The following is a 49,217-nucleotide window of genomic DNA, read 5'->3' as shown; positions in this document are numbered from 1 at the left end:
ATCGAGCAGCGCAGCCGCCCCCTCTTCGAAGACGGGGCAATTCAGGCAGCGCGAATACGTGGCAAGGCGCGGGCAGGATTGATCGCCGCGCGTGCCGATGCGGTTCCAGCAGTCATCAACGAGCGTGGTAACGCCCGCGTGGTCATGGACGGCGTGCGCCATGCGTTCCTCGTGTGTGCTCCGGTGTTTCGGATTCGGATGATGCGGATGGCCTCTTGCCCTGGCGTGCCAGCGCGCGCTCCGCACGCAGCATGAGCTGGCGTGCGGCCACGGTGTCGCCCGCCACGTCGAGCAGCGCGGCAAGATGCGTCAGCGCTTCATAGTGCGCGGGTTCCAGGTACAGCGCCTTGCGATAGAAATCGCCGGCATCGGCATGGCGGCCGCGCGCATCGGCAATCAGGCCGAGCAGGTAAAACGTATCGGCTTCGGGTGCGCGCAGGTTGGCGATCTCCAGCGCCACGCGCTCGGCCTCGTCCAGATGGCCGGCGTCGTCCAGCAGCCGGTCGTAGGCCTCTTCCATCGGGTTCACGCCGCGGGCCCGGGCCCGGGCCCCGATGCTGTCCGCGGGGTCCGGCTCGTAGTTGGGGTTGTCGCCCAGCGGGAAGATCCAGTCCCAGGCCTGCGCCACATAGAGGATCGGGTGCCCGACGCCGGGCTTGTCGGCCAGAATGCGAGCGCGCACTTCGGGTTTGCGCATCTCGGCGACCCGCTCGGCCAGCGGCAGGTGGGCGATCTCGCGGTAGCTGGGGTAGAGCACGAACGGGTTGGCGGACAGCTGTAGCCCGATGATCAGCCCGATCGGCCGCGGCAACAGCTGCGCGGTGATATCGCCGCCGGCAGCGTTCGCCTTCTCGATCATGGTGATGGCGTCCGGCCAGGTCGGGTCGCCGGTGTTGGCGACGACGAGAGTGAACGTGAGCGGCAGCCCGACGTCCTCGGCGACGTCGAACACCGTCTGCAGCACGGGCTGGTAGCCGCCGGCCGGAATGTCGGGCACGAACTGCAGCAGACCCCCGCCGCCGTCGACCACCCCTCGGGCGATCTCCTCGATCTCCTCGCGGGCGGCGTCGTAGCTGGGGATCTGCGCCCCGCTCTCCGTCTTGTGGATCATCAGCCGCGACGAGGCGAAGCCCAGCGCCCCGGCTTCCATCGCCTCTTTGGCCAGCGCGCGCATGGTGGCGAGGTCCTCGCCGGTGGCGGGCTCGCGATTTGCGCCCCGCTGACCCATCACGTACACGCGCAGCGGAGAGTGCGGCAGATACGCGGCCACGTCGATGTCGCGTTTCCCGGCGTCCAGCGCATCCATGAATTGGGGGAACGTCTCCCAGTTCCACGGCAGGCCGTCGGTCATCACCACACCGGGAATGTCCTCCACCCCTGCCATCACGTCGACCAGCACGTCGTGGTCTTCCTGCCGGCACGGCGCGAAGCCGACTCCGCAGTTGCCCATCACCACCGTGGTCACCCCGTGCGCCGACGACGGCGTCAGCCGGTCCGACCAGATGGCCTGCCCGTCGTAGTGGGTGTGCAGGTCGACGAAACCCGGGGTGACCAGCAGACCGGTCGCGTCGATCTCCCGCTCGGCCGTTGCGCCGTTCACGGAGCCCACCGCGGCAATGACGCCGTCCCGGACGGCCACGTCGCCGACGTACGGCTCACCTCCCAGCCCGTCGACGATGGTGCCATTGCGGATCAGGAGGTCATAGCGCATCTAACTAATCTACGACCGTGTCGGTGCGACATGCCAGGATCGGTGGCGTGCGCGCCGACGACGATGCAGTGGGGGCGCCCCCAGCCGCGCAGCGGCGAGGGGGACGAAGCGATGAGGAGGAGTGGCGCTGATGTTTGACCATCTAGGAATCAACTGCGCCGATTACCCGAAATCACAGGAGTTCTACGACACGGTGCTGGGCGTGCTCGGCTTTTCCCGGCAGCTGGATTTCGGCGTGGCCATCGGATACGGCCGGGACGGCAAGCCGGCTTTCTGGATCGCCGACCAGGCTGCCGGCACCGCGCAGGGCCCCAATCGGGAAGTGCATGTCGCGTTCGAGGCGGCCGATGAAGACGCGGTGCGCGCGTTTCACGACGCGGCGGTAGGGCTGGGCGCCGAGTCGCTGCATGCGCCGCGGCTCTGGCCGGAATATCACCCCGGCTACTTCGGCGCCTTCGTGCGCGACCCCGACGGCAACAACGTCGAGGCCGTCTGGCACGGGCAGCCGTAGGGTCGGTGGTATGCCCAACGCTGACGCGGCCGCGCAGGAATTGCTTCGGGACGCCTTCACCCGGTTGATCGAACACGTCGACGACCTCACCGACGGCCTGAGTGACGAGGTGTCCAACTACCGGCCCACCCCCGAGGCCAACACCATCGCGTGGCTGATCTGGCACAGCGCCCGGGTGCAGGACATTCAGCTCGCCGACATCGCCGGCGTCGAGCAGGTGTGGACCCGCGACGGCTGGGTGGACCGATTCGGATTGGACCTGCCGCGCAACGACACCGGCTACGGGCACAGCCCGGAGGATGTGGCGAAGGTGCGCGCATCGGCGGAGTTGCTGTCCGGCTACTACCACGCGGTGCACGAACTCAGCCTCGAATACGCCACCAAAGTCACCGCCGATGAGTTGTGCCGCGTCGTGGACACCAATTGGGACCCGCCGGTGACGGCCAGCGCCCGACTGGTCAGCATCGTCGACGACTGTGCACAGCACCTCGGCCAAGCCGCCTACCTGCGCGGAATCGTCCCGTAAAGCCCTTGCCGTGCGACTCACGCTGACGGTGGTGTTGTGGCTGGCCACCACGGCCGCGCTGGTGGTGCTGGTTCCCGCGTCGTGGTTGCAGCGGAACATCGTCGACGTCGACGGCTACGGCAGGCTGGCCCGCAAGGCCGCCGCCGACCCCGCGCTGCAGTCCGCCATGGCGGCCGAACTCACCACGCGCGCCATGCGCCTCATCACCGATCACGGCGGCACTGCCGACACCTCGCAGGTCCACGACGTGGTCGCGAAATTTACGGCAAGCCCGGCTTTTCCGCCGTTGTTCGCCGAGGCGAACAAGGCCGCCCACAACTGGTTGTTCAGCAAGCCGCAGTCCGGCCAGGACTCCGAGTGGGTGGTAGATCTGGCCCCGATGCTCAATGAAAGCTCGGTCCAGCAGATGCTGACCAGTCACCACGTGACGGTCCCGACGAAGCTGACGGTTCCGGTGACGGTGACAGTGCCTTCGACGACGCAGTCGCTGCGGCAGGGCCAGCTCGGCTGGCTCGCGACTTGGGGTCCTTGGGCGAGCATAGGCGCGGCGGCTATGAGCGCCCTGTTCGGTTTTCTGCTGCTGGTCGCCGCGCGGCGCCGCGGCAGGGCGCTGGCCGCCATCGGCATCGCGGTGCTGCTGGAAGGCGCGGCGGGATGGGCCGCCATCGAGCTCGCCGACCGGCGCATCATCACCGAACTGAATAGGACCACCGGCGACTTTCGCACCGTTGGCGACGTGATGGTCCGCTACGCCAAGTCCAGCCTGCATGAATGGCTCAACCTGACGCTGCTCACCGGCGCCACGCTGGTGGTGCTCGGTGTGATTGTGGCGGCGGTGTTCAGCCTACGCAGGAAGTCAGCTTAAGGGCAACTGAGCCAACACCGTGCCGGTCGGCTGCGGCGACCCGGCGCCGGGTTCCACAGTGAACGCCAGCGCCGTCGACGGTCCGATGTCGCGAACCATGGCTTTCGTCGAGGGTGCAACGGCCGCAGTACCCATGGTCCCCGCCGATGTCGGAGGGCCATTGGTGCCCATCAGCCACATTTGGTACACCGTGCCCGGCGACGGCGGCGCCACGTTGTTCATCACCAGCACACCGGCGTTGCGGTCGCGGGAGAACACGAATGTGGCGGTCCCGGTGCCCAACGGGCGAGAGACGGTCTGCACATCGGGCGCCGTCAAGACCTGCTCGGCGACCGTCTGCCGGGGCGGCGGTCGCATCAGCACGCCGACGCCGAATGCGGACAATCCGATCATGATTGCGGCAGCAGCCGCCAAAAGGGCTGTTCGCCAACGCCGTTGCCGCCTGACCTCGAGCTCTGTCGGTTCCGTCACGGCCAGGACGGCTGCCCGTAGATGCGTCGGTGGTTGGATAGCTGTCCCCGCCGAGACCACCGCCATCGTTTCGCGCACCGCCCGCACTTCGTCATGGAATTCAGCCGCGACCGCCGACGCGGCAACCCGGCGGTCGAGGTCAGCCTTCTCCTCTTCGGTCAGCGCATTCAGCGCATACGGCGTGGCCAGGTCAAGCAGTTCGGATTCGTTCGGGTCGGTCATGACACGTCCAGACAATTGCGCAGGCCGCGCAGCGCGTCACGCATGCGGGATTTGATCGTCGAAAGGTTGGCGGCCAACCGTTGCGATACCTCGGCATACGTCAACCCGCCGTAGTACGCCAGCTCGATGCACTCGCGCTGCGCTTCGGTCAAGCCCTCGAGGCATCGGGTCACCCGGCGCCGCTCGTCACTCGCGATCGCCGAGTCGGCGACGACGTCGCCGGCGGTCTCGACGGTGGCGGCACCGTAGCGTCCTTCCCGCCTGGTGCCGGCCTGCTCGGAACGCACCCGGTCGACCGCGCGCCGGTGGGCCATGGTCAGCAGCCACGCGAGGGCGGATCCCTTGGCCGAGTCGTAGTCCGACGCGGTCCGCCACACCTCGAGGTAGATCTCCTGGGTGGTTTCCTCGCTATAGCCGGCGTCACGCAACACCCGGATCACCAATCCGTACACCCGGGATTTGGTGAGGTCGTAGACCGCGGCGAACGCGCCGCGGTCGCCACCGGCGACCTTGCGCAGCAAGGTGTCCAGGTCGCCGCTCAGCCCTGACGGTCCGGTCATCGATCGGTAGCCTATCGTCAGCCGGAGTCGCGGGGGGCAATCTGCTCATGCCCGATTTCCCGTCCGCGGCGGCCACGGCACGAAATACGCTGTCCGCTTCCGGTATTCGGCGAATCCGGGTCGGTCCCGCATGTACCGCTCGGTCAGCCGGGCGCCGCTGACGTGCACCAAAAAGTACGTCATCACCAGCGGCGAGCCCACCGTGGCGAGCGCTACCCAGCCGTTGATGCTGACCAGCCACAGCCCCCACCAGACGCATGCGTCGCCGAAGTAGTTGGGGTGGCGGGTCCAGGACCACAGCCCGCGGTCCATGATGATGCCGCGATTCTGCGGGTCGGACTTGAACGCCTTCAGCTGTCGATCGCCGACGGCCTCGAAGGTGAACCCGAGCAGCCACACCGCCACGCCCACCGCGGTGACGGCCAGCAACGGCTTGGGCGTGGGTCCGCCGACCGCGGAAAGCTGCAGCGGCAACGAGATGAACCAGCCCAGGAAGCCCTGCAGCAGGAAGACCTTGCGCACCACCTGCGCAGGGGACGCATCGCGAAGCAGGTCGGCATAACGGCGATCCTCACCCTTGCCAACGGTCTTGCGCTGGATGTGCCAACTCAGCCGCACGCCCCAGATCGTCACCAAGGCCAGTAGGAGCCACCGACGGGTGGGGTCGCCGTGGCCAAGCGCTGCGGCGACGGCGGCGACGGCGACAAAGCCCAGCCCCCACGCCACGTCCACGACGTTGTAGCGGCCGATCCGCCGACCGATCAGGAACGTCACCGAATGCACCACGGCGAGAGCCAAAGCCGAAGCGCCCGAGACGATCACGAAGTTCACGACTCCACCCCTCGCACGAACGTCCACTGGTAGACGTCTAGGTAGCCCGACCGGAAGCCCGCCTCCGAATACGCCAGGTACAGTTCCCACATTCGCCCGAACACCTCGTCGAAGCCCAACTGCGCCAACTCATTTCGGCGCTGCGCGAACCGCTCTCGCCAGAGCCGCAGAGTTTCGGCGTAGTGCGGGCGCAGCGAGGCCATGTCGACCGTCCGCAAACGGGTGCGCCGCTCGGTGATGCCGGCGATGGCCTGGGTGGACGGTAGCAGTCCGCCGGGGAAGATGTATTTCTGGATCCAGGTGTGCGTGTGACGGGTGGCCAGCATCCGTGCGTGCGACATGGTGATGGCCTGGATCGCGACCCGGCCGCCCGGGCGCACCAGCCTTTCCAGTGCGGCGAAATACCGCGGCCACGAGTGGTATCCGATGGCTTCGATCATCTCGATCGACAGCACTGCGTCGAATTCGCCGGCCCCGATGTCGCGGTAGTCGCACAGGTCGATCTGCACCAGGTGGGACAAACCCGCCGCGGCGACCCGCCTTCGGGCCAGCCGCTGCTGCTCGACCGACAGCGTCACCGAGCGGACGCGGGCCCCGCGGGCGGCCGCGCGGATGCACAGTTCGCCCCATCCGGTGCCGATCTCCAGCACCCGGCTGCCTGGCCGGACGCCGGCCTGATCCAGTAGCCGGTCGATCTTGCGTCGTTGTGCCGCAGCCAAATCCGGCCATGCGGTCGGCATCTCGGTGAACAGCGCGCTCGAGTACGTCATGGTCTCGTCGAGGAATTCGGCGAACAGCTCGTTGGACAGGTCGTAGTGTTTGGCGACGTCGCGTCGCGCCTGATCGCGGTCGGCTCCTCGCCAGCGGGGGCGGAAGGCCGGACCGAGTGGCCGTAGCAATTGCAGAGCCCTCGGGACCAGGTCGGTGACCGACCGCGCCAGCACAGTCAGCAGCCCGGCGAGATCATTCGACGACCAATCACCGGCCATATACGACTCACCGAAACCGATCAGGCCGTGCCGTCCTATCCGGCGCGCCAGCGCGTCGGGCCGGTGCAGAAAAAGGACCGGCAGTGTCGGATCGGCCGCGCCGATCACCGCGCCGTCGGGGTAGACCAGGCGCATCGGCAGCCGGGCCGCGGCGCGGCGCAGCAGCCGTTCGACGACCACCGCCGACGCCGCCGCCACGGGACCCGACGGCTCTGTCGCGACCGCCGGCCAGCGCTCCGAATCTATTGCTGCTGAAGGGTTTCGGATGGTCTCGATGCTCATCGCGGTACCACCGGCACTCGGCGCAACCACAACTTGAGCCCCTGCATCCGGATCCTGGTCGCCACCAGCAGCGGGGCCAACGGCGATATGAGCTGCATGACGGCGACCTCCCTGGTGCTTGCCGGTCGACGCTCACCGCGCATATTCGCAATGAATTCTGGAAAGGCCGGCCCGGCGTCACGGTGCAGGGCCACGGTGATGTCGACTTCTTTGGTGGGCAGCGGCGCCTGCACGACGTAGTAGCCGTCAACCGGATTGAACGGCGAGACGTAGAAGGTCTTTGTCGTCACCACGGGCACTTCGGCCGGCGGCAACAGGTAGGCATGGCGCTGGCCATAGGTGTTGTGCACCTCGGCGATCACGTGCCGCAGCATGCCGTCGCGGTCGTGGCACCAGAAGACGCTCAACGGATTGAAAACGTAGCCGGCAACGCGAGCTTGCAGCAGCGCGGTGATGCGGCCGTCGGGAGCGGCTACCTCGTGTTCGGCTAAAAACGTTTTTAGCCGGTCTCGTAGCGAACCCCCCGAGGCTCCGGTGAAGTGGTCGTCGGCGCGGAATTGGGCGAACGGTCGTAGCCACCAGGGCAGCCGGGGCAGATCGTCGATATCGAAATACCAGCTGTAGCTTCGGTATTCGAACGAATGGTGCACTGGCACCCGTCGGGAATGGGTGATCGTGGTCCGGTAGATCGAGGGAGTCAGCACCTGACCACCGCCTCGCGATTGGCCGGCGCCGGCCAGTCGGCGCCGAGTCGCCGCGCCGCGCGCAGTCCGGAAGCGGCGCCGTCCTCGTGGAAGCCCCAGCCGTGGTAGGCGCCGGCAAACACCACCCGGTCGTCGTCCAGCGTCGGCAAAGCACGTTGCGCGGCAACCGATTCCGGTGTGTACAGCGGGTGGCTGTAGGTCATCTCGGCAATCACCGACCGAGGGTCCACGCGGTCCTCGCCGCCGAGTGTGACCAGATACCGGCGCGTACCGGGCAGCCGCATCAGCCTGCTGACGTCGTAGCTGACCACAACATGGTCGGAGTCCGGAGTCACCAGGTAGTTCCACGACGCACGGGCGCGGGGACGGCGGGGCAGCACCGATTCGTCGGTGTGCAACTGGGCGCGGTTGGTCGAGTAGGGGATTGAGCCCAGCACGTAACGCTCCCAGGCGTTCGGCTTGTCGAGCAACAACAGCGCCTGGCCGGGATGCACGGCGACGACGGCCGCGTCGAAAAGCCTCGGCGGGCTGCCGCCCGCTTGCACCAGCACGCCGTCCGGCATGCGTCGCAGCGAGCGGACGGGCGTTCCGGTTACCACCTCGTCGAGCCGAGAAGCGATGGCCTGAACGTAATTTGCCGATCCGCCCGTTACCGTGCGCCACGTTGGCGAGCCGAAAACCGACAGCATGCCGTGGTGGTGCAGGAAGACGAACAGGTACCGAGCTGGATAGCGCAATGCGTGGTCACCGGCGCACGACCACACGGCAGCCACGAGCGGCGTGATGAAGTAATCGACGAAGTACGACGAGAAGCGGTGGCGCTGCAGGAAGGTTTCCAGGGTCTCCGGGTGGTCACCGGGATCGTCGTCCAGCATCCGGAGTGCGGCTCGATGGAAGCGGATGATCTCGGTGAGCATCAGCAGATAGCGCGGGCGCAGCGACTGCCGGCACGCGAACAGACCGCGTACGCCGAGCGCCCCGGCGTATTCGAGCCCGATGTGGTCGGCCCGCACCGACATCGACATCTCGGACTCCTGGGTGGCGATGCCGAGTTCACCGAACAACCGGCACAGCGTCGGATACGTCCGGTCGTTGTGCACCAGAAATGCCGAGTCGACCGCCACGACGCTGCCGTCGCTGTGCTTCACGAAATGAGTGTGCGCATGACCGCCGAGCCGAACATCGGCCTCGTACAAGGTGACCCGGTCCCGCCCCGACAACACGTAAGCGGCGGTCAGGCCGGCCACGCCGCTCCCAACGACCGCTATCGAGCGTCCAAATTCCTGCTGCACATCAGCTATTCGGAGCCACCGGCCGGCCGGACGGCGCAGACGCTCGTGGCGGCCCGCAAATCACACGGTGTGCGTTATGCGAAGCGCGGCCGCGTCTAGCATGTTCCGCGGAATCGACAGCACTGCAGGGGACATCTCGTGACGCAGATTTATGAGCAGCGGACGATCGCAGCACCGCCGGAACGGGTCTTTGCGTGGCTATTGGATCCAGCCAACCTGACCGTCTCTCCATGGTTCCGCAAAGCCACCTGGCTGGACTCGTCGGGTCCCGCAGTCGGAGCCACGCGTGAACTGAGAGGCTTCGGCTTCTGGGTGCACGAGCAGATTACGGCCTACGACTCGCCCCGTAGTTGCTCATATCAGGTTGTCGACGGGTTCCCACCGGTGCATCAAAACGGGATGCTCACCTGTACTCCGTCGGCTAAGGGAACGCATGTCGATTGGGTAAGTGGCTACACGATTCCTCCTCGCGGCGGCGGCAAGATGCTCGAGATACTCAGCGCTCCGCTTATGCGCTCCTTTGCCTTTCGCGCGATCCTTGCTGGCTGCGCGAAGGCGCTGGAGAGCTAATGGTTTCGACGGCGACCACTGATCGCTTTCCGGCGGCCACGCCGCATTACTGACGAAAGCCAGGCATCCACTGACCTCGGCATGAAGATGGGTACAAACCGGCTCCGCTAGGAGCAACAGTTTGGGTCCAACGCGGCACACAACGCCTGCAACGCGTCCGGACGGACCCGATGAAACATGTTCATCCCGCGCCGGTTCGAGGCTATGAGCCCCGCCTTACGCAGCTGGTTCAGATGATGGCTGACCGTGGACTCGCTGAGTTGCAACACCGCCGCAAGCTCTCCCGAAATCTCCTCGCCGGCGGAGGAACTGAACAGGTACGAGACGATCTTGACCCGAACCGGATCTGCCAGAGCCTTGAGACGCAACGCAATCTGCAACGCGTCCTCATCGCTCATCGGACCAGCCGCAACCGGGGCGCAACAGACCGGCGCACTCGTGTCGATCACCGGCAACGCTTTAGGCATACGCACCATCTTGGCACAAAGATTGACATATATCGAAAAGGTGGCATGCTAGGCCACGCCACACTAGTTCGATATATGTCTCACAACTTGGAGGGTTTGCCGCCATGTCTCGCGTTCAATTAGCCCTCAATGTCGATAACCTCGATGAGGCAATCACGTTCTACTCCAAGCTGTTCAACACCGAGCCGGCCAAACGCAAGCCCGGCTACGCGAACTTCGCCGTGGCTGAACCACCGCTCAAGCTGGTCCTGATCGAGAACCCCGGCAGGGGCGGATCGCTCAACCACCTCGGCGTCGAAGTCGAGTCCAGCGAGACGGTGCATGCAGAGATCGGCCGCCTGGGGCGAGCCGGTCTGTTCACCGAGGAGGAGATGGACACCACCTGTTGCTTTGCCACCCAAGACAAGGTGTGGGTCACCGCGCCCGACGATGAGAAGTGGGAGGTCTACACCAAGCTTGCCGACGCCGAGACATTCGGCGCATCCGACCCGCTCCCGTACCGCGTCGGGTCAGCGTCGACCGACGACCCGCCCTCCTAAAAAGGTCTGATCGCTCCTCACCAGACGCGTAAGGTCCCAGTCACGCCGGACGGTAAACCCAACATCCTGGTGATCTGGGGCGACGACATCGGGATCACCAATCTGAGTTGTTACAGCGACGGCCTGATGGGCTATCGCACGCCCAACATCGACCGAATCGCCAATGAGGGAATGCGGTTCACCGATTCCTATGGCGAGCAGAGCTGCACGGCGGGCCGCGCCGCATTCATCAGCGGGCAAAGCGTCTACCGCACCGGGATGAGTAAGGTCGGCGCGCCCGGCTTCGACATCGGTTGGGCCGCAGAGGATCCGACGATCGCCGAGCTACTCAAGCCGCTGGGTTATGCCACCGGCCAATTCGGCAAGAACCACTTCGGCGACCTGAACAAATACCTCCCGACAGTGCACGGGTTCGACGAATTCTTCGGCAACCTCTACCACCTCAACGCGGAAGAGGAACCCGAGCAGGAGGACTATCCGCACGCCGATCAGTTCCCTCGGCTCTACCAGTTGGCGCTACCGCGCGGCGTGCTCAAGTGCCGGGCCATTGACGAGGTGTCCACCGATCCCGACCACCCGAAGTTCGGTCCGGTCGGCAAGCAGGTGATCGAGGACACGGGTCCCTTGAACATCAAGCGGATGGAAACTATCGACGACGAGATCACCGAAATCACAATCGACTACATCAAACGCCAGCACGCGGCGGGCACACCATTTTTCGTGTGGATGAACACCACCCACATGCACCTCTACATCCACACCAAGCCGGAAAGCAAAGGGCAGGCCGGACTTTGGCAGTCGGGCTACCACGACACGATGATCGATCACGACCGCAATGTCGGTCACGTGCTTGACACCCTGGACGAGCTCGGCATCGCCGAGGACACCATCGTCATCTATTCCACCGACAACGGGCCACACCGCAACAGCTGGCCGGACGCGGGTACCACGCCGTTTCGCAGCGAGAAGGACACCAACTGGGAGGGCGCATTCCGGGTGCCCGAGATGATCCGCTGGCCCGGAAAGATCAAGGCGGGCACCGTTTCCAACGAGATCATCCAGCACCACGATTGGCTGCCAACACTATTGGCCGCCGCGGGGGATCCCGACGTCAGCGAAAAACTCAAGCAGGGCTATAAAATAACGCTGCAGGGCGAACAGAAGGAATTCAAAGTCCACATCGACGGATTCAACCTGCTGCCCTATTTGACCGGCGAGGTCGAGACCAGCCCGCGACGCGGCTTCTTCTACTTCTCGGACGACGGCGAGCTGGTCGCGATGCGCTTCGAAAACTGGAAGATCGTGTTCGCCGAACAACGTTGCCGTGGAACGCTGCAGATCTGGGCCGAACCGTTCACCCCGCTACGGGCGCCGAAGCTGTTCAACTTGCGCACCGATCCGTTTGAGTACGCGGACATTACGTCCAACACCTACTACGACTGGTTTCTGCATCACGACTACTTCGTGTTCTACGCGATAGCGATGGCCACCAAGTTCCTCGACACATTCAAGGAATTCCCGCCCCGACACCCACCGGCCAGCTTCACCATCGACCACGCGGTGGAGAAGCTGCATCAGTTCTTGGCGAAGGACTAGATGCTCGACCTGTGGAAGGACGGACCCGCGAAGGCGGCCATCGTCGACTTCGTAGGCCGCGTCACAGCCGAGGTGCCGCCCGAGGCGCGGGTCGCGGTATTCGACAATGACGGCACCCTCTGGTGTGAGAAGCCCGCCCACATTCAACTGGATTTTTTGGTGCGCCGGCTGGCCGAGCAAGCCGCGGCCGACGTCGCACTTCAGCACAAGCAGCCCTACCTCGCGGCCGCGGCCCGCGACCTGTCCTGGTTTGACGACGCCGTCACCAAGCACTACAACGGCGACGACTCTGACGTCAAAGTCCTTGCCGGGGCCATACTTTCGGCATTCAACGGGATGACCGTCGAAGAGCATGCGCAGCGAGTGCGGGGCTTTTTCGCCGAAGCCACCCACCCGACGCTGAATCGCCCCTACACCGCATGCGGATACGCACCGATGGTCGAGTTGTTGCGCTACCTGGAGGCCAACGGATTCACCAACTACATCGCCTCCGGCGGCGGTCGCGACTTCATGCGCCCGGTTACCGGTCGGATGTACGGTCTACCGCCGGAACGCGTGATCGGCAGCTCGGTTGGTCTGGACTTCAAAGACGGTCAGCTGTTGACGACATCGCGGCCGGAGTTCCTCGACTTGTCTAGTTGGGGCCCGGTCAAGCCGGTGCGGATCTGGGGACGTACCGGACGACGCCCGATCCTGGCGGTGGGCAACTCCAACGGCGACATCGCGATGATGCAATATACGCACGCCGCTGAGCCGTCGCTGTGCATGCTGGTGCGTCACGACGACGCCGACCGCGAATTCGACTATGTCGCCGGCGCCGAAAAGGCTCTCGGCGAAGCCAATACGCGAGGCTGGACCGTCGTCAGCATTCGCGACGACTGGCTCAGCGTTTTCGAAACCTAGGGCGGGCCGAACCGATCGCAGATCGCCACACACATCCCCGCCGCAGGAATGCGCACCCAATGCAATGGCTCATCCCCGTCGCGCGTGCACAGGATGGGGCCGGTGTCGCCCCAGAGTTTCTGACCTTCCGTCGAGCACGGCGTGAAGTCGGCGTGCGCTGTGCCACTTTGGATGAGGAACACGCATGAAGTGAGCGCCGCCAGTATCGCCATGCCGACGAACCTCAGTGCCTTCACGATCAACACCCTCCCTGTACCGAACTTGGCGACCGGCAACAGAGCACGGCGGCCCGTCGCTCATCGACTATCCCCGAAAAAGCCTTATGCCCAGTTCCACACCGACATGTCGCCGCGCGGGTAGTTGTTGCACACGTCAGTTGCCTTGGCCACCACACCCTTGTTGTTGAAGAAGATCTTCATGTGGTTGACCCAGGCGTAGGTCAGTGGATCGCCGTTGTAGAAATTCTCGGAGTACTCCCTGCGCTCCGCCGGCGACAGCGAGAAGAACCAGTGCGCCTTGTTTATCGTCGCTTCCTGCAGGTTGGCGTGGTTGTTGAAGTCGATCATGTAGCGCTGGTAGTAGACCGGGCTGGTGTCCCGAACCGCCGCCAGATACTGCTCTGCGTCGCAGGTGGTGTTGATCATGCGGCGCGGTACCGGAAAGTCTTCGGTGGAATCGGCGACCGCGGCCTTGGGGAAGGTCGCGACGGCGACGCCGAGGCTTACCAGGAGGGCCAGGAACCAAACGCCTGCACGCAGGCTAGAAGTCAGCCGAAACATATCGATAACCGTAACACTCTCAGGGTTCGCTCGAACAGGAATCAAAATCAATAGCCGATCTTACTAGCTGCGGTCATCAGGGACGATGACGTGGTTGGGATCAGGTCGCAACTCCGGCGGAGCCTGACTGTAATCACCGAACGGGCCGTCGCGCCGCTCTACGGCCGCCCGCACACTCTCCGTTTCGGCGGTTCGGATGAAGTCGAGGGCGTCGGGGGTGTTGCGCATCAGGCCGTCGAGGATGCCGCCCAGCAACTGGGTGGACGCCAGACCCATGTTCTCGTAGGCCTGGTTGACGATCAGTTTCTGCGCCCGCAACTGGGACAACGGGATTTGCGCCAGCTCGCCGGCGATCTCGGCGACGCGGGCCTCCAGGCGGTCGAACGGCACCGCCTCGTTGATCAGCTCCACCTCGGCGGCCTGCACACCGGTCAGCGGCCGGCCCGTCAGCGAGTGCCACTTGACCTTGGCAAAGCTCAGCCGATACAGCCACATCCCGGTCAGGTACGCGCCCCACATGCGGGAATACGGCGTGCCGATCACGGCGTCCTCGCTGGCGATGACGAGGTCGGCGCACAGCGCATAGTCACTGCCCCCGCCCACACACCAGCCGTGCACCTGAGCGATCACCGGTTTCGTCGCCCGCCAGATGGCCATGAACTTCTGATGCGGCCCCGTCTCGCGCGCGGTGATCACGGCGAAGTCCTTACCGGGGTCCCACTTGCCATCGGTCATCATGGCGTCACCCCAGTGTGCGAAGCCGCCGCCGAAGTCGTAACCGGCGCAGAAGGCGCGTCCGGCGCCGCGCAACACGATGACCTTGATGTCCTGGTCCCGCTCGGCCAGCCCGATCGCGGTCTCGATCTCGTCGGGCATGGGCGGGACGATGGTGTTCAGGTGCTCCGGGCGGTTGAGCGTGATGGTGGCCACCGGGCCCGCGGTCCGGTAGAGCAGGGTCTCGAATTCGGGTGTCGGCTCGGATATCGGCATAGCGGAAGCGAAGTGCCGCTGGAGTCGAGTGTCAAGCGTCGGCCCGCCGGCCGGCGCTGGTTCGCCGAAGAGCAGAGGGGGTACCAACGACGGCGAGGGTGTCCCGGCAGAGGTGGGTGAACAATTATGCGCCGGACGGCGGAAAGGCTACGTCCGAGGCGGGAAAGTGGGTTGCGACGGGCGCTGCAAGAGTTCCTTGCGGTGCCACTGGCGATCATCGCCGGGTTCGTCGTGCTGGGGGTCATCACCAGCGTGCTGGACGGTACCGAGGTGGGCTGGCTGCGCCCGGTCGCGCACGCATTGTCGAAGCTGGCGCCGCCGCAGGAAAACCAGTCGATGCTGCGCACGGTGGCTCCCGGGATGCTCACCTTGATGACGATCACCTTCGTACTGTTACTGACGTTGATCCACCGGATGGCCGATGTGTTTACGTGGGTCGTGGTGGAGCAATTTTTTCGCCGCCTCGTCAACCAGGCCTTCTTCGGCTACTTCGCCGGGCTGTCGGCTTTCTACGTCGTGGTCTTGGCGTTGGTCGACCCCCAGCAAGCCGTGTTCAGTACTGCGGTCGCGCTGATCCTCAGCGTGCTGGCCATGGCTGGACTGGTGGTCTTCGGATATCTGGTGCTCGACCAGCTACGTCCTCCTTCGGTGGTGGAGCGCATCGTGCAGATCACCATCGCAACGCGTGCCCGCCAGCTGAAGTGGTTACGGAATGTGCGGAAAGAACCACTTCTCGAGCACCTCCCGGCGACTACCGTCTGTGCCCAGTGCAGCGGCTATCTCGTCGACATCGACTTCGACACCCTCCGTCGCGCGCTCGACTCCGCAACTGGGGCAGCAGAGATCGAGTTCTCCGCCAAGCTGGGAACGCACATCGTCGCCGGCACTCACTTGGCCACGGTCCGTGCCGACGACGAGGGCGAACGTGACCGGTTGGCCGAAGCCGTCCTCGACGCGTTGCGCTGCGGCAGGGAGCGGCAACTCGACCGGGAACCGTCTTACGGTGTGCATCAGCTATCCAGCATCGGGTGGGCCGCTGCGACTCAGCGGGATCCGGAAGCGGCCTTGGTGACAGTCGACGGGTTGCACGAGCTCTTGGCGTACTGGGCTCAGGAGTCCCCGCCGCAAGGCGAGTCAGACGATGAGGACCGGCTTCCGGTGGTCTACCGGGATCGCATTATTCCCTTGGTGTTGACCGCGTTGGCGAGCATCGCGGTGGGCGCCATCGAGGGTGGGCAACATCAGACCTGTGCCCAGGTGCTGAAGGTCTTCGCCATGGCGATTCCGCGCCTATCGCCGGACCACCAACTGTCGGCAACGGCGCAGTTGCGCTATGCGCTGCCGACGGCCACCAGGCACCCGTGTACCGAAGAGCTCGATCGGGCGCTGGCTGAGCTGGGCCGGACGCTTTCGGAAAACGGCCACCTCGGCGTGGCGGCGGAACTGGACCACGTCGAGTCACGCCTGAACGCTCGACTACCCGGCTGAGGACTCTTGCCGCCGCCGATACAGCCAACGCGTAAGCAGGCCAATCAGCACGACTGCGACCGCTATCAGCAAGTAGGTCTGGTACTGCACAAACTTGGCGTAAATCACCGGGATGTGCGTTTGGGCCAGGTATCCGACCAGGACCCAGAGACCGACCCACGCAATGGCGCCCACCACGTTGTAGGTCAGGAAGCGTCGCCACTGCATCTCGGCCAGGCCCGCGACGATCCCGATTGCCTGGCGCAGCCCGTCGACGAACCGCCCGATCAGCACGACCATGTTGCCGCGCCCGTGAAAAAAGCGCTCGGTGGCCGCGACCCGGTTCTCGGTGAGCAACACGTAACGGCCGAAGCGGCGCACCAGCGGCCGCCCGCCGTAATAGCCGATGGCGTACCCGAAGTTGTCCCCGATCACCGCGGCCAGCAACGCCAATATCAACACCGCAGCGAGGTTCAAATGCCCCGACGCTGCGTAGACACCGGCCGCGATCAGGATGATCTGGCCAGGTGCCGGAACGCCGATCCCCTCCACGGCGACCACGCCCACCAAGGCCAGGTAGCCGTAGTGGTCCAGAACCGACGAGAGCGGATTGAGAACCCCCGGCAATTGCGACGACATGATCACCGTGGGTGCCCGATCGGCACTGTGGGTAAACGCTCAGGGGTAAACGCTCAGGCCCGAAGCATTCGGTGTAGGAATCTGTAGCTGAGCGCCGCCTTGAACGCCAGTTGCTCGTTGTCGGCAGCGCCGGCGTGGCCGCCTTCGATGTTCTCGTGGTACCAGACCCGATGACCGGCTGCCTCCAGGGCCGCCGCCATCTTGCGGGCGTGGCCCGGATGCACCCGATCGTCGCGGGTGGAGGTGGTGATCAGCACCGGAGGATACTTGCGATCCGCCGAAATGTTCTGATATGGCGAATATTTGGAGATGAATTCCCAATCGTCGGGGTCGTCGGGGTTGCCGTATTCGGCCATCCACGAGGCGCCGGCCAACAACAGGTGATAGCGCTTCATGTCGAGCAGTGGCACGTCGCACACCAGCGCGCCGAACTTCTCCGGGTATTTGGTCAGCATGATGCCCATCAGCAGACCGCCGTTGCTGCCGCCCTGGGCGCCGAGCTGTTCGACGGTGGTGATGCCGCGATCGACCAAATCGGTTGCCACCGCGGCGAAGTCCTCGTCGACCTTGTGCCTGCCCGCTCGGATCGCCTGGGTGTGCCAGCCGGGCCCGTACTCGCCGCCGCCGCGGATGTTGGCCAGCGCGTAGGTGCCGCCGCGAGCCAGCCACAGCCGGCCCAGCACGCCCGCATATCCCGGGGTGTTGGACGACTCGAATCCGCCGTAGCCGCCCAACAGCGTTGGTCCCGCCCCATCAGTGCCATCCGGCCGCACCAGGAAGTACGGAATCGAGGTGCCGTCCTTCGACTCGACGAAATGCTGTGACACGGTGATGTTTTCGGCGTCGAAGAAGTCCGGCGCCGACTTGATCTTCTCCAGCCGGCCGTCGCCGCTGCCGCGCAGCAGCCGCGACGGGGTGTCGAATCCACTTGAGTCCAAGAAGAATTCGTCGCCGGTGTCGTCGGCCGCGACGATCACGGTGTTGGTGGCGGCGGGGATACCGGACAACGGCCGGCGCCGCCAGCCACTCACAGATGCTGGCGTGACGATCTCGACGCGGCTCGCCACGTCGGCCAGCGTCACGATCAGCAGCCGATCCCGGGTCCACGCGTAGTGAGACAGCGCGGTGTGCTCGTCGGGCTCGAACACCACAGTCAATTCCCTTGCACCGGAGAGGAATGCGGCATAGTCGGAGGCCAGCAGCGAGCCCGCGGCGTAACTCGTGGCGCCGACGGTCCAATCGCTGCGCAGATCGATCAGCAGCCACTCCCGGTGAATCGAGAGGCTGGCGTCGGTGGGTGCTTCGATCCGGATTAGCTCCGAGCCGCGCAGCTCATAGACCTCCTCGTTCCAGAAGTCGAGCGCTCGGGCCAGCATGGTGCGCTCGAAGCCGGGTGTCCGGTCCACCGACGCCATGACGCTGACGTCGGTGCGCGTGCCCTCGAAGACCGTTTCCGCATCGGTCAGCGGCGTACCCCGGCGCCACCGCTTGATGATTCGCGGATAGCCGGAATCTGTGAGCGACTCGTCGCCGAAGTCGGTGCCAACCAGGACGGTATCTGGATCCGCCCACGCCGTCTGGGACTTGGCCTGTGGCAGCTCGAACCCGCCCGCGACGAATTCGCATGTCAGCATGTCGAATTCACGTACGACGGCGGCGTCCGAGCCGCCCGGGGAGAGGGTGACCAGCGCGCGGGTGTGGTCGGGCCTGATGACGTTGGCCCCGTGCCACACCCATTTTTGATTGTCGGTTCGCCCCAGCTGATCTACGTCGATCAGGATGTCCCATTCGGGGGCGTCGGTGCGGTAGCTGTCCAATGTGGTGCGCCGCCACAGCCCGCGCGGGTTGTCGGCATCGCGCCAGAAGTTGTAGAGGTACTCGCCGCGGCGGGTCACGTAGGGGATGCGGGTATCGGTGTCGAGCACTTCGAGCGCCTCGGCGCGCATCTGCTCGAACTCCGCATCACAGAACTCGGCTTTCGTCGGCTCGTTGCGCGCGCGGACCCGATCCAGCGCCTCCTCACCGGTGATGTCTTCGAGCCACAGATACGGGTCGCTGTCTTGGGCCTCGGCACCAGGAGTCATGGCTGCCATTCTGGTCCCGGCGGTAGTGTGAGCTGTATTACATGAGGGTCGAATGAGGGAGCCGAGCAAATGACCGTCTTCGCACGTCCAGGTGCAGCCGGGGCGCTGATGTCGTATGAATCCCGGTACCAGAACTTCATCGGGGGCCAGTGGGTGGCTCCCGCCTCGGGCCGCTACTTCGAGAACCCGACGCCGGTGACCGGCGAGGTGTTCTGCGAGATACCGCGTTCCGACGAGACCGACATCGACAAGGCGCTCGACGCGGCGCACGCGGCGGCCCCGGTGTGGGGCAAGACCGCGCCTGCCGGGCGGTCGGCGATCCTGAACAAGATCGCCGACCGCATCGACGAGAACACTGCCGCGCTGGCGGTCGCCGAAGTATGGGACAACGGCAAACCGATCCGGGAGGCACTGGCCGCCGACATCCCGCTGGCGGCCGATCATTTCCGGTATTTCGCCGCGGCCATCCGGGCACAGGAAGGCGCGCTGTCCCAAATCGACGAGGACACCGTCGCCTACCACTTCCACGAGCCGCTCGGCGTGGTCGGGCAGATCATCCCGTGGAACTTCCCGATCCTGATGGGCGCCTGGAAACTGGCTCCGGCGCTGGCAGCAGGAAACGCGGTGGTGCTCAAACCGGCCGAGCAGACGCCGGCCTCGATCCTTTACCTGATGTCGCTGATCGGTGACCTGCTGCCGCCCGGTGTGGTCAACATCGTCAACGGCTTCGGCGCCGAAGCCGGCAAACCACTGGCGTCCAGCGACCGGATCGCCAAGGTCGCATTCACCGGCGAGACCACCACCGGGCGACTGATCATGCAGTACGCGTCGCAGAACCTGATCCCGGTCACCCTGGAGCTTGGCGGCAAGAGTCCCAACATCTTCTTCTCCGACGTGATGGCGGCCAACGACGACTTCCAGGACAAGGCGCTGGAAGGGTTCACCATGTTCGCCCTCAACCAGGGCGAGGTGTGCACGTGCCCATCCCGCAGCCTGATCCAGGCAGACATCCACGACGAGTTCCTGGAACTGGCGGCGATCCGCACCAAGGCCGTCCGGCAGGGCGACCCGCTGGATTCCGAGACCATGCTGGGTTCGCAGGCGTCCAACGACCAGCTGGAAAAGATCTTGTCCTACATCGAAATCGGTAAGGGTGAGGGCGCCAAGATCATCACCGGCGGCGAGCGCGCCGAACTCGGCGGTGACCTGTCCGGCGGCTACTACGTCCAGCCGACGATCTTCACCGGCAACAACAAGATGCGCATCTTCCAGGAGGAGATCTTCGGGCCGGTGGTCGCGGTGACGCCGTTCAACAGCTACGACGACGCGATGGGCATCGCCAACGACACCCTCTACGGCCTGGGTGCGGGCGTGTGGAGCCGCGACGGGAACACCGCCTATCGGGCCGGGCGCGAGATCAAGGCCGGACGGGTGTGGGTCAACTGCTACCACGTGTATCCGCCGCACGCGGCCTTCGGCGGCTACAAGCAATCCGGCTTCGGCCGCGAGGGCCACAAGATGGCCCTCGAGCACTACCAGCAGACCAAGAACATGCTGGTGTCCTACTCCGACAAGGCGCTGGGTTTCTTCTGATGATCCCGGGCGCGCTGATCACCAGCGACGCCGCCGACCTGCTGGCCCGCCTGCAACAGCGGCACGGGCCGGTGATGTTCCACCAGTCCGGCGGCTGCTGCGACGGGTCGTCGCCGATGTGCTACCCGCGCGCCGACTTCCTCGTCGGCGACCGCGACGTCCTGCTCGGCGTCTTGGACGTCGGGGGAGACGGCGTGCCGGTGTGGATCTCCGGGCCGCAGTATCAGACCTGGAAGCACACCCAGTTGATCATCGACGTGGTGCCCGGCCGTGGCGGCGGGTTCAGCCTGGAAGCGCCCGAAGGGTTGCGGTTCCTCAGTCGCGGCCGGGTCTTCAGCGACGACGAGAAAGCCCAGGTAGAGGCGGCGCCGGTGATCACCGGCGCGGCTTACGAGCGGGGCGAACGCCCGGCGGTCCGGGGTCAGGTGGTGTCTGGTAACCCGCCGGGAGCGTGCCCGGTCAGTAGCCCGTAACCGCAGTAAGGTCGAAAAGCGTGATTCCGCTTCCGCGACCTTGGCTGCTGGCCGGCGCCATGCTGACCGGCGTCGCGCTGGGGCAGCTGGCCGCGGTGGCGTCGACGTTGTTGGTCCATACGCGGGTCCGGCCGGACGTCGTCATTGCGCTGGTGGTCGGAATTCCCAGCGTGATCGGGTTACTGGTGATCCTGCTGTCGGGGCGACGCTGGGTGACAATGGTGGGCGCGTTCATCCTCGCACTGGCGCCGGGCTGGTTCGGCGCGCTCGTCGCGATTCAGGTTGTGTCCGGTGGCTGACAAAGAAGCCGAGAACGACGCTTCTCCGGGGACCGAGGCGTTCGTGCCGGATTTCGACACCGGCGAACCGTCGGTGCCGTTCGTCCCGAACTTCGACGACGAGTCGGGACCGCTGCCGGTGCCGCCGGAGAAGCCCGAGGAGGAGCCGAAAGAGCCGGAGCCGGCCGAGCCCGACGGCGCAGCGAAAGCCGAACCCGAGGCTCCCCTCGTGCCGGCCACCGTGCCTGTCGCGGTGCCGGGGCGATACCAATACCTGAAGTGGTGGAAGTTGGTTGTGGTGATCCTCGGCGTCTGGTGCGCCGCAGGGGTCTTCGGGCTGGGCCTGTTCTATTGGTGGTTTCACACCGTCGACAAGACCTGGCCGGTGTTCGTGGTCCTGGTCTACGTGGTGGCGTGCTCGGTGGCCGGCGTGCTGCTGGCGATGGTTCCGGGTAGGCCACTGATCTCGGCGTTGTCGCTTGCGGTGATGTCGGGGCCGTTTGCCTCCGTCGCCGCCGCGGCGCCGCTGTACGGCTATTACTACTGCGAGCGCACCGGCCACTGTCTGCTGAGTGTCATTCCCTACTGACGGTCTTGCCGGGCCCGCGCAAACGTTAGGGTAGTGCGCGTGACCCACTATGACGTCGTCGTCCTCGGGGCCGGCCCCGGCGGATACGTGGCGGCCATCCGCGCCGCCCAACTCGGTCTGAACACCGCGGTCGTCGAACCCAAATACTGGGGCGGCGTCTGCCTCAATGTCGGGTGCATCCCGTCCAAAGCGCTGCTGCGCAACGCCGAGCTGGCCCACATCGTCACCAAGGAAGCCAAGACCTTCGGCATCAGCGGCGAGGCGACGTTCGACTACGGGATCGCCTTCGACCGCAGCCGCAAGGTGGCCGAGGGCCGCGTCGCCGGTGTGCACTTCCTGATGAAAAAGAACAAGATCACCGAGATCCACGGGTACGGCAGATTCACCGATCCCAAAACGCTGTCCGTCGAGCTCAACGAAGGTGGCACTGAGACGGTCACGTTCGACAGCGCCATCATCGCCACCGGCAGCAGCACCCGGCTGGTGCCCGGCACCTCGCTGTCGGAAAACGTGGTCACCTACGAAGAACTCATCCTGTCCCGCGACCTGCCGAAGTCGATCATCATCGCCGGCGCCGGCGCGATCGGCATGGAGTTCGGCTACGTGCTGAAGAACTACGGCGTCGACGTGACGATCGTGGAGTTTCTGCCGCGGGCGCTGCCGAACGAGGATGCCGACGCCTCCAAGGAGATCGAGAAGCAGTTCAAGAAGCTCGGCGTGAAAATTCTCACCGGTACCAAGGTCGAGTCCATCAAAGACAACGGGTCCGAGGTCGCCGTCAGCGTCAGCAAGGGCGGCAACGCTGAGGAGCTCACGACCGAAAAGGTGTTGCAGGCCATCGGGTTTGCGCCCAACGTCGAGGGCTATGGGCTGGACCAGGCCGGCGTCGAGCTGACCGACCGCAAGGCCATCGGCATCACCGACTACATGCAGACCAGCGTCCCGCACATCTACGCGATCGGCGACGTCACCGGCAAGCTGCAGCTGGCCCACGTCGCCGAGGCGCAGGGTGTGGTGGCGGCCGAAACCATCGCGGGCGCAGAGACTTTGGCGCTCGGCGACTACCGCATGCTGCCGCGCGCGACGTTCTGTCAGCCCAACGTCGCCAGCTTCGGGCTCACCGAGGAAGAGGCCCGCAACGAAGGCTACGACGTCGTGGTGGCGAAGTTCCCGTTCACCGCCAACGCCAAAGCGCACGGCGTCGGGGATCCCAGCGGTTTCGTCAAGCTGATCGCCGACGCCAAGTACGGTGAGCTGCTCGGCGGGCACCTGGTTGGCCACGACGTCTCTGAGCTGTTGCCCGAGCTCACCCTGGCGCAGAAGTGGGACCTCACGGCCAACGAGCTGGCCCGCAACGTGCACACCCATCCGACAATGTCCGAGGCGCTGCAGGAGTGCTTCCACGGCCTGGTTGGCCACATGATCAACTTCTGAGCAGCTATGAAAACCACTCAGAGCCATACCCCGGCCAAGATCGTGGGCGCGACTGCCGGTTTGGTCGCCGGCTATGTGCTGTGGCTAATCGCCATTTCGGTCGGCGAATCCCTCACCACAGTCAGCAAGTGGAGCTTGGCGGTATTGCTGCTGTCCGTGGCACTGGCGGTCGGCGCGGTGGTGGGGGGCACGCTGATGCGTTGGCGCCGTAGATATTTCGGCGCGGCGTTCGCATTCGGCCTGCCGATACTTCCGGTGGTGCTGGCGTTGGCGGTGCTGGCCAACATCTATCTGTGAGACGGCCGTTAGCTGCGCCGCGTCGAACGTGGGCCCAATGGACGAAAAACCATAAGAACTCATACATATCCCCCACGTTCGACGTGTCTGCGCCGCCCCCTAGCCGCGCGGGTTGTCCAGCGGGATCTCAAGAGCATGCATGGTGGCGGCGAGCCCGTCGTATTGGCTTGCCAGCAAGCAGAATTCGATCAGCTGTCGGCGATCCAGGTGGGCCGCCAACCGCTGCCAGGTCTCATCGGTGATGGTGCGGTCCTTGACGAATTCGTCGGTCGCCTGCAGCAGTGCCTGCTGGCGCGCGGAGAGGCAGTTGCGGGCCTTTGCCGCTACGTCCGGCCAGGCGAAGATGGTGGCCTGCAGATCCGCGTTCAGGCCCTTGGCGCGCGCCATGGTGCGGTGGTGCTGCAGCTCGTATTCGCAGGACCGCAGATGCGCGACACGCAGGATCACCAGTTCGGTGTCGATCGCCGGCAGCCGGCCCCGAAGCAGTCGGCCGCTGTAGATCGACCACGTCCAGAACAGCAGCCGACGCTGTCCCAGGGTGGTGAACAGATGCATCTCCGGTGCGCGCACCTTGCGCGCCGCCAGCTTTGCCATGACCCAGTTGATCGGCCCCAGCTCGCGGAAGCCGCCGGACGGGATCCGGGCGATCTGGCTGCCCGTCACGGCTGGAGCACCAGATAGGGCGACACCGTACTGCGATGCTCGTCAAGATCGAGTGCGCGCCCCAGCGCGGGGAAGGCCCGCTGCGGACACCTGTCGCGTTCACAGACGCGGCAACCCGCGCCGATCGGTGTGGCGATTTTCCCTGGATCCCCCGACAAGTCGAGTCCTTCCGAGTAGACGAGCCGGTGGGCGTGGCGAAGTTCGCAGCCCAGCCCGATCGCGAAGGTCTTACCGGGCTGACCATACCGGGCAGCGCGGCGCTCTACCGTGCGGGCCACCCAGAGGTAGTTGCGGCCGTCGGGCATCTGCGCGATCTGCACCAAGATCTTGCCCGGGTTGGCGAAGGTCTCGTAGACGTTCCACAACGGGCAGGTGCCTCCGCTGGAGGAGAAGTGAAAGCCCGTGGCGGACTGCCGTTTTGACATATTGCCGGCCCGGTCTACCCGGACGAACGAGAACGGCACCCCGCGCATCGAGGGCCGCTGCAGCGTGGACAGCCGGTGCGCGATGGTCTCGTAGCTCACCGAGTAGAACGCCGACAGCCGCTCGACGTCGTAGCGGAAGTTCTCGGCCACGTCGTGAAACTGCCGGTACGGCAGCACCGCGGCGGCAGCGAAGTAGTTGGCCAGCCCGAGCCTGGCCAGGGTGCGTGATTCGGCGCTGGTGAACTTGCCGTCCTCCACCATGGAGTCGATCAGCTCGCCGAACTCGAGATAGGCCAATTCGGCGGCCATCTTGAACACCTGTTGGCCCGACGAGAGGTGATTGCTGATCTCCAGCGTCTTGGTCTTGGGGTCGTAGCGGTGCAGCACGGTGTCACCGAGGTCGATGCGCTTGGTGATGCGCACCCCGTGCACCTCGGTGAGCCGCCGGGGCAGCTCCCGGGCCAGGTCGCCGTGATGCATCCGCAGCTGCGTGGTCAGGTCTTCGGCCGCGGTGTCGAGCTCGTGCAGGTAGTTCTGGCGCTCGTAGAAGTAGTCGCGGACCTCTTCGTGCGGCATGGTGATCGATCCGCTGCCACTGCTGCCGTCGAAGAAGCGCTCCTCGGTGGCGGCCGCCAGCTGCGCGGTGGTGATCCGGTAGCGCCGGTGCAGGTTGACGACCGCGCGAGCCAGCGTGGGATGAGCGCTGACCATCTCGGCGACCTCCGTCGGGTCCACGTTGATGTCCAAATCGCGGTCCATGGTCACTTCGCGCAGTTCGGCGACCAGCCGCGTGTCGTCTTGCGGGGCGAAGAAGGTCGCGTCCACCCCGAACACCTCGGTGATGCGCAGCAGGACTGCCACCGTCAAGGGCCGCACGTCGTGTTCGATCTGATTGAGGTAACTCGGCGAGATCTCGAGCATCTGGGCCAATGCGGCTTGACTGAAACCCCGCTCGTTGCGCAGTTGGCGCACCCGTGAGCCGACGAACGTTTTGGACACTCGACCCAGCCTACGCTGCACTGTTAATGCTTGATTGGCAGACTTTGCACGCGCGTCGGGGTGCCGAATTTTGGAATATCCACGCTGCCATTGGCATGATTCGCATCAGAAATAGGGGGAGATACGCCGAATGCGGGAGTTTTAGCCGTGAGCCTGGACAAAACAATGATGCCGGTGCCCGACGGCAGCCCCGATGTGTTCGATCGCGAGTGGCCGCTGCGGGTGGCCGACATCGACCGCACCGGCCGGCTGCGCCTGGACGCGGCCTGCCGGCACATCCAGGACATCGGCCAGGACCAGCTGCGGGAGATGGGCTTCGAGGAGACCCACCCGCTGTGGATCGTCCGGCGCACCATGGTCGACCTGATTCGCCCGATCGAATTTCAGGACATGCTGCGGTGCCGGCGCTGGTGTTCGGGCACCTCCAACCGGTGGTGCGAGATGCGGGTCCGGATAGACGGGCGCAAGGGCGGCCTGATCGAATCCGAGGCGTTCTGGATCCACGTCAACCGGGAGACCGAGATGCCGGCCCGAATCGCCGACGACTTCCTGGCGGGCTTGCACAAGACCACCTCGGTCGACCGGCTGCGCTGGAAGGGTTACCTGAAGCCCGGCAGCCGCGATGACGCGTCCGAGATCCACGAATTCCCGGTCCGGGTCACCGACATCGACTTGTTCGACCACATGAACAACTCGGTCTATTGGAGCGTGGTCGAGGACTACCTGGCCTCCCACCCCGAGCTGCTGGCCGGGCCACTGCGGGTCACGATCGAGCATGAGGCACCAGTGGCGCTGGGTGACAAGCTCGAAATCATCTCGCATGTCCACCCCGCCGGATCCACCGAGAAGTTCGGTTCCGGACTGACCGATCGCGCTGTTACAACGCTCACATATGCCGTCGGCGACGAGACGAAAGCCGTCGCTGCGCTGTTCTCCCTTTAACCGGACAAGCGTCCCGGTTAATTGTCCGCTGACCTGCGCATTCTGGTTACTGGCGGGTAGTTTCTGAAACGGTCAAGTGTTTGCGTGCCTTCGCAAGATTCGCAAAATGACCACCAGTCATAGCCAAAATTCGCAAGTGAAATGGGTGGACCAGCAGGAATGGCCTGTGTCAGGGTCGTGTTAGCACACCAGTGAAGTCAAGCCTTGAGCCTCACTTGGAACCCAGTCAGTGAAGACCGTTAAGGAGTTATCCATGTCTGACGTCGGCACCCCGAAGAGCGCTGAGCAGATCCAGCGCGATTGGGACACCAACCCGCGCTGGAAGGACGTCACCCGCACCTACTCGGCCAAGGACGTCGTCGCCTTGCAGGGCAGCGTCGTCGAGGAGCACACCCTGGCCCGTCGCGGCGCGGAGGTGCTGTGGCGTCAGCTGCACGACCTGGAGTTCGTGAACGCGCTGGGCGCCCTCACCGGCAACATGGCCGTGCAGCAGGTGCGCGCCGGCCTCAAGGCCATCTACCTCTCCGGCTGGCAGGTCGCCGGTGACGCCAACCTTTCCGGCCACACCTACCCCGACCAGAGCCTCTACCCGGCCAACTCGGTGCCGCAGGTCATCCGTCGCATCAACAACGCGCTGCTGCGCGCCGACGAGATCGCCGCGGTCGAGGGCGACAAGTCGGTGGAGAACTGGCTCGCTCCGATCGTCGCCGACGGCGAGGCCGGCTTCGGTGGCGCGCTCAACGTCTACGAGCTGCAGAAGGCCATGATCGCCGCGGGTGTCGCCGGCTCGCACTGGGAGGACCAGCTGGCCTCGGAGAAGAAATGTGGCCACCTGGGCGGCAAGGTGCTGATCCCCACCCAGCAGCACATCCGCACCTTGACGTCGGCCCGGCTCGCGGCTGACGTAGCCGACGTCCCGACCGTCGTCATCGCGCGCACCGACGCCGAGGCCGCCACGCTGATCACCTCCGACGTCGACGAGCGCGACCGCCCGTTCATCACCGGCGAGCGCACTTCCGAGGGCTTCTATCGGGTGAAGAACGGCTTGGAGCCGTGCATCGCCCGCGCGAAGGCCTACGCGCCGTACGCGGATCTGATCTGGATGGAGACCGGCACGCCCGACCTGGAGCTGGCCCGCAAGTTCGCCGAGGGCGTCAAGAGCGAGTTCCCCGACCAGATGCTGGCCTACAACTGCTCGCCGTCCTTCAACTGGAAGAAGCACCTCGACGACGCGACCATCGCGAGGTTCCAGAAGGAGCTCGGCGCAATGGGTTTCAAGTTCCAATTCATCACCCTGGCCGGCTTCCACGCGCTGAACTACTCGATGTTCGACCTGGCGTACGGCTACGCGCGCAACCAGATGAGCGCCTACGTCGAGCTGCAGGAGCAGGAGTTCGCCGCCGAGGAGCGGGGCTACACCGCGACCAAGCACCAGCGCGAGGTCGGTGCCGGCTACTTCGACCGGATCGCCACCACCGTCGACCCGAAGTCGTCGACCACCGCCCTGACCGGCTCCACCGAAGAGGGCCAGTTCCACTGAGTTAATCTGCCGAGCAGACGCAAAATCACCCATTTCTGCCCGAAATGAGGTGATTTTGCGTCTGCTCGCGCGTATGCGCGTATGAGAGGAGTGGTCAATGGCAATCGACCGGGTAGGGGTAATCGGCGCCGGGCAGATGGGATCCGGCATCGCTGAGGTCTCGGTACGTGCCGGCGTCGACGTGACGGTGTTCGAGACCACCGACGCGCTGATCACCGCGGGTCGCAACCGCATCGTCAAGTCGCTGGAGCGGGGCGTCAGCGCGGGCAAGGTGACCGAGCGTGAGCGAGACCGCGCACTCGACAAGCTGACCTTCACCACCAGCCTGACCGACCTCGCCGACCGTCAGCTGGTGATCGAGGCCGTCGTCGAAGACGAGACCGTCAAGGCCGGCATCTTCGCCGAGCTCGACCGGGTTATCACCGACCCCGACGCGGTGCTGGCGTCGAACACGTCCAGCATCCCGATCATGAAGATCGCCGCGGCAACCAAGAACCCGCAGCGCGTGCTCGGACTGCACTTCTTCAACCCCGTCCCGGTGTTGCCACTGGTCGAGCTGGTGAGCACGCTGGTCACCGACAAGGCCGCTGCCGCGCGCACGGAAGAGTTTGCCAGCTCAGTGCTGGGCAAACAGGTGGTGCGCTGCTCCGACCGGTCCGGCTTCGTGGTGAACGCGCTGCTGGTGCCCTACTTGCTGACGGCGATCCGGATGGTCGAGGGCGGCTTCGCATCCGTCGAAGACGTCGACAAGGCCGTGGTTGCCGGGCTCTCCCACCCCATGGGCCCGCTGCGGCTTTCCGACCTGATCGGGCTGGACACCGTCAAACTGATCGCCGACAAGATGTACGAGGAATTCAAGGAGCCGCAATACGGGCCGCCGCCATTGCTGTTGCGGATGGTCGAGGCGGGCCTGCTCGGCAGGAAGTCCGGGCACGGTTTCTACACGTACTGAGTTACTTCTCCAAAGTGAACTGATCAACGTCGGTGTAACCCTCGCGGAACAGCTTGGCGCAGCCGGTCAGGTACTTCATGTAGCGGTCGTAGACCTTCTCGGACTGGATCGCGATGGCCTGTTCGCGGTTGGCCCGAAGCGCGGCGGCCCACATGTCCAGCGTGCGCGCGTAGTGCAACTGCAGCGACTGGACCCGGGTCAGCCTGAAGCCCGCCTCGACGGCGTGCTCCTCGACCAGCGCCGGAGTCGGCAGCCAGCCGCCGGGAAAGATCTCGGCGAGGATGAACTGGGTGAAGTGAACGACTTCGTGGGTCAGCGTCAGGCCCTTGGCCCGTGCGTCTTTGAAGTTGGGACGGACGATGGTGTGCAGCAGCATGACGCCGTCGCTGGGCAACACGCTGTAAGCCATCTTGAAGAAGTGGCTCCAGCGTTGCCGGCCGAAGTGCTCGAACGCACCGATCGACACGATCCGGTCGACGGGCTCGTCGAACTTCTCCCACCCTTCCAGCAGCACCCGCGCGCTGCGGGAGGTGTCCATCTCGTCGAACGTGCGCTGGACGTGCGCGGCCTGGTTTTCCGACAACGTCAGCCCCACGACATTGACGTCGTACTTCTCGATGGCACGCCGCATGGTGGCGCCCCAGCCGCAGCCGATGTCCAGCAGCGTCATCCCTGGCTCGAGCCCCAATTTGCCCAGGGCCAGGTCGATCTTGGCGAGCTGGGCTTCCTGCAGCGTCATATCGTCGCGCTCGAAGTAGGCGCAGCTGTACGTCTGGCTGGGGTCGAGGAACAGGCGGAAGAAGTCGTCGGATAGGTCGTAGTGGGCTTGCACATTCCCAAAATGCGGCGTGAGCTGCACGGCCATGACGAGAAGAGCCTTTCTGTGGGTCACGGAGGCTCATGGCGCAGCAATCGACGCGCCCTAGAACCAGCCCCCGTATGCGATCAATGCATGCTAGCCGCTAGCGGCGCTGAACTCACAATGTGCGCAGAGCCGCTCCGACCGCCAGCCCGACCACCAACAGCGCACCAGCCTGCCGGACGTGCAGCCAGGCCAGTGCGGCATACCACAGCGGCCACACCGGGAAATTCGGTGGCGGCTCCTCGGGCGGCGGCCGGCGGAAATACGGCCACACTTTCACCAGCCGGGGCAGCGCCAAGACCACCACGAGTGCCGGCCAAGGCATCGCCCGCACCGCAACCGCACCGGCGATCAGCACATAGAAGCCGGCCATCATGCCCAGGGTGAGCATCCGGGCACGCCCCTCGCCGAGCAGCACCGGCACGGTGCGAATGCCCAGCGGCTCGTCGTAGGGGATCTTGTCGATGTGCTTGCCCATCAGCACCGTGGTGCACAGCAAACCGTAGGGGAGCGAGGCCAGGACCACGTCCCAGCCCACCGCGCCGACTGCAGAGTAGTAGGTGCCGCACACCATCAACGGGCCCCAGACCACGAACACGTCGGGCTCGCCGAGCCCACGCTTCTTCAGCCGCAGCGGCGGAGCCGTGTAGGCGACGCTCAGCACGAACCCGCTGAGCGCGAAGGCCACGACGGGCCAGCCGCGCGCCCAGGTCAGGATGACCAGGATGGCCAGGTCCGCGACATTCACCGCCAGGATCGCCAGGCCCAGCGTGCGCCGGCTGACCAGCCCGGACAGCACCGGGTGCGGAGCGTAGAGCGCGCGCGGGTAGGTGGCGCTGTCGGTGCCGACCTGCGTGTCGTAGAGGTCGTTCATCAGGTTGTTGGCGGTGTGCGCCAACGTGATGCCCACCACGGCCAGGACCAGCCAGCGCCAGTCCAGCCCGGGCTTGCCGATCGCCAGCAGCGCGGCTACCAGCCCGGAGAACAGCGTCATCGGCAGCAGTGCCGCGCGGGTGACGACGAGCCAGCGGGTCACCGCGTCGACGGGGCCGTCCGGTGGCGGATTGGTGGTGCGCAATGCATAGCCCCACGACTTCAGCCGTGAGCCGGCGCTGACCTCAGGCATTTGCTACGCCCCCTGTCTACAACTGCTCCCAGGGCCCGACGATGGGCGAAGGATGCGGCTCCCCGCGGAACTTCTCCAGCGAACCGCCGGCTTCGACGATCCCGCACAGTGCGCTCCAGCTCAGCATCGTCAGGTAGTCGATGAGCTCGGCGGTGCTCATCCGGGGATTCGACATCCAGGAGTGGGTGGCCAACTGCACCCCGCCGACGATCAGGTACGCCCACGGCTCCACCCCGCCGGTGTCCATCCCGGCCTCGATCATGCGCCGGCGCAGCATCACCGCGATCATGCGGGCGATGATCCGCTCGGAGTCGGCGATCACCTTGCTCTTGCTGCCCGAGCTGTTGGCCATCACGAAGCCGTACGGCTCCGGCTCGGCCGCCACGGTTTCCACATAGACCCTGATGACCTCGCGGGTCAGGTCGTAGCCGTCGAGGTTGGAGGACAGTGCGGCGGCCATGTTGGGAATCAACGTGGTCTGCGCGAAGCGCATCATCACCGCGGTGGTCAGGTCGTTCTTGTCGACGAAGTAGCGGTACAGCACGGTCTTGGAGACGCCGATCTCGGCGGCGATCTCGTCCATGCTGAGGTTTCGGCCTTGTCGGCGAATCGCTTCGATGGTGCCGTCAACCAACTCGTTTCGGCGCTCCACCTTGTGTTGATGCCAGCGCCGCTTGCGGCCGTCCGTCTTGGCGGTCACCGCGGGGATTTGCTCTGCCACTTTCGCCGATTTCCCATTCCCTAGACGCTCTCGATATTACGGCCCGTCGGGTGCCTGAGCGCCGAGGCTCAGCGCAAGTCAGCGGTGCCGGGGTCCCGCTCGTGGATGATGGTGTGGTGGCACACAGAGCCTCACATCCAGGCGAGGCGCTCCCCGCGGTGACGCGCCCGGCCCGCGCGTCGTTCGCGGAGTCGTTCGCCGCGGCCGATCCGGTCGCGGACGCGGAGCGGCGGCGGGGACTGCGCCGGATGAAAGCGGTGGCGCTGAGCTTTCTGATCGGTGCCACCGGCTTGTTCCTCGCCTGTCGGTGGGCCCAGGCGCACGGCACCACCGGCATCTGGGTCGGCTACGTCGGTGCTGCCGCGGAGGCCGGCATGGTGGGCGCCCTGGCCGACTGGTTCGCGGTCACCGCGCTGTTCAAGCACCCGCTGGGCATCCCGATCCCGCACACCGCGATCATCAGGCGCAAGAAAGACCAGCTCGGCGAGGGCCTGGGCACATTCGTGCGGGAAAACTTCCTGTCACCGGCGGTGGTGGAGACCAAGCTGCGCGACGCGCAGGTGCCCGGACGGCTCGGCAAGTGGCTGTCCGACGTCTCGCACGCCGAGCGGGTGGCGAACGAGACGGCGACGGTGTTGCGGGTGCTGGTCGAGCTGCTGCGCGACGACGACGTGCAGCAGGTGATCGACCGGATGATCGTGCGCCGCATCGCCGAGCCGCAGTGGGGTCCGCCGGTGGGCCGCGTGCTGGCGACGCTGCTGGCCGAGAACCGGCAGGAGGCCCTGATTCAGCTGCTGGCCGATCGGGCGTTCCAGTGGTCGCTGAACGCCGGCGAGGTGATCCAGCGGGTGGTCGAGCGTGATTCCCCGAGCTGGTCGCCCCGGTTCATCGACCACATGGTGGGCGATCGCATCCACCGCGAGCTGATGGACTTCACCGACAAGGTGCGCCGCAACCCGGACCACGAGTTGCGGCGCTCGGCGACGCGCTTCCTGTTCGAATTCGCCGACGACCTGCAAAATGATCCGGCCACCATCGCGCGCGCGGACGCGATCAAAGAGCAGCTGATGGCCCGCGACGAGATCGCGAATGCGGCCGCGACCGCGTGGAAGACGCTGAAACGGCTGGTGCTCGAGGGCGTCGACGACCCGTCCAGCACGCTGCGCAGCCGGATTACCGACACCGTGGTTCGAATCGGCGAATCGCTGCGCGACGACGCCGACCTGCGCGACAAGGTCGACAACTGGATGGTGCGCGCCGCACAGCACCTGGTCTCGCAATACGGCGTGGAGATCACGGCGATCATCACCGAGACGATCGAGCGTTGGGATGCCGAGGAGGCCAGCCGTCGCATCGAGTTGCACGTCGGCCGCGACTTGCAGTTCATCCGGATCAACGGCACCGTGGTAGGTGCGCTGGCGGGCCTGGTGATTTACGCCGTCGCGCAGGTGCTGTTCTGACGAGTGCTAACAAGCGCTTGCAATAGCAAGCATTCGTCCGTACTCTGGTGCTCCCAAGCACCGACTTCCGTGTATCGAGGAGGGCACCAATGGCGGAGGAGAAGCTCGCCGCTAAGGTGTCTACCGCTGCTTCCGATATGGCTTCCGACATCGGCAGCTTCATCAGAAGCCAACGTGAGACAGCTCACGTCTCGGTGCGCCAGCTCGCAGAACGGTCCGGTGTCAGCAATCCTTACCTGAGCCAGGTCGAGCGCGGGTTGCGCAAGCCGTCCGCCGACGTCCTGAACCAGATAGCAAAGGCGCTGCGGCTTTCCGCCGAGGTCCTGTATGTGCGGGCCGGGATTCTCGAGCCCAGTGAGCCGAGCCCGGTGCGCGACGCGATCATCACCGATACGGCGATCACCGAGCGTCAGAAGCAGGTCCTGCTCGACATCTACGCGTCATTCACCTTCCAGAACGAATCCATCCGTGAGGAGTGTCCGAGCCAAACCGACACCGCCGATTGATTTGGTCGCCCGGTTGGGCGAAACCATCAGCGCTGTCCTCGGCCCGGTTGACGAACTCAACCATCCATCGACCCGACAAATCAGGAGGTTCTCTGCAAGCCGCGTGCCATGTCAATCCGCGGGTCTTGACTACTCCTCGCGCAGGAGCCAACGCTTGCCCTAACCCCCAGACCAGACCAGATACGCACAAGGCCGAAAGAAACCCATGAAGCCGAACGAAAACCCATGAAAGGAACAAACATGGCTGAAAACGCGAACATCGAGGACCTGAGGGCTCCGTTGCTGGCGGCGCTTGGCGCGGCTGACTTGGCCCTGGCGACCGTCAACGACTTGGTTGCGGAATTGCGCGAGCGCGCCGGGGAGCGACGTACCGACACCCGCAGCCGGGTCGAGGAGACCCGCGACCGGCTGGCCAAGCTGCAGGAGGACTTGCCGGACCGGTTCCGCGAACTGCGCGAGCGGTTCACCCCCGAGGAGCTGCGCAACGCCGCCGAGGGCTACCTCGAGGCTGCGACCACCCGCTACAACGAGCTGGTTGAGCGCGGCGAGGCCGCTCTGGAGCGGCTGCGTAGCCAGTCGGCGTTCGAGGACGCTTCGGCGCGTGCCGAGGGCTACGTGGACCAGGCTGTCGAGCTGACCCAGGAGGCCCTGGGGACGGTCGCGCAGCAGACCCGCGCGGTCGGCGAGCGCGCCGCCAAGCTGGTCGGCATCGAGCTGCCCGCCAAGAAGGCCCCGGCCAAGAAGGCTCCGGCCAAGAAGGCGGCGCCCGCCAAGAAGGCTGCGGCCAAGAAGGCTCCGGCCAAGAAGGCTCCGGCCAAGAAGGTCACCCAGAAGTAAGGGCTAGAGCCCACAATTGACTCCGAGCTGCCCTCCGGTAGGGCAGCTCGGAGTCGACGTTTTGGCAGGGGCCCGCATACCCTTGAGGCGTGAATGTCGTGGGTACCGTCATGATCGTTCTGGGGATAGCCGTTTTGGTCACGTCGGTGTATGCGTTTGTGCATGCGGCGATGCAGCGGCACGACGCCTATACCGCTGCGGACAAGCTGACCAAGCCGGTGTGGTTGCTGATCCTCGCCGGCGCGGTGGCCCTGGCCACCCTGCTGTTCGCCAGCCCGTTCTTCATGGTCATATCCGCCTGTGCGGCCGGCGTATACCTGGTCGACGTACGGCCCAAGCTTCTTGAGGTTCAAGGTAAGTCGCACTAGTTCCCACAAGCAGATGAAAGCCCCGCTGGCCGCGGCATTGACGCTGGTCGCCCTGGTAGCTGCCGCCCCGGCGGTGGCGGACCCGGGGGCAGACCCCGCCCCTCCCTTCGTCGATCACACGCAGTGGGCTCGGTGGGGGCACTTCACCAGCCTGCGGGTCTACCCGACGCCGGCGGGCCGCGCTGCCGCCAGGCAGGGTGGGACGACCGGGGCCGCCGACGAAGCCTGGTCCGAGGTGTTGGCACTGTCACCGGACGCCGACACTCCCGGCATGCGGGCCCAGTTCATCTGTCACTGGCAGTTCGCCGAGTTCGCGCAACCGGGCAAGACCAGCTGGAACCTGGAGCCGTGGCGCCCGGTCGTCGACGACTCCGAGATGGTCGCCTCCGGCTGCAACCCGGGCGCCCCCGACGAGGGCTTCTAGTGGAGCTGACGCGTGACCAGCTGGCCGCGCTGGTCGACCACACGCTGCTCAAACCGGAGGCCACCGCTGCCGACGTGACCGCGCTGGTCGCCGAGGCCGCCGAGTTGGGCGTCTACGCGGTGTGCGTCTCGCCGTCGATGGTGCCGACCGCGGTCCAAGCCGCCGGGGGAGACGTGCGGGTGGCGGCGGTGGCGGGATTCCCGTCGGGCAAGCACCTGTCCGCGGTCAAGACGCAGGAAGCGGCCGCCGCCGTGGCATCTGGGGCCGGCGAGATCGACATGGTCATCGACGTCGGCGCCGCGCTGGCCGGCGATTTCGCTGGCGTGCGGTCGGACATCGAGGCGGTGCGCGCCGCTGCCAGCGCAGCCGTGCTCAAGGTGATCGTCGAGTCGGCGGTGCTGCTGGATCGGGCGCCCGCGCAAACCCTGACAGACGTATGTCGCGCCGCCGAGGACGCCGGCGCGGACTTCGTCAAGACCTCGACCGGGTTTCACCCCGCGGGCGGAGCATCGGTGACCGCCGTAGCGCTGATGGCCGACGCGGTCGGCGGACGACTCGGAGTGAAGGCCAGCGGCGGCATCCGCACCGCGGCCGACGCGCTGGCCATGCTGGACGCCGGCGCCACCCGGCTGGGCCTGTCGGGCACCCGCGCCGTACTCGATGGCCTCAGCTGACGGCCTGGATCACAGGTTGGAGAAGCAGGAGTTCTTGTTGCTGCCCCCGGTGGGGATGGTGGCGTTCTGCGTCACGAAGTGAGCGACCAGGCTGTCGGACGTGACCTGCACACTGTCGGCGTGGATGCCCAGCGGGAGGTTCTTGGTGGCGTCGGACGTGTACTTGTCCAACTGCGACTGCGCGGACTCTTTGGGAAGTGAAAAGCCCAGCGCATTGAAACTCTGGATCTGCAGCTCGATGCCGCCACCGGAGACCACCGGCTTGACCACCATGTTGTCCAACATGCCCTTCAGTTCGACGGTGCCGTCGTTGGGATGAGCGGTCACGGTGTTGGTGACGAATTTGGCCAGCCCCTGCAACTTGCTCGCTATCGAGTCCCTGATGCCTTGCGTCGGCCAGGTGAAGGTGGCGTCGATCGAGCCGATGGTGCCCTTGGCATCGGGACTGTTCGTGATGCGCACATCCTGGATCTTGAGATCGATCTTCGCGCCCTTGGCGTTCTTGATCTGGTTGCCGGCCGTATCCACCGAGATGTTGGTGAAGTGTTTGGTGATCACCTGCCACAGGACCAGGGGAGCCACCCCGAACTTCGCGGTGGCTTTGTCCTGGAACTCGCAGGCAAAGGCCTCGGCGACTTTGTTGGTCGCTCGGTTTCGCACGTACAGCTCGGCTCCGATCACCCCGGCAACCACCACCGCGAGCACGATGACGAGCACCAGGACGATGGATAGCGGATCGCGAAGGCTGCGCTTCTTCTTCCGCTTGGCCGGGTCTTCCGGCGGCCCGGCGACCTGACTTCTCGGGGGTCCGGCCGGTGTCGGGGGCGGCGAGTAGCCGGGCTGCCGCGGGTTGGCCTTGGCCGTGCCGAACCGCTCCGTCGCGCTCGGCAACTGGCCTGGCACCGTTCGCCCTTGATCGGGCGAACCACCCTGCGGCTGCCCGCCGCGGAGCCGCTCGGTTGGTGCCTGCGGATTGCCAAAAGGACCCTGGTTACCGGGACGGCCCCACGCCGACGGGTCGTTGGGCGGTCCTTGCGGATTCGTCACCCTGGCGATTCTGCCTTATCCACCTGAATAAAGCGTGCCTGGTTTTGCAGTACTGCGATGTTTTCTCGGGCGGCTGCCACGTCGGCCATGTCGATGTCGGCGACCAGCAGTTGCGGGTCGGCACCCGCCGAGGCCACCACCTCGCCCAGCGGTGATATCACCAGGCTGCCGCCCACCCCGGTCGGTGCCTTTGACGCGGATTCCACACCCGGGTCGGCCTGCCCGGCGGCGGCCACGTAGCTCGTCGAGTCCAGCGCCCGGGCCCGGGCCAGCAACGTCCACTGCTCGAGTTTGCCGGGACCCGCACCCCATGACGCGCAGACGACGATCAGCTGGGCGCCGCGCCGGGCCAACTCGGTGTACAGCGCCGGAAACCGGATGTCGTAGCAAATGCTCAACCCCACCATTACGTCGTCGACGGTGATGACCACCGGTTCGTCTCCTGGTGCGACGGTGCGTGACTCGGCGAAGCCGAACGCGTCGTACAGGTGGATCTTGTCGTAGTGCGTATCGGGGCGGTTAGGTGCGCCCGGGCCGGCGGCGATCAGCGTGTTCTTCACCCGCCCGTCGCCGGAGGGGGTGAACATGCCGGCGATCACGGTAATGCCGGCCCGGCTCGCGATTTGCCGGACCCCCTCGGCCCATGGCCCGTCGACCGGCTCGGCGATCGGCGCCAGCGGGACGCCGAACCGGCACATGGTCGCCTCCGGGAACACCACCAGCCGGGCGCCGGCCTCCGCGGCCCGGTCGGTGTATTCGCGCACCAGCTCCAGGTTGGCGGCCGGGTCGGTGCCGCTGAGTATTTGCGCCAGCGCGATTCGCATGCTCGCCAGCCTAGGAGTCGAGCGAGTCAGGTGTGAGCCGCGATCCAATTCGCGGTGAAACGCTGCTCGGCTTCCACCAGAGCTGCCAGCTGCGCGCCGATGACGTTCTCGATCTTGCCGCCGATAAGCGGAACGCGCACCTGGACACTGGCCTGAAACTCCACCCGAGAGCCCCCCGGGGCAACGGGAACCAGGGTGGCGGTGCCGGACAGCGTCGCCGGAGCGTCCACGATCTCTCCGGCCAGCGATGCCGTCGCGGTGCCGTCAGTGATCGGGCTCCAGGTCTCCTTGCGCCTGACACCGAGGTCGCCCCGATGCAACTGGGTGATCAGGCCCGGCAGGTGTTGGCGGTGAATCACCTGCAGGATGACAACCTCGACGGTGCCGTCGTTTCCCGATTCGCCTCCGACGCGCATCGACTCGAGCGCCGATTCGCTGGCACCCGAGTCGGCCAGCCGGGCCAACCAGTACTCCCGGTCGGCGAAAGCCCGAAAGACGTCTTCGACGCTGCCCTGGTATTCGGCGGTCATGTCGAATGAACGCGGCATAGCAGGCCAGGCTACCGTTACGGGCCATGAAACGGAGCGATCCCGGTTCGCTCTTCGCCGGTGCGCACGTCGCCGAGCAGGTACCGCTGGCCCCGCTGACCACACTGCGGGTCGGGCCGGTCGCGCGCCGTCTAATCACTTGTGCCACTACGGAACAGGTGATCGCAGCGTTACGGGAGTTGGATGCCGACGACAGCCCGGTCCTGGTGTTTGCCGGCGGTTCGAATCTGGTGATCGACGACACGCTGACCGAGCTCACCGCCGTGCGGCTGGCCAATGACGGCATCGCGGTCGACGGCAACGTGGTGCGCGCGGAGGCGGGTGCGGTCTGGGACGACGTGGTGGTCAGGGCCATCGAGCACGGGCTGGGCGGGCTGGAATGCCTGTCCGGCATCCCGGGATCGGCCGGGGCGACACCGGTGCAGAACGTGGGAGCCTACGGCGCGGAGGTGTCCGACACCATCACCCGCGTCCGGCTGCTGAACCGCGGCAGTGGCGCGGTGCGCTGGGTACCGCCGGCCGAGCTGGGCTTCGGCTACCGCACCAGCATGCTCAAGCAAGCTCTTGCGGACGTGGTGCTGGAAGTGGAGTTCGCACTGGACCCCTCGGGGTGCAGCGCGCCGCTGCGCTACGGAGAGCTGACGACCGCCCTGAGTGCGGGCAACGGCGAGCGGGCCGACCCGCGAGCGGTCCGAGACGCGGTGCTGGCGCTGCGTGCCCGCAAGGGCATGGTGTTGGACGCGGCCGACCACGACACCTGGAGCGTGGGGTCCTTCTTCACCAACCCGGTGGTGTCACCGGACGTCTACGCGCGCCTGGCCGGCACCATTGACGGACCGGTGCCACATTATCCCGCAGCCGACGGGGTCAAGTTGGCCGCCGGCTGGCTGGTGGAGCGCGCGGGTTTTGCCAAGGGCTACCCGAACCCTTCCGCCCCCTGCCGGCTGTCCACCAAACACGCGCTGGCGCTGACCAATCGGGGTGCAGCCACCACCGACGACGTGTTGGGGCTGGCCCGCATCATTCGCGACGGGGTCCGGGATGTGTTCGGTATCACACTGATACCCGAGCCGGTGCTGGTTGGGTGCGTGTTGTAAGGGCCGATTGTGAGCCTGAGCACCGCGCTGCACGCCGCCGCGACAGCCCGGAAGGCATTTGGCCCGCATTTCGCCCGGTATCTTTAGGTGTCGTGAGCACCTCCAGCGACCCCCGCAACCAGGGGTCGATCAACCGGCGTCTGGCCCTGGCGGCCCTCGGCGTCGGCGTGTTCGCACCGAACATCCTGGCGGCTTGTGCGAGCCCCGCGAGCAAGCAGGCCGAGAAGAAGCAGGCGGCGGCGGCCCAGCTGAAGTTACAGCCCGCCGATTCGACCAACGACGTGATACCCAACGCGCCGATCAGCGTGGAGGTCGGCGACGGTTGGTTCCAGCACGTCGCCCTGACCAACTCGTCGGGCAAGGCCGTCGCCGGCACCTACAACCAGGACCGCACCGTTTACAGCATCACCGAGCCACTGGGCTACGGCTCGACCTACACCTGGAACGGGTCGGCCGTCGGCCACGACGGCAAGGCGATTCCGGTCAAGGGCAAGTTCACCACCGTGACGCCCACCAAGAAGATCGACGGCGGATTCCAATTGGCCGACGGGCAGACCGTCGGAGTCGCGGCGCCGATCATCATCCAGTTCGACGCGCCGATCAGCGACAAGGCAGCCGTCGAGCGGGCGCTGACGGTCACCACCAACCCGCCGGTCGAGGGCAGTTGGGCGTGGCTGCCCGACGAGGCGAAAGGCGCGCGCATCCACTACCGTCCCCGCGAGTACTACCCGGCGGGCACCACGGTCAACGTCGACGCCAAGCTGTACGGGCTGCCGTTCGGCGACGGCGCCTACGGCGCGCAGGATTTCTCGCTGAGCATTCAGGTCGGACGCCGGCAGGTGGTCAAGGCCGAGGTGTCGTCGCATCGCATCCAGGTGGTCACTGACGCCGGTGTCATCATGGACTTCCCCTGCAGCTACGGCGAGGCCGACAAGGCGCGCAACGTCACCCGCAACGGAATCCACGTGGTCACCGAGAAATACGCGGACTTCTACATGTCCAACCCGGCAGCGGGCTACAGCAACGTCCACGAACGCTGGGCGGTGCGGATTTCGAACAACGGCGAGTTCATCCACGCCAACCCGATGAGCGCCGGCGCACAGGGCAACACCAACGTCACCAACGGCTGCATCAACCTGTCAACCGGCGACGCCGCGGAGTACTTCGCCAGCGCCATCTACGGCGACCCGGTCGAGGTGACGGGAAGCTCCATCCAGCTGTCCTATTCCGACGGCGACATCTGGGACTGGGCCGTGGACTGGGACACCTGGGTGTCGATGTCGGCGCTGCCGCGGCCGTCGGCGCACCCGCCGGCGACGAAGATTCCGGTCACCGCGCCGGCCACGCCGTCGAACGCGCCCAGCCTGTCGGGCACCCCGACTACCCCGGGCCGGTAACCCGACGGGTCGCTGACGCCTGGTCGCGGGGCCGGATGATGATCTGGTCCAGGTTGACGTGCGCGGGGCGGGAGGCCACGAACCCGATCACTTCGGCGACGTCGGCGGCCACCAGCGGCGTCATCCCGGCGTACACGGAGTCCGCGCGCTGTTGGTCGCCGTCGAAGCGGATCAGCGAGAACTCGGTTTCGACCGCACCCGGCGCAATCTCGGTGAGCCGCACCGGCTTTCCCAGCAGTTCGCCGCGCAGCGTGCGGTGCAGCGCGCCCTGGCCGTGCTTGGCCGCGGTGTAGCCGGCTCCGCCGTCGTAGACCTCCATCGCGGCGATGGAGGTGACGGTGACGATCAGTCCGTCGCCGGAGTCGATCAGCTTGGGCAACAGCGCGCGGGTGACCCGCAACGTGCCCATCACGTTGGTCTCCCACATCCAGCGCCAGTGCTCGAAGTCGGCGTCGGCGACGGGTTCCAGGCCGCGGGCCCCGCCGGCGTTGTTGACCAGCACGTCAACCCGATCCAGCGCGCCGGCCAGCGCGTCGACGGCCCCCTGGTCTGTGACGTCGGCCACAATTGCGGTGCCGCCGATGTCGTCGGCCAGGGCGTTGACCCGGTCCGTCCGGCGTGCCACCGCGACCACGTGAAACCCTTGGGCCGCAAGGGTTCTGGCGGTCGCCTCCCCGATTCCCGAACTGGCACCGGTTACCACTGCCACCCGTTGCTGCGCGTCCGCGGTGATCATCGGGACAACTCTAATAAACGTGCTAAATTCCTCGTTGTGCACCGCAGCGCCGTGTTCAGCAGCCCGTCCGCGCAGTTCTGCGCGGGCGAGTGTTGTTGCCGCGCACTTTGTCGCGCCTGACCTCATTCGGAAAGCGCGGCCAGGTTCCCGGCCAACAGAACTCGGACTTAAGGACGCTCGTGCGCTCAACCTCTTTCACCCATCATTCATCCAGCCGCCGCGCCCAGCTGCGGTCACACCGCCAGATCGTGCCGCCGTCGCTGCATCTGTCTGACTCCGCCGCGGCGTCCGTCTTCCGCGCGGTGCGGTTACGCGGCCCGGTCGGGCGTGACGTCATCGCCGGCGTGACGAAGCTGAGCATCGCGACGGTGAATCGTCAGGTCATCGCCCTGCTGGACGCCGGGCTGCTGCGTGAGCGGGCGGATCTGGCCGTCTCGGGGGCCATCGGACGCCCGCGCGTGCCCGTCGAGGTCAACCACGAACCGTTCGTGACGCTGGGGATCCACATCGGCGCCCGAACCACCAGCATCGTGGCCACCGACCTGTTCGGCCGCACGCTGGACACGGTCGAGACCCCCACCCCGCGCAGCGGCGCAGGGCCGGCGCTGGCGTCGCTGGCCGACAGCGCGGACCGGTACCTGAGGCGATGGCATCGCCGCCAGCCGCTGTGGGCCGGCGTGGCGATCGGTGGCACCGTCGACAGCGCCACCGGACATGTCGACCACCACCGGCTGGGCTGGCGACAGGCGCCGGTGGGGCCGGTGCTGGCCGACGCGCTGGGCCTGCCGGTGTCGGTGGCGTCCCACGTCGACGCGATGGCCGGTGCCGAGTTGCTGCTCGGCATGCGGCGGTTCGCTCCGACGTCGGCGACCACGCTCTACGTCTACGCCCGCGAAACCGTGGGCTATGCGCTGGTGATCGATGGACGGGTGCACTGCCCAGCCAGCGGCCCGGGCACCATCGCGGGCCTGCCGGCGCACTCCGACCTGCTCGGTGGCACCGGACAGCTGGAGTCGACGGTCAGCGACGAAGCGGTCCTGGCCGCCGCCCGCCGGTTGCGCATCCTGCCCGGTCTCGCTGCCACGAACCGGATGGTGGGGTCCGCCGCGGGCATCACCGACCTACTGCGGGTGGCCCGGGCCGGCAACCAGCTGGCCAAAGATCTGCTGGCCGAGCGCGCTTGCATGCTCGGCGAGGCGGTCGCGTTGCTGCGCGACTTGCTCAATCCCGACGAGCTGGTGGTCGGGGGCCACGCGTTCACGGAGTATCCCGAGGGGATGGAAGAGGTCGAGGCGGCGTTCGCGGCGCGTTCGGTGCTGCCGCCGCGCGACATCCGCGTCACGGCGTTCGGCAACCGGGTACAGGAGGCCGGTGCCGGGATCGTGTCCCTGGGCGGAATCTACGCCGATCCGCTGGGCGCGATGCGCCGTTCCGGGGTGCTGGACGTCCGGCTTCCCGAGGCCGTCCCCGAGTCGTCGGCGTAGTGCGCTGAGCGCGTCCTGTAATGATGAAAGGGTGCGCCAAGACCCCGCAGTGAGCAATCCGCGCCGGGTGGCCCTATTGGCCGTGCACACGTCCCCGCTGGCCCAGCCCGGCACCGGCGACGCCGGTGGCATGAATGTCTACGTGCTGCAGAGCGCATTGCACCTGGCCAGGCGGGGCATCGAGGTGGAGATCTTCACCCGGGCCACCGCGTCCGCGGACCCGCCGGTGGCCCGGGTGGCGCCCGGCGTGCTGGTTCGCAACGTCGTGGCCGGACCCTTCGAAGGCCTGGACAAATACGACCTGCCCACCCAGTTGTGCGCGTTCGCGGCCGGCGTATTGCGCGCCGAAGCGTCCCATGAACCGGGGCACTACGACATCGTGCACTCGCACTACTGGCTGTCCGGTCAGGTCGGCTGGCTGGCCCGCGACCGCTGGGCGGTGCCATTGGTCCACACCGCGCACACGCTGGCGGCGGTGAAGAACGCGGCGCTGGCCGACGGGGACACGCCCGAGCCGCCGCTGCGTACGGTCGGTGAACAGCAGGTGGTAGATGAAGCGGACCGGCTGATCGTGAACACCGATGACGAAGCCCGACAACTGATTTCGATCCACCACGCCGACCCCGCCCGAATCGACGTGGTCCATCCCGGCGTCGATCTGGATGTGTTCCGCCCAGGAGACCGCCGGGCGGCCCGGGCGACGCTCGGCCTGCCGCTCGACGAACGCCTGGTCGCCTTCGTCGGCCGGATCCAGCCGTTGAAGGCGCCCGACATCGTGTTGCGCGCCGCCGCGCAGCTGCCGCGGGTGCGCATTGTGGTGGCCGGCGGGCCGTCCGGGAGCGGTCTGGCGGCGCCGGACGGGCTGGTTCGGCTCGCCGACGAGCTCGGCATCGCGGATCGCGTGACGTTCCTGCCGCCGCAGTCCCGCGCGGATCTGGCCACCCTGTTCCGGGCTGCGGACCTGGTGGCGGTGCCGAGTTACTCGGAGTCGTTCGGCCTGGTCGCCGTCGAGGCGCAGGCCTGCGGCACCCCGGTGGCCGCGGCGGCGGTGGGCGGACTGCCGGTGGCGGTGCGCGACGGCGTCACCGGCACCTTGGTGTCCGGACACGACGTCGACCAGTGGGCAGGCGCCCTGGACCACCTGCTGGAGCTCAGCACCGGACCCCAGGGCCAGGCGATCAGCCGGGCGGCGGCCGCCCACGCGGCCAACTTCTCCTGGGATAACACCACCGACGCGCTGCTGGCCAGCTACCGGCGTGCGATCGCGGACTTCAGGGCTGCCCGCCAGGTCCGCGAACTGGTATCGGTGCGTACCGGTCGCCGCTGGGCGTCGCGTCGCGGCGTAGGCGCATGACGACATCCGCCTCGGAGGCAACCCAGCAGCTGATCGAGCGTGCGCTGCGCGCCAGCGGGCTGACCTACTCGGAGCACGCGGGCGCGCACGGCGGTCTGCCAGGCCTGATTGTCGAGCTGCCCGGCGAGCGCAGGCTCAAGACCAACACCATCCTGACCGTCGGGGAGCATTCGGTTCGCGTCGAGGCGTTCGTTTGCCGCAAGCCCGACGAGAACCACGAGGGTGTCTACCGGTTCCTGCTCAAACGCAATCGCCGGCTCTACGGCGTGGCCTACACGCTGGACAACGTCGGGGACATCTACCTGGTCGGGCGGATGTCGCTGGACTCGGTCGACGCCGACGAGATCGACCGGGTACTCGGGCAGGTCCTGGAAGCCGTCGACTCGGACTTCAACACGTTGCTGGAGTTGGGTTTTCGGTCGTCGATCCAGAAAGAGTGGGAGTGGCGGGTGGCGCGCGGGGAGTCGCTGAAGAACCTGCAGGCGTTCGCGCACCTGATCGACGACGATGACGACGACGACGGCGACTACCCGGTGGGGACTGCGTGAGAGACTAACCGGCATGGGAGACACTGCCACGCTGGTGCTGCTCCGCCACGGCGAGAGCGACTGGAACGCCCTGAACCTGTTCACCGGCTGGGTCGACGTCGGGCTGACCGAAAAGGGCCAGGCAGAAGCGGTGCGTGCGGGTGAGTTGCTGGTCGAACAGAACCTGTCGCCCGACATCCTCTACACCTCGCTGTTGAGGCGCGCGATAACGACAGCGCATGTGGCGCTGGACACCGCCGACCGGCTGTGGATTCCGGTGCGGCGCAGCTGGCGGCTCAACGAACGCCACTACGGCGCGCTGCAAGGCCTGGACAAGGCCGAGACCAAGGCCCGCTACGGCGAAGAGCAGTTCATGGCCTGGCGGCGCAGCTATGACACTCCGCCACCGCCGATCGAGCGGGGCAGCGAGTTCAGCCAGGATGCGGACCCCCGTTACGCCGATATCGGCGGCGGGCCGCTGACGGAATGCCTGGCGGACGTGGTCGCCCGGTTCCTGCCGTACTTCACCGACGTCATCGTGCCGGATCTGCGGTTCGGCAAGACCGTGCTGATCGTCGCGCACGGCAACTCGTTGCGGGCCCTGGTCAAGTACTTGGACCGGATGTCCGACGAGGACGTCGTCGGGCTGAACATCCCGACCGGCATCCCGCTGCGCTACGACCTGGATCCCGATTTGCGTCCGGTGGTGGCCGGCGGCACATATCTGGACCCGGAGGCTGCCGCCGCAGGTGCCGCCGCGGTAGCCAGCCAGGGCGCCGTCAAGGCTTGAGTGACCCCGATGGTCACGCCAGCGGGGCCATTTGCCAAACGGCACGTGAACGGCAGCCGAACACCTGTGGCGCAATATGTGACTTGTCCGATTTTGGCCTCGCTCCGCTAGGGCGGCGTTCACCAGATTTGTAGGATTTCGGTTGTGACTGTGTTCTCGGCGCTGTTGCTGGCCGGGGTCTTGTCCGGGCTGGCACTGGCCGTGGGCGTAGTGATCGGCGCCCGCGTGGCACCGCGCCTCACCGAGCGGCGGCAGCGAGCGGCCACCGAGTGGGCGGGCATCACCGTCGCGCAGATGCTGCAGCGCATCATCGCGCTGATGCCGCTGGGCGTGGCGGTGGTCGACAGCCACCGTGACGTGGTGTACCTCAATGAACGCGCCAAGGAGCTGGGCCTGGTGCGTGACCGCCAGCTCGACGACCAGGCGTGGCGGTCCGCACAGCAGGCGCTGGGTGGCGAAGACATCGAGTTCGACCTGGCACCGGCTAAACGTCTGGCCGGCGGTCGGCTATCGGTGCACGGGTACGCGCGCCTGTTGAGCGAGGAAGACCGTCGATTCGCTGTGGTCTTCGTCCACGATCAGTCGGACTATGCGCGCATCGAAGCGGTCAGGCGTGATTTCGTGGCCAATGTCAGCCACGAGCTCAAGACCCCTGTCGGCGCGATGGCCCTGCTCGCCGAGGCCCTACTGGCGTCGCACGACGACCCCGAGACCGTGCGCCGGTTCGCCGAGAAGGTGCTGGTCGAAGCAAACAGACTGGGCGACATGGTCGCTTCGCTGATCGAACTGTCCCGCCTGCAGGGCGCTGAACGGCTGCCCAACATGGTCGACGTCGACGTCGACACCATTGTGTCCGAGGCGATTTCGCGTCACAAAGTGGCCGCTGACAACGCCGATATACAGGTGCGCACCGACGCGCCGAGCGGTTTGCGGGTCCGGGGCGACGAAACCCTACTGGTTACCGCACTGGCCAATCTGATGTCCAATGCGATCGCGTATTCACCCCGCGGGACGCCGGTGACGATCAGCCGGCGGCTGCGCGGCAACAATGTCGAGATCGCCGTCACCGACCGGGGCATCGGGATCGCCCTCGAAGACCAGGAGCGGGTCTTCGAGCGGTTCTTCCGCGGCGACAAGGCGCGCTCGCGAGCTACCGGCGGCAGCGGGCTGGGGCTGGCCATCGTCAAGCACGTCGCCGCCAACCACAACGGCAGCATCGGCGTGTGGAGCAAGCCCGGAACCGGATCGACGTTCACCCTGTCCATTCCAGCCGTCTCGGCGCAGCTCGACGATGAGCAAGTGGAGGAGCCACGAGTGCGCGACGTGCGGCCTAATCGGTCACAACGAGAGGAAGAACTGAGTCGATGACCCGCGATGAGGAGGAGCAGCGCGCATGACGAGTGTGCTGATCGTGGAGGACGAGGAATCGCTGGCTGACCCGCTGGCGTTTCTGCTGCGCAAGGAGGGCTTCGAGGCCACGGTGGTGAACGACGGGCCCTCGGCGCTCGCCGAGTTCGACCGCGCCGGTGCGGACATCGTGCTGCTCGATTTGATGCTGCCGGGCATGTCCGGCACCGATGTGTGCAAGCAGCTGCGGGCCCGGTCCAGCGTTCCGGTGATCATGGTGACCGCGCGCGACAGCGAGATCGACAAGGTCGTCGGCTTGGAGCTGGGCGCCGACGACTACGTGACCAAGCCCTACTCGGCGCGCGAGCTGATCGCCCGGATCCGGGCCGTGCTGCGCCGCGGCGGTGACGACGATTCGGAGTTCAGCGACGGGGTGCTGGAGTCCGGCCCCGTCCGGATGGACGTCGAACGCCACGTCGTCTCGGTGAACGGCGACACAATCACGTTGCCGCTCAAGGAATTCGACCTGCTCGAATACCTGATGCGCAACAGTGGCCGGGTACTGACCCGCGGCCAGCTGATCGATCGCGTGTGGGGCTCGGATTATGTCGGTGACACCAAGACGCTCGACGTTCACGTCAAGCGGCTGCGGTCCAAGATCGAGGCAGACCCTGCGAATCCGGTGCACCTGGTGACGGTGCGGGGGCTGGGCTACAAACTGGAGGGCTGACAAAGCTCCGCTGACCCGCTCACGCGGACTTACACTTCTGCGGTGTTCTCGGAGACGCGCTATGCGCTGAACGGGGACTTGCGCGTCGCCTATCGCACGTCACGCGACGGCCCTCGCGACATCGTGTTCGTCCCGAACTGGTTCACCTGCTGCGAGATTCTTCCAGAGTTACCGTCGCTACAAGGGTGGGTCGAGGCGATGACGTCGCTCGGCCGGCTGATCTTCTTCGACCAGCCGGGCACGGGAGCGTCTGATCCCGTCACGCCGGGTGCGCTGCCGACGTTGGAGCAGTGGGCCGACAGCATCGCGGCGGTGCTCGATGATATCGGAACTCGTGAGGCCGTTCTCGTCGCTATCGACGGCGCGCTTGCGACAGGGTCGTTGTTCGCGGCGACACATCCGTCACGGACGACCGCACTGGTTGTGCTGGAGGGCTACGCGAGCGGCGAGACGCGCCCCAAAGGGCTCGACGAGGAAGCCGTCAATGCAATGGCCGCCATGTGGGGGACCGGGGAGTTCGAACATCTGATCAACCCAGATATGCCGTGGAACGAAGAGATTCGAGCAACATGGGCGCGAATGGAACGGCTTGCGGCGAGTCCACGGACCCTTGCGCTAATGATGCCTCTGACGGCGGAAATGGATGTCCGGGCAGTGCTTCCGACGGTGCGCGTGCCAACGGTGGTTATCCAGCACACCGACGACCCGTTCATAACGCCTTCGATGGGGAAGTACGTAGCTGACCACATTCCGGGCGCGAAATACGTTGAGCTGCCGGGGCGCAAAGTGTTTCACTTCGTGGAGCCGTGGCGGGAGTCGTTCCGGGAGGTCGCCGAGTTTCTCACCGGCCATCAGGCCGACGTGGCTGAGGATCGGGTGCTGGCGACGGTGTTGTTCACCGACATTGTGGACTCGACGCGGCGGGCCGCGGAGATGGGTGATCGGGACTGGCATGCGTTGCTGGACGCCCACGATGCGGTGGTGCGCGCGCAGTTGGGTCGGTTTCGGGGTCGTGAGGTCAACACCTCCGGGGACGGTTTTTTGGCGGTGTTCGACGGCCCGCAACGCGCGATCCGCTGTGCGGTGGCGATTCGCGACGCGGTGCAGGCGTTGGGTCTGCAGGTGCGCGCGGGGTTGCACACCGGTGAGTGCGAGGTCCGCGGCGACGATATTGG

Annotated in this window: 54 protein-coding genes and 1 pseudogene; 33 read left to right on the top strand and 22 right to left on the bottom strand. The window is 66.2% G+C overall.

The window, feature by feature from the left end; genetic code table 11:
* Positions 1–480: 480 nt before the first annotated feature.
* Positions 481–1,711: pseudogene (locus tag A9W99_RS07160) on the bottom strand (amidohydrolase family protein); the annotation flags it as partial.
* Positions 1,712–1,841: 130 nt separating this feature from the next.
* Between A9W99_RS07160 and A9W99_RS07155 the strand changes: the two are divergent.
* From A9W99_RS07155 to A9W99_RS07145, 3 genes are read left to right on the top strand one after another with little or no spacing between them, the layout of a single operon-like run.
* A complete protein-coding gene (locus A9W99_RS07155) occupies positions 1,842–2,222 on the top strand; it encodes a VOC family protein (RefSeq protein ID WP_067375259.1) in 381 nt (126 codons plus the stop codon).
* A gap of 10 nt (positions 2,223–2,232) precedes the next feature.
* Complete coding sequence (locus A9W99_RS07150) at positions 2,233–2,748, top strand: mycothiol transferase (RefSeq protein ID WP_067375239.1); 516 nt, start codon at positions 2,233–2,235, stop codon at positions 2,746–2,748.
* Positions 2,749–2,758: 10 nt separating this feature from the next.
* Positions 2,759–3,613, top strand: a complete 855-nt coding sequence (locus A9W99_RS07145) for a hypothetical protein (protein ID WP_067375238.1) — start codon at positions 2,759–2,761, stop codon at positions 3,611–3,613.
* On the opposite strand, the gene A9W99_RS07140 is transcribed toward A9W99_RS07145, so the two are convergent.
* The 6 genes from A9W99_RS07140 to A9W99_RS07115 are packed head-to-tail and all read right to left on the bottom strand — an operon-like array spanning position 3,605 to position 8,940.
* Entirely contained in the window at positions 3,605–4,306 is a 702-nt protein-coding gene (locus tag A9W99_RS07140; protein ID WP_067375236.1) for an anti-sigma factor domain-containing protein, read from the bottom strand. The genes A9W99_RS07145 and A9W99_RS07140 overlap by 9 nt on opposite strands.
* Complete coding sequence (locus A9W99_RS07135) at positions 4,303–4,866, bottom strand: sigma-70 family RNA polymerase sigma factor (protein ID WP_067375235.1); 564 nt, start codon at positions 4,864–4,866, stop codon at positions 4,303–4,305. The genes A9W99_RS07140 and A9W99_RS07135 overlap by 4 nt, the downstream gene beginning before the upstream one ends.
* 45 nt (positions 4,867–4,911) lie before the next feature.
* The gene (locus A9W99_RS07130; protein ID WP_156622988.1) at positions 4,912–5,685 is read right to left on the bottom strand and encodes a DUF1295 domain-containing protein; all 774 of its coding nucleotides are present in this window, start codon (positions 5,683–5,685) and stop codon (positions 4,912–4,914) included.
* 8 nt (positions 5,686–5,693) lie between these two features.
* Complete coding sequence (locus A9W99_RS07125) at positions 5,694–6,968, bottom strand: class I SAM-dependent methyltransferase (protein WP_067375231.1); 1,275 nt, start codon at positions 6,966–6,968, stop codon at positions 5,694–5,696.
* The gene (locus A9W99_RS07120; protein WP_067375229.1) at positions 6,965–7,672 is read right to left on the bottom strand and encodes a DUF1365 domain-containing protein; all 708 of its coding nucleotides are present in this window, start codon (positions 7,670–7,672) and stop codon (positions 6,965–6,967) included. The genes A9W99_RS07125 and A9W99_RS07120 overlap by 4 nt, the downstream gene beginning before the upstream one ends.
* Complete coding sequence (locus tag A9W99_RS07115; RefSeq protein WP_253869658.1) at positions 7,666–8,940, bottom strand: NAD(P)/FAD-dependent oxidoreductase; 1,275 nt, start codon at positions 8,938–8,940, stop codon at positions 7,666–7,668. The genes A9W99_RS07120 and A9W99_RS07115 overlap by 7 nt, the downstream gene beginning before the upstream one ends.
* On the opposite strand from A9W99_RS07115, the gene A9W99_RS27130 reads away from it, so the two are divergent.
* Together A9W99_RS27130 and A9W99_RS07110 are read left to right on the top strand one after the other, a co-directional pair.
* Complete coding sequence (locus A9W99_RS27130; protein WP_253869660.1) at positions 8,836–9,063, top strand: hypothetical protein; 228 nt, start codon at positions 8,836–8,838, stop codon at positions 9,061–9,063. The two genes, A9W99_RS07115 and A9W99_RS27130, sit on opposite strands and share 105 nt — an antisense overlap.
* Before the next feature lie 39 nt (positions 9,064–9,102).
* Positions 9,103–9,534, top strand: a complete 432-nt coding sequence (locus A9W99_RS07110) for an SRPBCC family protein (RefSeq protein ID WP_067375225.1) — start codon at positions 9,103–9,105, stop codon at positions 9,532–9,534.
* Positions 9,535–9,641: 107 nt separating this feature from the next.
* Here the strand turns inward: A9W99_RS07110 and A9W99_RS07105 are convergent, their stop codons facing one another.
* Positions 9,642–10,001 (bottom strand): Rv2640c family ArsR-like transcriptional regulator, encoded by a 360-nt coding sequence (locus A9W99_RS07105; RefSeq protein ID WP_067375223.1) that lies wholly within the window; start codon positions 9,999–10,001, stop codon positions 9,642–9,644.
* Positions 10,002–10,105: 104 nt separating this feature from the next.
* Between A9W99_RS07105 and A9W99_RS07100 the strand changes: the two genes are divergently transcribed.
* The 3 genes from A9W99_RS07100 (at position 10,106) to A9W99_RS07090 (ending at position 13,039) form a co-directional block, all read left to right on the top strand.
* On the top strand, positions 10,106–10,540 hold the full coding sequence (locus A9W99_RS07100) for an ArsI/CadI family heavy metal resistance metalloenzyme (protein ID WP_067375221.1): 435 nt from the start codon (positions 10,106–10,108) through the stop codon (positions 10,538–10,540).
* A gap of 66 nt (positions 10,541–10,606) precedes the next feature.
* Positions 10,607–12,136, top strand: a complete 1,530-nt coding sequence (locus A9W99_RS07095) for an arylsulfatase (RefSeq protein WP_172828827.1) — start codon at positions 10,607–10,609, stop codon at positions 12,134–12,136.
* Entirely contained in the window at positions 12,137–13,039 is a 903-nt protein-coding gene (locus tag A9W99_RS07090; protein ID WP_067375217.1) for an HAD family phosphatase, read from the top strand.
* On the opposite strand, the gene A9W99_RS07085 is transcribed toward A9W99_RS07090, so the two are convergent.
* From A9W99_RS07085 to A9W99_RS07075, 3 genes are all read right to left on the bottom strand, one after another.
* Positions 13,036–13,275 carry a hypothetical protein gene (locus A9W99_RS07085; RefSeq protein ID WP_067375257.1) on the bottom strand — a complete coding sequence of 80 codons (240 nt, stop codon included), beginning with the start codon at positions 13,273–13,275 and terminating at the stop codon, positions 13,036–13,038. The two genes, A9W99_RS07090 and A9W99_RS07085, sit on opposite strands and share 4 nt — an antisense overlap.
* Before the next feature lie 84 nt (positions 13,276–13,359).
* A complete protein-coding gene (locus tag A9W99_RS07080) occupies positions 13,360–13,818 on the bottom strand; it encodes a DUF5078 domain-containing protein (RefSeq protein WP_067230100.1) in 459 nt (152 codons plus the stop codon).
* 63 nt (positions 13,819–13,881) lie between these two features.
* Positions 13,882–14,808 carry a crotonase/enoyl-CoA hydratase family protein gene (locus A9W99_RS07075; protein ID WP_067375215.1) on the bottom strand — a complete coding sequence of 309 codons (927 nt, stop codon included), beginning with the start codon at positions 14,806–14,808 and terminating at the stop codon, positions 13,882–13,884.
* 171 nt (positions 14,809–14,979) lie between these two features.
* On the opposite strand from A9W99_RS07075, the gene A9W99_RS07070 reads away from it, so the two are divergent.
* A complete protein-coding gene (locus A9W99_RS07070) occupies positions 14,980–16,296 on the top strand; it encodes a DUF2254 family protein (protein WP_172828825.1) in 1,317 nt (438 codons plus the stop codon).
* Here the strand turns inward: A9W99_RS07070 and A9W99_RS07065 are convergent.
* Both A9W99_RS07065 and A9W99_RS07060 read right to left on the bottom strand, forming a co-directional pair.
* A complete protein-coding gene (locus A9W99_RS07065; RefSeq protein ID WP_067375255.1) occupies positions 16,285–16,914 on the bottom strand; it encodes a DedA family protein in 630 nt (209 codons plus the stop codon). The two genes, A9W99_RS07070 and A9W99_RS07065, sit on opposite strands and share 12 nt — an antisense overlap.
* 53 nt (positions 16,915–16,967) lie before the next feature.
* Positions 16,968–18,998 (bottom strand): prolyl oligopeptidase family protein, encoded by a 2,031-nt coding sequence (locus tag A9W99_RS07060; RefSeq protein ID WP_082929874.1) that lies wholly within the window; start codon positions 18,996–18,998, stop codon positions 16,968–16,970.
* A 69-nt stretch (positions 18,999–19,067) separates the two neighbouring features.
* Here A9W99_RS07060 and A9W99_RS07055 point away from each other — a divergent pair, with 69 nt between their 5' ends.
* From A9W99_RS07055 to A9W99_RS07030, 6 genes are read left to right on the top strand one after another with little or no spacing between them, the layout of a single operon-like run.
* Positions 19,068–20,591 (top strand): aldehyde dehydrogenase family protein, encoded by a 1,524-nt coding sequence (locus A9W99_RS07055; RefSeq protein WP_067375209.1) that lies wholly within the window; start codon positions 19,068–19,070, stop codon positions 20,589–20,591.
* Entirely contained in the window at positions 20,591–21,064 is a 474-nt protein-coding gene (locus A9W99_RS07050; protein WP_067375207.1) for a DUF779 domain-containing protein, read from the top strand. Before A9W99_RS07055 ends, A9W99_RS07050 begins: the two co-directional genes overlap by 1 nt.
* 20 nt (positions 21,065–21,084) lie before the next feature.
* The gene (locus A9W99_RS07045) at positions 21,085–21,363 is read left to right on the top strand and encodes a putative holin (protein WP_172828824.1); all 279 of its coding nucleotides are present in this window, start codon (positions 21,085–21,087) and stop codon (positions 21,361–21,363) included.
* Entirely contained in the window at positions 21,356–21,931 is a 576-nt protein-coding gene (locus A9W99_RS07040; RefSeq protein WP_067375205.1) for a hypothetical protein, read from the top strand. Before A9W99_RS07045 ends, A9W99_RS07040 begins: the two co-directional genes overlap by 8 nt.
* A 39-nt stretch (positions 21,932–21,970) precedes the next feature.
* Positions 21,971–23,365 (top strand): dihydrolipoyl dehydrogenase, encoded by a 1,395-nt coding sequence (gene lpdA, locus A9W99_RS07035; protein WP_067375251.1) that lies wholly within the window; start codon positions 21,971–21,973, stop codon positions 23,363–23,365.
* Positions 23,366–23,371: 6 nt separating this feature from the next.
* Positions 23,372–23,662 carry a hypothetical protein gene (locus A9W99_RS07030; RefSeq protein ID WP_067375203.1) on the top strand — a complete coding sequence of 97 codons (291 nt, stop codon included), beginning with the start codon at positions 23,372–23,374 and terminating at the stop codon, positions 23,660–23,662.
* Between the two features lie 99 nt (positions 23,663–23,761).
* Here the strand turns inward: A9W99_RS07030 and A9W99_RS07025 are convergent, their stop codons facing one another.
* Together A9W99_RS07025 and ramB are read right to left on the bottom strand one after the other, a co-directional pair.
* Positions 23,762–24,325, bottom strand: a complete 564-nt coding sequence (locus tag A9W99_RS07025) for a carboxymuconolactone decarboxylase family protein (RefSeq protein WP_067375201.1) — start codon at positions 24,323–24,325, stop codon at positions 23,762–23,764.
* Positions 24,322–25,749: an acetate metabolism transcriptional regulator RamB gene (gene ramB / locus A9W99_RS07020; protein WP_067375199.1), complete on the bottom strand. Its 1,428-nt coding sequence runs from the start codon at positions 25,747–25,749 to the stop codon at positions 24,322–24,324. The genes A9W99_RS07025 and ramB overlap by 4 nt, the downstream gene beginning before the upstream one ends.
* Before the next feature lie 147 nt (positions 25,750–25,896).
* Here ramB and A9W99_RS07015 point away from each other — a divergent pair, with 147 nt between their 5' ends.
* The 3 genes from A9W99_RS07015 (at position 25,897) to A9W99_RS07005 (ending at position 29,183) form a co-directional block, all read left to right on the top strand.
* Complete coding sequence (locus A9W99_RS07015; protein ID WP_067375197.1) at positions 25,897–26,691, top strand: acyl-[acyl-carrier-protein] thioesterase; 795 nt, start codon at positions 25,897–25,899, stop codon at positions 26,689–26,691.
* A gap of 253 nt (positions 26,692–26,944) precedes the next feature.
* Complete coding sequence (gene aceA, locus A9W99_RS07010) at positions 26,945–28,231, top strand: isocitrate lyase (protein WP_067375195.1); 1,287 nt, start codon at positions 26,945–26,947, stop codon at positions 28,229–28,231.
* 97 nt (positions 28,232–28,328) lie between these two features.
* Complete coding sequence (locus tag A9W99_RS07005) at positions 28,329–29,183, top strand: 3-hydroxybutyryl-CoA dehydrogenase (protein ID WP_067375193.1); 855 nt, start codon at positions 28,329–28,331, stop codon at positions 29,181–29,183.
* Position 29,184: 1 nt separating this feature from the next.
* Here the strand turns inward: A9W99_RS07005 and pcaA are convergent, their stop codons facing one another.
* From pcaA to A9W99_RS06990, 3 genes are all read right to left on the bottom strand, one after another.
* Complete coding sequence (gene pcaA / locus A9W99_RS07000; RefSeq protein ID WP_067375191.1) at positions 29,185–30,048, bottom strand: cyclopropane mycolic acid synthase PcaA; 864 nt, start codon at positions 30,046–30,048, stop codon at positions 29,185–29,187.
* Positions 30,049–30,160: 112 nt separating this feature from the next.
* The gene (locus A9W99_RS06995; RefSeq protein ID WP_067375189.1) at positions 30,161–31,171 is read right to left on the bottom strand and encodes a prenyltransferase; all 1,011 of its coding nucleotides are present in this window, start codon (positions 31,169–31,171) and stop codon (positions 30,161–30,163) included.
* A gap of 16 nt (positions 31,172–31,187) precedes the next feature.
* Positions 31,188–31,892 carry a TetR/AcrR family transcriptional regulator gene (locus A9W99_RS06990; RefSeq protein ID WP_067375187.1) on the bottom strand — a complete coding sequence of 235 codons (705 nt, stop codon included), beginning with the start codon at positions 31,890–31,892 and terminating at the stop codon, positions 31,188–31,190.
* A 113-nt stretch (positions 31,893–32,005) separates the two neighbouring features.
* On the opposite strand from A9W99_RS06990, the gene A9W99_RS06985 reads away from it, so the two are divergent.
* The 6 genes from A9W99_RS06985 to deoC all read left to right on the top strand — a co-directional run bounded on the left by A9W99_RS06985 (position 32,006) and on the right by deoC (position 36,161).
* Complete coding sequence (locus A9W99_RS06985) at positions 32,006–33,352, top strand: DUF445 domain-containing protein (protein WP_082929877.1); 1,347 nt, start codon at positions 32,006–32,008, stop codon at positions 33,350–33,352.
* Positions 33,353–33,441: 89 nt separating this feature from the next.
* A complete protein-coding gene (locus tag A9W99_RS06980) occupies positions 33,442–33,858 on the top strand; it encodes a helix-turn-helix domain-containing protein (protein WP_067232391.1) in 417 nt (138 codons plus the stop codon).
* Between the two features lie 240 nt (positions 33,859–34,098).
* On the top strand, positions 34,099–34,695 hold the full coding sequence (locus tag A9W99_RS06975; RefSeq protein WP_067375184.1) for a heparin-binding hemagglutinin: 597 nt from the start codon (positions 34,099–34,101) through the stop codon (positions 34,693–34,695).
* A 98-nt stretch (positions 34,696–34,793) separates the two neighbouring features.
* Positions 34,794–35,063: a DUF2516 family protein gene (locus A9W99_RS06970; RefSeq protein ID WP_082929876.1), complete on the top strand. Its 270-nt coding sequence runs from the start codon at positions 34,794–34,796 to the stop codon at positions 35,061–35,063.
* A gap of 13 nt (positions 35,064–35,076) precedes the next feature.
* On the top strand, positions 35,077–35,487 hold the full coding sequence (locus tag A9W99_RS06965; protein WP_067375182.1) for a DUF2599 domain-containing protein: 411 nt from the start codon (positions 35,077–35,079) through the stop codon (positions 35,485–35,487).
* A complete protein-coding gene (gene deoC, locus A9W99_RS06960; RefSeq protein ID WP_253869656.1) occupies positions 35,454–36,161 on the top strand; it encodes a deoxyribose-phosphate aldolase in 708 nt (235 codons plus the stop codon). The genes A9W99_RS06965 and deoC overlap by 34 nt, the downstream gene beginning before the upstream one ends.
* 9 nt (positions 36,162–36,170) lie before the next feature.
* On the opposite strand, the gene A9W99_RS06955 is transcribed toward deoC, so the two are convergent.
* The 3 genes from A9W99_RS06955 to A9W99_RS06945 are packed head-to-tail and all read right to left on the bottom strand — an operon-like array spanning position 36,171 to position 38,580.
* Positions 36,171–37,208: a DUF2993 domain-containing protein gene (locus A9W99_RS06955; RefSeq protein ID WP_082929873.1), complete on the bottom strand. Its 1,038-nt coding sequence runs from the start codon at positions 37,206–37,208 to the stop codon at positions 36,171–36,173.
* The gene (locus tag A9W99_RS06950) at positions 37,205–38,032 is read right to left on the bottom strand and encodes a carbon-nitrogen hydrolase family protein (RefSeq protein ID WP_067375178.1); all 828 of its coding nucleotides are present in this window, start codon (positions 38,030–38,032) and stop codon (positions 37,205–37,207) included. The genes A9W99_RS06955 and A9W99_RS06950 overlap by 4 nt, the downstream gene beginning before the upstream one ends.
* Before the next feature lie 26 nt (positions 38,033–38,058).
* Positions 38,059–38,580 (bottom strand): DUF2505 domain-containing protein, encoded by a 522-nt coding sequence (locus A9W99_RS06945; RefSeq protein WP_067375176.1) that lies wholly within the window; start codon positions 38,578–38,580, stop codon positions 38,059–38,061.
* Between the two features lie 26 nt (positions 38,581–38,606).
* Between A9W99_RS06945 and A9W99_RS06940 the strand changes: the two genes are divergently transcribed.
* Both A9W99_RS06940 and A9W99_RS06935 read left to right on the top strand, forming a co-directional pair.
* The gene (locus A9W99_RS06940) at positions 38,607–39,677 is read left to right on the top strand and encodes a UDP-N-acetylmuramate dehydrogenase (protein WP_067375174.1); all 1,071 of its coding nucleotides are present in this window, start codon (positions 38,607–38,609) and stop codon (positions 39,675–39,677) included.
* Positions 39,678–39,733: 56 nt separating this feature from the next.
* Positions 39,734–41,074, top strand: a complete 1,341-nt coding sequence (locus A9W99_RS06935) for an Ig-like domain-containing protein (RefSeq protein WP_156622987.1) — start codon at positions 39,734–39,736, stop codon at positions 41,072–41,074.
* Here the strand turns inward: A9W99_RS06935 and A9W99_RS06930 are convergent.
* Positions 41,058–41,810, bottom strand: a complete 753-nt coding sequence (locus tag A9W99_RS06930; RefSeq protein WP_067375170.1) for an SDR family oxidoreductase — start codon at positions 41,808–41,810, stop codon at positions 41,058–41,060. The genes A9W99_RS06935 and A9W99_RS06930 overlap by 17 nt on opposite strands.
* 179 nt (positions 41,811–41,989) lie before the next feature.
* Between A9W99_RS06930 and A9W99_RS06925 the strand changes: the two genes are divergently transcribed.
* From A9W99_RS06925 to A9W99_RS06895, 7 genes are all read left to right on the top strand, one after another.
* Positions 41,990–43,294, top strand: coding sequence for an ROK family transcriptional regulator (locus A9W99_RS06925; protein WP_067375245.1), 1,305 nt, complete (start codon positions 41,990–41,992; stop codon positions 43,292–43,294).
* A gap of 4 nt (positions 43,295–43,298) precedes the next feature.
* Complete coding sequence (mshA, locus tag A9W99_RS06920) at positions 43,299–44,648, top strand: D-inositol-3-phosphate glycosyltransferase (protein ID WP_067375243.1); 1,350 nt, start codon at positions 43,299–43,301, stop codon at positions 44,646–44,648.
* On the top strand, positions 44,645–45,196 hold the full coding sequence (locus A9W99_RS06915; protein WP_067375168.1) for a YbjN domain-containing protein: 552 nt from the start codon (positions 44,645–44,647) through the stop codon (positions 45,194–45,196). Before mshA ends, A9W99_RS06915 begins: the two co-directional genes overlap by 4 nt.
* Positions 45,197–45,209: 13 nt before the next feature.
* Positions 45,210–45,965: a phosphoglyceromutase gene (locus A9W99_RS06910; RefSeq protein WP_067375166.1), complete on the top strand. Its 756-nt coding sequence runs from the start codon at positions 45,210–45,212 to the stop codon at positions 45,963–45,965.
* Positions 45,966–46,109: 144 nt separating this feature from the next.
* Positions 46,110–47,333, top strand: coding sequence for a cell wall metabolism sensor histidine kinase WalK (locus A9W99_RS06905; protein WP_156622985.1), 1,224 nt, complete (start codon positions 46,110–46,112; stop codon positions 47,331–47,333).
* Between the two features lie 25 nt (positions 47,334–47,358).
* Positions 47,359–48,042 carry a two-component sensory transduction protein RegX gene (gene regX, locus A9W99_RS06900; protein ID WP_067232428.1) on the top strand — a complete coding sequence of 228 codons (684 nt, stop codon included), beginning with the start codon at positions 47,359–47,361 and terminating at the stop codon, positions 48,040–48,042.
* Positions 48,043–48,084: 42 nt separating this feature from the next.
* Positions 48,085–49,217 (top strand): adenylate/guanylate cyclase domain-containing protein (locus A9W99_RS06895; protein WP_067375164.1); only part of this gene is annotated, 1,133 nt, incomplete at its 3' end.

This window comes from Mycobacterium sp. 1164966.3 (assembly GCF_001665395.1).
Lineage (GTDB): Bacteria > Actinomycetota > Actinomycetes > Mycobacteriales > Mycobacteriaceae > Mycobacterium.
This window is presented reverse-complemented; position numbering and strand designations above follow the sequence as displayed.

Excerpts from the sequence above, each read along its gene's own strand:
- regX (WP_067232428.1), top strand. The coding sequence starts at position 47,359 with ATGACGAGTGTGCTGATCGTGGAGGACGAGGAATCGCTGGCTGACCCG.
- A9W99_RS06980 (WP_067232391.1), top strand. The coding sequence starts at position 33,442 with ATGGCGGAGGAGAAGCTCGCCGCTAAGGTGTCTACCGCTGCTTCCGAT.
- A9W99_RS06975 (WP_067375184.1), top strand. The coding sequence starts at position 34,099 with ATGGCTGAAAACGCGAACATCGAGGACCTGAGGGCTCCGTTGCTGGCG.
- A9W99_RS06950 (WP_067375178.1), bottom strand. The coding sequence starts at position 38,032 with ATGCGAATCGCGCTGGCGCAAATACTCAGCGGCACCGACCCGGCCGCC.
- A9W99_RS07150 (WP_067375239.1), top strand. The coding sequence starts at position 2,233 with ATGCCCAACGCTGACGCGGCCGCGCAGGAATTGCTTCGGGACGCCTTC.
- A9W99_RS07155 (WP_067375259.1), top strand. The coding sequence starts at position 1,842 with ATGTTTGACCATCTAGGAATCAACTGCGCCGATTACCCGAAATCACAG.
- A9W99_RS07135 (WP_067375235.1), bottom strand. The coding sequence starts at position 4,866 with ATGACCGGACCGTCAGGGCTGAGCGGCGACCTGGACACCTTGCTGCGC.
- A9W99_RS07080 (WP_067230100.1), bottom strand. The coding sequence starts at position 13,818 with ATGTTTCGGCTGACTTCTAGCCTGCGTGCAGGCGTTTGGTTCCTGGCC.
- A9W99_RS27130 (WP_253869660.1), top strand. The coding sequence starts at position 8,836 with ATGACCGCCGAGCCGAACATCGGCCTCGTACAAGGTGACCCGGTCCCG.
- A9W99_RS06995 (WP_067375189.1), bottom strand. The coding sequence starts at position 31,171 with ATGCCTGAGGTCAGCGCCGGCTCACGGCTGAAGTCGTGGGGCTATGCA.
- A9W99_RS07105 (WP_067375223.1), bottom strand. The coding sequence starts at position 10,001 with ATGCCTAAAGCGTTGCCGGTGATCGACACGAGTGCGCCGGTCTGTTGC.
- A9W99_RS06965 (WP_067375182.1), top strand. The coding sequence starts at position 35,077 with ATGAAAGCCCCGCTGGCCGCGGCATTGACGCTGGTCGCCCTGGTAGCT.
- A9W99_RS06940 (WP_067375174.1), top strand. The coding sequence starts at position 38,607 with ATGAAACGGAGCGATCCCGGTTCGCTCTTCGCCGGTGCGCACGTCGCC.
- A9W99_RS06910 (WP_067375166.1), top strand. The coding sequence starts at position 45,210 with ATGGGAGACACTGCCACGCTGGTGCTGCTCCGCCACGGCGAGAGCGAC.
- A9W99_RS07100 (WP_067375221.1), top strand. The coding sequence starts at position 10,106 with ATGTCTCGCGTTCAATTAGCCCTCAATGTCGATAACCTCGATGAGGCA.
- A9W99_RS07065 (WP_067375255.1), bottom strand. The coding sequence starts at position 16,914 with ATGTCGTCGCAATTGCCGGGGGTTCTCAATCCGCTCTCGTCGGTTCTG.
- A9W99_RS07060 (WP_082929874.1), bottom strand. The coding sequence starts at position 18,998 with ATGACTCCTGGTGCCGAGGCCCAAGACAGCGACCCGTATCTGTGGCTC.
- A9W99_RS07050 (WP_067375207.1), top strand. The coding sequence starts at position 20,591 with ATGATCCCGGGCGCGCTGATCACCAGCGACGCCGCCGACCTGCTGGCC.
- pcaA (WP_067375191.1), bottom strand. The coding sequence starts at position 30,048 with ATGGCCGTGCAGCTCACGCCGCATTTTGGGAATGTGCAAGCCCACTAC.
- A9W99_RS07030 (WP_067375203.1), top strand. The coding sequence starts at position 23,372 with ATGAAAACCACTCAGAGCCATACCCCGGCCAAGATCGTGGGCGCGACT.
- A9W99_RS07055 (WP_067375209.1), top strand. The coding sequence starts at position 19,068 with ATGACCGTCTTCGCACGTCCAGGTGCAGCCGGGGCGCTGATGTCGTAT.
- A9W99_RS06915 (WP_067375168.1), top strand. The coding sequence starts at position 44,645 with ATGACGACATCCGCCTCGGAGGCAACCCAGCAGCTGATCGAGCGTGCG.
- A9W99_RS06930 (WP_067375170.1), bottom strand. The coding sequence starts at position 41,810 with ATGATCACCGCGGACGCGCAGCAACGGGTGGCAGTGGTAACCGGTGCC.
- A9W99_RS07140 (WP_067375236.1), bottom strand. The coding sequence starts at position 4,306 with ATGACCGACCCGAACGAATCCGAACTGCTTGACCTGGCCACGCCGTAT.
- A9W99_RS07125 (WP_067375231.1), bottom strand. The coding sequence starts at position 6,968 with ATGAGCATCGAGACCATCCGAAACCCTTCAGCAGCAATAGATTCGGAG.
- aceA (WP_067375195.1), top strand. The coding sequence starts at position 26,945 with ATGTCTGACGTCGGCACCCCGAAGAGCGCTGAGCAGATCCAGCGCGAT.
- A9W99_RS07075 (WP_067375215.1), bottom strand. The coding sequence starts at position 14,808 with ATGCCGATATCCGAGCCGACACCCGAATTCGAGACCCTGCTCTACCGG.
- A9W99_RS07090 (WP_067375217.1), top strand. The coding sequence starts at position 12,137 with ATGCTCGACCTGTGGAAGGACGGACCCGCGAAGGCGGCCATCGTCGAC.
- A9W99_RS07005 (WP_067375193.1), top strand. The coding sequence starts at position 28,329 with ATGGCAATCGACCGGGTAGGGGTAATCGGCGCCGGGCAGATGGGATCC.
- A9W99_RS06945 (WP_067375176.1), bottom strand. The coding sequence starts at position 38,580 with ATGCCGCGTTCATTCGACATGACCGCCGAATACCAGGGCAGCGTCGAA.